We start from the raw sequence: 48,311 nt of genomic DNA, 5'->3' as shown, positions 1-48,311 counted from the left end.
TCTCAGTGGCGGACACGGCGGCGGCGCGCACCCGCGGGTCCGCGTCCTTGACGGTGTCGATCCACTCGATGAGCAGACCGGCGATGACGAGGAAGACTGCGACGAAGAGCATGGCGTTGACCGGGTGATCGCCGAGCAGGTGCTTGTAAATGGGACCGAAGGTGAGGGTCTGGATGAACTGGGGGATGACGATCATCATATTGATAACGCCCATGTAGACGCCTCGGCGCTCCTTGCGGATCATCTCAATGGCCATGATGTAGGGTACGCCCGTAATAGAAGCCCAGGCCACACCAATGCCGATCATGGGCAGGTAGAGGACCGCGGTGTGGCCGGGGCTGCCGATGCGGGTGAGCAGGACCAGGCAGACGGCGGCGAGGCACAGCGCCGCGGTGTGGACGTGCTTGGGGCCGATGCGGTTGGACAGTCGCGCCAGGAAGAGGGCGACGACCGTGCAGGAGACGTAGTAGGCGACCATGAGCCCGGTGGCGAAGCCGGAGGCGTTGTTGAAGGCCTCGGTCTTGGCGTACCCCGGGTCGGACAGGTTCACGCCGAAGTAGGTGACGGCGCACATGAGGCCCAGGTACTGCCAGAAGACGTTCATGGCGTACCACTGGAAGAGGTAGACCAGGGCCATCTTCTTCAGGCCGCGGGGCATCTCGACGATGGCGACGCCGATGTCCTTGACGAAGCCGAAGGGGCCCTCCTCCCGCTTCTTGCGCTCGAGCTCGACCAAGCCCTCCGGCGTGGGCGGCAGCTCCTTGGTGGAGAGCACCGAGATGAGCACCGAGCCGATGGAGCACACCGAGCCCACCATGAAGGCGCCGAAGACCCAGTAGGGGATGCCGGCGGCGGTGGCGCCCGCCAGGGTCTTCTCCAGAACGACGAGGGTCCCGGCGGCCAGGGCCGAGCCGGCGCCGATGAACAGGGACTGGGCGAGGAAGCCCTTGGCGAGCTGCTTGGAGGGCAGGCGGTCGCCGATGAAGGCCCGGTAGGGCTCCATGGCCGTGTTGTTCGAGGCGTCCAGCAGCCACAGGCACAGCACCGCCATCCACACGGCGGTGACGAAGGGCATGAGGAACAGGAACACGGAGCAGCCGACGGCCCCGATCAGGAAGAAGGGCTTACGGCGTCCCCACTTCTCGCTCCAGGTCCGGTCCGAGAGCGCCCCGATGAGCGGTTGGACGAGCAGGCCGGTGACGGGTCCGGCCAGATTGAGGATGGGGATCTCGTCAGCGGAAGCCCCGAGGAACTGGTAGATGGGCGACATGGCGTTCTGCTGCATGCCGAAGGAGTACTGGATGCCGAAGAATCCGACGTTCATCAGCAGGATCTGAGCAGTGCTCATCATGGGCTTGTGCGCGATGTCCGCCGCGCTATTCTGGGAAGTCTGTGCCATAGGTCATCCTTGTCCTGGGCCCTGTGGAACTCTGTCGACGCCGCCCGAGACGGACGCCGCACTTCCTGCCCGAGAGAACGCTGTACGGGACGGCGGGGATCTCAGGAAGTCAAGCAGGTCAATGATCCACCCAACATGACTAACGTTTGACAGGTCTTTAGTCCCATTATCGGATCTCGCACAAGCCGGACCGGGTCATGACTCAGGCACGCAGGGCAATCATCCCACGATGCGCGCTGAGGCGCACCTCCAGAGCCAGCGCCTCACCGTCCGGGTCCCCGGTGGGCCCCGGTGACCTGAGGCCCGCCGGGAGACGCACGGTGCCGCCTCCCTCCTCGCCGAGCGCGACGGCGGCCACTCCGCCCTCGAACTCGCGCACCCAGGCGCCCGAGGTCCTCCGGGGCCGTCCCAGCGGGCGCCCCAGGTCGGCGTCGAGGGCGGGGAACCAGGGAGTGCGCGAGTAGTCGTCGTGACCGGTGGCCGTGTAGGCGCCCTCCCCTCCCCCGAAGACCCAGAAGGCCGCCAGCCCGTAGAGGCCGGGGGACGTGCGGGCACCGGACATGGAGCCGCCGCCCCCGCCGTCGGGCGTGCGCACGATGGACAGGCCCGGCCCTCGCAGCTCGTGAATCTGGGCCAGGGCCGTGGCCTCATCGAAGAGGTGATGGTCCCCCCAGCCCAGCCAGCACTCGTCGAAGCCACCACCCCAGGCCGAGTGGCGCTCCCAGCGGCCGGGTTCCCGGCGGGCCTCGGCCACGTTCGGGATGAGGATCTTGCCGACGCCGTTGAGGCCGGCACCGGCCTGGTCCACGAAGATGTTCAGCTCGGCGCGCAGGGCGGCGGTGTCGGCGATTCCGTCCAGGGGGAGGTCCAGGCCGTAGTAGTCGTCGAAGACGTCGTTGTCCGCCATGACGCCGTCGAAGGCGGTCTCAGCGGTGGCCTGGCAGACCTCCTCCACCCAGCGGGCGCGGTAGTCGGGGTCCCACACACGGGCCTGGAAGTGGCCGGGGTAGGTGTTCCACTCGACCAGGTCGCCGTTGTCACGCCTGGCGAGCCAACCGCGGCGGAGGGCCTCGCGGTAGGACAGCCCGGAGGCGCGCATGGAGTCCGGCTCGAAGTCCCGCGTGGAGGACAGGCACCGGTAGGCCAGGACCGTCATGTCCGGTCGCGCCTCCTTGAGGCGGGCGGCCGCCTCGGTCTCCCAGGGCTGGAGGATCGCGGCCCGGTAGTGGGCGATCGCGAAGTCCAGCTCCCCGGGCTCGAGCGGGTTGCCGTAACGGATCCAGGCTCCGACGCCGCCGGTGCTGCTCCTCATGCTCCTCCTCGGTCGGCGCGGGTGCCGGCCTGCTCGCCGGCACCGCCCTGACGGTAGATCTTGTTGTAGGAGGCGTTGACCTTGACCAGGTCGTAGGCCGCCTCCACGCGGCCGCGGGCGTTGAGGCTCAGGCGCTCGTAGAGATCGACGTCGGAGATGACCTCCTGGACCTTGTCCGCCATGACGGTGGGGTCGCCGGGCTCGATGATGATGCCGCAGGGGTCCCAGGTCTGTCCGTCGTCGGTGACGATCATGTCCTCGACGACGGAGCGCACGGCGCCGACGTCGGTGCTCACCGTGGGGATGCCGGCGCCCATGGTCTCCAGGGAGACGACCGGCAGGCCCTCGTTGTAGCTGGGCAGGACGAACAGGTCGAACTCGGGCAGGAGCTCACGGACCTTGACGGTGCCGCGGATGGTGATGACGCTCTCCAGGCCCTGCTCGACGATGCGGGTGAGGCACTGCTCGAAGTAGGAGGGCATATGCTCGGTCGGCCCGCACACGTCCAGGTGGATGTTCAGGCCCCGGTCCACCATGAGGCGCACCGAGTCGATCATGTCCAGCAGCCCCTTGATGGGTACGACGCGGGCGATGTACACCAGCTTCCACAGGTGCTTGTCCGCGCCCTCCTTCTTAATCTCCTCGATGGCGGCCAGGCGCGCGGCGTAGGAGGCGTCGAACTCCTTGGTGACAATGCCGTTGGGGATGACAATGGCGCGCCCGGCGTCGCCGCCGAGCTCATTGGCCTCGGTGATGGCCCGCGGGTAGAGGTAGGTGGAGGCGTAGGCGTAGGGGTAGCACAGGCGCCCCATCTCCAGCCACCAGGCCATCCACATGCGCTCGCGCCCGGTGACGTCGAAGGTGCGGTAGTCGGTGAGCTTGACGTTGAGGTCCAGCCTGCGTTCCAGGAGGGTGTTGACGGTGTCGCGCACGTAGAGGTTGTGCTCGGTCAGCAGCACCTTGGTGCCGTGCTCACGGGCGGCGTTGACGCCCAGCAGCATGGCGTAGCCGGTGGTGTGGGCGTGGTAGACCTGGGCGCGCGGGACCGGCTCGGCCAGGACCGCGTAGGCCAGGGAGAAGAAGTCGCGCAGGCACCAGAAGATGTCGGTCATCGACATCCCCAGGTCCGGCATCATGTCGTGGTAGGCCTCCATGAACTCGCGCGTGCCCAGGATCGCCCAGACCGGGTATCGACGTGAGGCACTCAGGCCCTCGCTGATGATGTCCCACAGCGGCTCGGTCCGGCCGTCCTGGGCCAGGGCGAGCAGGGCGCCCAGGATGCGCCGGGACAGCTCGCGGCGCTGGCGGCGGTTCATGCGCAGGTCGCGCGGGCGGGCGCGCAGGAAGTCCTCCTGGTGCTCCTCCATGGACAGGTAGAGGACCTTCACCCAGGCGACATTGTCCGGCATGCCGTAGAGGTCCTTGAGCGGCGAGTGGGAGTCCCAGGTGATGTGGATGATCCCGAAGGTGAGGTCCGGGTTGCCGGTGATGATGTCGTGGACCACCGCGGAGACCCCGCCCTTGAGATAGGGGTAGGTGGACTCCATGACGATGGCGACATCGACGTCGACGTACACGCCATCCTCGGGGACGCCGTCGGGCAGGGCCTGGGGATCCGGCTCCGGCTCGGGCTCCTCGGACGGCAGCGCGATCTCGGCCGCCCCGGCCGGGGCGTCCTCCGCCTCCTCCTCGTCCTCGCCGGTCTGCTGGGACAGGGGAATGGCGGCGGCGTGGGAGGCGGCCGAGGCCACGGACTCCCAGGCGATGGCGGGGGGAGCCGACGGGGTCGAGAAAACCTCTTGCGCTTCGTTGTCGGAGGCGCCGGGACCGTCGGAGCCGGTGACCGGGGCGGTATACCCCGGCAGGATCGGTGCCGTCTCCTGGAAGGGGCCGGCAGCGGTGGGCGAGGGCTCGGCAGCCCCATCGTCCCTCTCCGCGAAGGGCTCATCGGGAGCCGACGGCGCGGCCGGGGTATCCGGGGAGGCGGTGGGTTTGGGGAAGGCCGCGGGAGCCGGGGATGCCACAGGCCTTGGGGAGGCAGCGGGCCTTGCAGGGGCGACAGGCTCGGGGGAGGCCGCTGAAGCCGCGGGGGCGGAACGCACGGTCCCGAAGATCGGGGAGTCCAGGACCTGGGCATCGCCTGGGGAGGCGGGAGGCTCCGGGGTCCTGGGCCGCGGCTGGACCAGGCCGTAGCCGGCTGGGGCCGGGGTCTGCACGACGCCGTAGATCGGCACCGCCGGCACCTCAGGAGTGGAGGCCGATCCGCTCGAGGAGGGCGTGGCGTGGGCGGCCGCCGCCCTGGAGGGCGCGGGGGCCGCGGCATCGGCCTGTTCCGGAGTGCCGGCCGACGCCGTCGCGGCTGAGGGCTCGACCCGTTGCCGGCCGTGATCGGCTCGCCACCCTCTGGAGGCCTCGGGCGCAGCCGGGGCACTGTGCGCGCTGCGGGCAGTGACGGCGCTGGGTGCCGAGGGACCGCTCGGGGCACTGGCCCCACCCGTGGTGACGACGACGCCGTAACCATCGGGGCCGACCTTGATCCTGGGGCCGGTCTCCTGGCCCCGGTCGCCGATGCCGGGTGCGTCGTCGGGACTGGGCATCGGGGCGTAGCCGCCGGCAGGAGCCGAGTAGCGCAGCGGGAGGCTCTCCAGGCGGGCGCGGAAGGAGGATGACGAGCTCACCAGGACATGGCCTTTCCCCAGAAGAAGGAGTACTCGGGCGCGGCCCACCGCTTGCGGTAGAGCAGCAGCCCCAGCGCGCACAGCACCAGGTCGACGCCGGCCAGCGGCAGATAGGCGACGGCGTCGGCCAGCTTCAGCAGCAGGGCCGCGGCGATCGCCACGTGGATGCCGGACAGGAGCAGGGCGGTGGTCGAGTCGCCGACATGGTCGATCTCGTAGCTCAGGAGCGTCAGCACCGTGAACAGGGTCGAGGAGAGGCACACCTCGAGGACCAGCGGGACCTGCTCGGGGGACATGAGCGCCATGGAGCACACGACGACGATGACACCGGCGACCCCGACGACGCAGGCGCGAATGAGGCTGGCGTCCAGCAGCCGTCGCAATGTGCGCCCACGGTCGCGCAGGCTGGCCATGCCCTCACGCTTGAGAACCGTCTGGAACAGTGCGATCTCGGTGTTGACCCGGGGTGCGGTGACCGCGAAGTAGTAGCAGTAGGCGACGACGGCGGGCTGGAGGCACAGGTAGACCAGCGCCACGTCGAAGTCGCGACCGGCGCCCAGGAAGAGGAAGAACTTGTCCGACCACAGCACTCCCCCCAGGATCGCACCGCGGAGCATGTCCTGCACGAGGATGCCGGTGGCGACCCCGCGGGGCCGCAGAATCCTGCCCAGGGAGCGCCCCATGGACAGGAACTGACTGAGGGCTCCCACCAGCGGAGGCAGGTACCACCAGGTGGGCTCGGCGACGAGTGCGACGGCGTAGCAGAGCCAACCCACCGACCACAGGCGGCGTCGCCCGGCGACGTCGGCGACGATGAGCGACTGGACGAAGACGACGTGCAGGAGGAGCAGGGCGGTGTGGACGCCCAGGACGTGCAGGTTCCAGCCGGTCACGGCGGCCACGATGAGGATCTCCAGTGCCGTGGGGACCAGCGCCCACAGGAACAGTGCCGGCCAGATGGAGCAGTAGCGCTCCAGGACCGCCCGCGGACCGCGACCGATGGAGTCGCCCAGGAGGCGGTAGACGGGGGTGCCGATGATCTGGCTGAGCCAGGGAACCGCCACCGACACGCTCAGCACGATGACCGGCAGACCCGTACCGCTCACCGTGCTGGCGGCCATCTTCTGGGAGACAACGGGGAAGCTCAGACCCAGCAGGATCGCCGGGGACATTCCCAGGAGCATCGCCGCGCCCCAGTGCCAGCGGGCCCCCGGGGCGATACCGCCGCGCTTGAGCGCCCGGGTGGGTGGCGCCGTGACCAACCCCAGGCCGATGAGGACAGTAACGACCAGAACACCGATGGTGACCTCCACCGGCCAGCCGATCCAGGGCAGCACCGCTGTCACCACGCCGACGACCCCCAGGGTCGCAGCAGCGTTAGCGGTCCGCAGGCGCGGGAAACGATGCTGGTGGAAATGTCGCGGTTCGTATCTGAGTTGGGTCATGGGAGTAGCGGCACCAAGAATCCGTGAGCACGCACGGGCGATCCGAGCCGGACATTCGGGCACCGCGGTCGAGGAGCGCCACGGCGGTCTGAATGAGGGCGGACAGGTACGGACAGTGAGGACGAGTAGGGGCTAAGACGGTTGAGACGGCCCCGCGCTGCGCGGGGTGACGACACCGACCGACCATGTCCGAGGGACGACTTTCGACGGATCGTCACTCAACTGTATCCGGCAGAGGACAGACATGAGACAGCCAAGCCAAACTCCCAGAACATTCTCTTGCTTCACCCAGATTTCATTCAATTTTCATTCCCTTGCTTCTCCACGGCGGCAGCCTCAGGCCCCGTGCATATTCACAATTCCGAACCACACCCCGCAAACTCTTGCGCCCAAGATAATGGTCGCCACCTGGAAAAATGGAGGCCGAGGCAATGCGGCCCCACTTCCTCTCCCGTGATTCACACCAACGCGTCTTGCAGGCCGAGGCGCCCGCCGTGCAGCGACAACGATGGGCCGCAACCCCAGCGGGGTTGCGGCCCATCGTATGGAACTGATAAGGGGACTTGAGGCCGCCGGGGCGGCACTCGCGCCCCAGCGACCTCAGTAGGACCCGGCCTGAAGGCCCCGGGATCAGCGCCCGGGCTCAGCGGCCGGTGAGGCGCCGCCGTCGCGACTGATCGGCGTCGAGGAGATGCGCAGAGGGCTGGAGACCCCTCCCCCACCGCCGGCCGCAGCATCCTCGGCCTCACGCAGCGCGGCGACCTCGGCCTCGCCCTGCTCCCAGGGCTCGCCACGGAAGATGAACTCACCCAGGATGGACTCGCCCTCGGCGTCGACGATGACCTTCTGCCCCCGCTCGATCTCCCCGAAGAGGATCTTCTCGCTCAGGGCGTCCTCGATGTCGCGCTGGATGGCACGGCGCAGTGGACGGGCGCCGAGCACCGGGTCGAAGCCGCGCTCGGCCAGGAGATCCTTGGCGGCCTCGGTCAGCTCGATGGTCATCTGCTGCTCGGCCAGGCGCTTGTCGAGGCGCACGATCATGAGGTCGACGATCTGGCGCACCTCCTCCTTGGTCAGCTGCGGGAAGACGATGAGGTCGTCGACGCGGTTGAGGAACTCGGGCCGGAACTGCTGCTTGAGCTCACGGTTGACGTGGGACTTCATCTCCTCGTAGTCCATGGCACCGGACTCGGTGGACTGGAAGCCGGTGGCCACCGACTTGCCGATGTCCTTGGAGCCGAGGTTGGTGGTCATGATGATGACGGTGTTCTTGAAGTCGACCACGCGGCCCTGGGCGTCGGAGAGGTGTCCGTCCTCCAGGATCTGCAGCAGGGAGTTGAAGATGTCCGGGTGGGCCTTCTCGACCTCGTCGAACAGGACCACGGAGAAGGGCCGGCGGCGCACCTTCTCGGTGAGCTGTCCGCCCTCGTCGTAGCCGACGTAGCCGGGAGGGGCGCCGAAGAGGCGCGAGACCGTGTGCTTCTCGGCGAACTCGGACATGTCGAGCTGGATGAGGGCGTCCTCGTCGTCGAACAGGAACTCCGCCAGGGCCTTGGCCAGCTCGGTCTTACCGACACCGGTAGGGCCGGCGAAGATGAAGGAGCCGCCGGGGCGCTTGGGGTCCTTCAGGCCGGCACGAGTGCGGCGGATCGACTTCGACAGGGCCTCGATGGCCTTGTTCTGGCCGATGATGCGCTTGTGGAGCTCGGCCTCCATGTTGAGGAGCTTGGCGGACTCGGCCTCGGTCAGCTTGACCACCGGGATGCCGGTGGACATGGCCAGGACCTCGGCGATGAGTGCCTCATCGACCTCGGCGACCTGGTCGAGGTCGCCGGACTTCCAGGCCTTCTCCTTGGCGGCCCGCTCGTCGGCCAGGCGGCGCTCGTCGTCGCGCAGGGAGGCGGCGCGCTCGAAGTCCTGGTCGTCGATGGCGGATTCCTTCTCCCGCTTGACCTGGGCGATCTGCTCGTCGATCTCGCGCAGCTCGGGCGGAGCCGTCATGCGGCGGATGCGCAGGCGGGCGCCGGCCTCGTCAACCAGGTCGATGGCCTTGTCCGGCAGGAAGCGGTCGTTGATGTAGCGGTCCGCGAGCTTGGCGGCGGCCTCGATGGCCTCGTCGGTGATGACGATGCGGTGGAAGGCCTCGTAGCGGTCTCGCAGGCCGGTGAGGATCCCGATGGTCTCCTCGATGCTGGGCTGGTCGACGGTCACCGGCTGGAAGCGGCGCTCCAGGGCGGCGTCCTTCTCGATCTTGCGGTACTCGTCCAGGGTGGTGGCCCCGATGGTCTGGAGCTCGCCACGGGCCAGCATGGGCTTGAGGATGGAGGCGGCGTCGACGGCGCCCTCGGCGGCGCCGGCACCGACGAGGGTGTGGATCTCGTCGATGAACAGGACGATGTCGCCGCGGGTGCGCACCTCCTTGAGGACCTTCTTGAGGCGCTCCTCGAAGTCGCCGCGGTAGCGCGATCCGGCCACGAGCGAGCCCATGTCCAGGGAGTAGAGCTGCTTGTCCCGCAGGGTCTCGGGGACGTCGCCGTGGACGATGGCCTGGCTCAGGCCCTCGACGACAGCGGTCTTGCCCACGCCCGGCTCCCCGATGAGGACGGGGTTGTTCTTGGTACGCCGGGAGAGGACCTGCATGACCCTCTCCATCTCCTTCTTGCGGCCGATGACCGGGTCCAGCTTGCCCTCGCGGGCGGCGGCCGTGAGGTTGCGGCCGAACTGGTCCAGGATGGCGCTGCCCGAGGGCGTGCCCTCCTTGGAGGGGCCGCCGGCATTGACGGTCTCCTTGCCCTCGTAACCGGAGAGCATCTGCATGACGGTCTGGCGCACGCTGGACAGGTCCCCGCCGAGGTTGGTCAGGACCTGGGCGGCCACGCCCTCGCCCTCGCGCAGCAGGCCGAGCAGCAGGTGCTCGGTGCCGATGTAGTTGTGGCCGAGCTGGAGGGCCTCACGCATGGAGAGCTCGAAGACCTTCTTGCCGCGAGGCGTGAAGGGGATGTGACCGGTGGGGGCGGACTGCCCCTCGCCGATGATCTCAATGACCTGGCTGCGCACGGCGTCCAGGGAGATGTCCATGGACTCCAGGGCCTTGGCGGCCACCCCCTCGCCCTCGTGGATGAGGCCGAGGAGGAGGTGCTCGGTGCCGATGTAGTTGTGGTTCAGGGCCCGCGCCTCGTCCTGCGCGAGCACGACGACGCGACGGGCGCGGTCGGTAAAGCGTTCAAACATCAGTAATTCCTCCTCGGCACGCGCTCAGTGCGGGACCGCTCGTCCGGTGGTGGCGAGGGATGTCGCAGCGCCGGGGAGAGATGGCGCTGAGAGCACGTGCTGACAAGGCTAACCAGGCCGACGCCTGGGCCATGCCCCTGTTCGCGGTAGGCGTGAGTAAGCCTTGAGCCGGGTCGACTCAAGATGCGGAGCCGCACGCTTGGGCGCACGCACATACCCTGGTGAACACGGAGACAGTTCCAGCGAGGACAAGGAAGGAAAGTACCCATGGCAACGACCACTCGGACCGTCGTCGGACAGCTCAGTGAGGTGGTCCCGTTCCTTGAGGCCGGAGTACTGGGCCGGTCCCGCTCGGCCTCCGCAGAGGCGGCTGTGGACCTGGGGACCTCCGCCGGAGGTATAGCGGTCAGAGGTTACGAACGCTTCAGCATGATGGGGAACAACCGTGTGGGAATGTCCGTCACCGCTATCCAGGACGGGCCCTACGTTCACATCGTCGGGATCACTCTGGGTGGCAGTCAGGCGGTGTTCCTCAAGCTCAACACCATCGGCGAGGAGGAGTTCCTGGCCACCCTCAACTCCACGATCTCCCAGTGGGAGGAGGAACACCCCGACGGATGAGGGAGCACCTCGCCAACCAGCCCGACCCGGCCGACCAGAGCCCCTGCTCTCGCCCCGTCGCAGTCGCAGGGCAGGTCTCGCGTTCACGCCCTCTGCCCCTCGAACGCGTGCCCGCAGGTACGAACTCGCGGGGTCGCGGCCGAGGTGAAGAGCCCGGGACGCAGCGACGCGGCTCAGTCCAGCTCGAGCAGGCCACGGCGCAGCGCCTCGGTGACGGCGGCCGTGCGCGAGTCGACGCCGAGCTTGGCGTAGGCGCGCAGCAGATGCGTCTTGACGGCGACCTCGGTGATGTAGAGCTCGGCATCGATCTGGCTGTTGGACAGTCCGCGTGAAGCCACCTGGAGCACCTGCCTCTCACGTGGGGACAGAGTCACCGGCGTCTCTGTCCAGAGCGTCGCCGCAGTGGGAGCGACCGACGCAGCACCAGTAGTCCAGCCCGCTGGAGTGCTCCACCTGGCCCGTCCATCCGAGTGATGGCCTCGCAAACACCTGACATAGTCACGGATGGGTCATCACAATAGGCTCATGCCTCCCATGCCCGATACCGACGACAACGGCAACGATCAGCCCGGCATCGATCCCAGCAACCAGCCAGGCGCAGCCGCCTTCAGCGACGAGACCTCGAAAGAGCCGGACACGGGGGAAACCGAGGACAGCGCCGACCACGATGCCACTGAGGCCAGCCAGGCCGCGACCGACACCGGCGACAGCGAGGACGAACCCTTCCCACCGCGCGGTGTCCTCACCCTGCGCGCCCTGCGCTGGGGCGGACTCATCGGCGGCGTCGTGTTCGCAGTGACCACTCTGGTGCTGCGCCGGGGGCTCGTTGGTACTGGCGACCTGATCCCGGACAAGGTCTCAGCACTGACAATCTGCATGATCGTCGGAGGGATACTGGCCTGGCCGTCCCTCACCTTAAGGGACAAGAAGCGCCCCGTCCTGGTGACGATCCTGACCACGATCATGGCGGCCCTGGGCGTGATGACCTCAGCATCCCTGATACTGGCGTGGTGGGACACCTACCAGGAGACAGGATTCTCCGTCCTGTTCCTCCTTACCCTGACTGGAGTGGCGCTCTCAGCCACGCTCTTCCTGAGCATCGGACCACTCCTGCACTACCTGCGCAGCACCGCGGTAGGTAGCAGCGATCCCGATGACCCGAGCCGCTGGGCTCCTCTCCAGCGCAAGACGGGAGAGAAGACCGACAATGGACTCCCCCGGTACGAGCGCGTGCGGGTACCTCACCGCACGCGCAGGTACCTCGCGGCCCTGGTCATTGCCCCAGCACTGACACTTGGTTCCGTCATCGCGGGAACATGGGCACTCATTAACCCGGTCCACCATGTCATCGCCAAGGCCACCGCCGACGTCTCACTAGCGCCACCCACGTCGCTGGCGCCGAAGGCCTCCTGGAGTAAGGAGATATCCTCCACCGAGCTGACCACCGCTGCGGGCGCCGGCGGCCCCATTTTCCTCACCGACGACGGCATCATGGCGCTCAACTCCAAGGACGGCAGCGTCCTGTGGAGCTACGAGCGCAAGCGCGCCACATTCGCCCCCAACAGCTACTCCGACAGCCCTAAACTCATCACCAGTCCTGACAGGAAGTACGTGGCCACTCGAATCAAGTTGCCCAGATTCGTTGCATCTCCTCAAGAGGGGGAAGCCGCTATCACCCTGGTCTTCGATTCTCTGACCGGCAGAATCGTTTTCGAGCATCAGAGTACCGCCGGCAATCTTCAGCTGACCGATTCCGCGGTCCTCGACGAGGATACTGCCTTCTCACTGACCGACGGAGCCAAGATGTGGACTCTCCCGGAGAGGTCCGGCGTGTACTACTCCGGTCCTGCCGGACACGCCTCATTCATCCTGGACTACGACGAGGACCACACCGCCGAAGTTACCCCGTCCGGAGTGAAGAAGGCAGCAATAACCATTACGGTCTGCCCTCAGAACGATCCCACCGCCGAGGTCGAAGTTCAACAAATCCTGTCAGAATTTACCTTCGAGGAAGGGGTCGTCAACAATTTCAGTTCCTTCATCGAAGGCTGGGGTGCCCGCTACACCGGCGAGATTGATTCCTCGGGTAGCCCCATAGCTGAAGCGATCAGCCTGGACGCACTGGCCAAGGTCAACAGCGCCGACACCACAACCTTCTCCCTAGGAGCGACCTCGGGGATCAATACGGAGGCATCGCACCTCTCAGACAGCATCGTCACCTACCCCGCTATCACTGCGGACGCAGCTTTCAAGCGTCCCCACGAAAATACACGGGCCGCGGCAGTCTTCGACCCCTCCACTCGCACAGTCACCCCGGCGTCACAGGATCGGAGCCTCGCCAGTGCGCGCACTGGGATCGTTGAAGTATCAGCCGACGACGGCTCCACCTTCGCGACACTCGTCATTCGTCCCGGTGACGACTCACCCGGCACCACCATTCCCATCACACCTGGTTCCACATTCCAGTCACCCCGCGAACTGGCAGACTACTTCAACACACCGGCCCAGCCGCTATTCTCCAGAGGCGTCGACTCCTATAGACGAGTAAAGGCCATACGGACGCCTGGCGCCACCATCGTTACCCTCAACACAACTAGCATAGGTTACGGACACTGCAGTGCCGGACCAAAGGATGACGGCCAGAGATGCCGAGACACCTATCGGATCTTCGGAGTCGCAGGAGGACAGGAATGAGAGTCGCACATCCTCTGAGTCCCCGCACGTCTTCCATGCTCCGGCGACTGTCAGCACTCACCGCAACTGTGACGCTCGCGCTCACCATCGGTTCATGCAACATTGGGGAGGACACTCAAAGACTCGTCGTCTCCTCCCTCAATGAGCAGGAAGCAGATGCTGCCAAGCCGAAGGATTCAAGTGGCAACATGGACAATAGACCATTGTCAACCGCCAGTGGCGTCGTCACCATGAACACATCATACGTAGCCGGAAGGATAGGCTTCACTTCCGGAGGACTGACGACCACCGTGGTGAGTCGAGATCCTTCCACCGATAAGTTCCAGTGGGCGGTTTCCATCAAGCCCGAAGTCGCCGACCAAGAGAGAACCGAATACAGAAATAGCGCCCAAAATCCGCTTCACAAACACACGGGACGGTCATCGACGGGAAGCACTGTCGTCAGTCCTGACGGACACCACCTGTCATTGATCCTCCTTCCCGCCGAGCAGCAGGCAGGAGAGACGGCAGCCGATCAACGCACGCATATCGTTGTCCTTGACACCAAGACTGGCAAGACGGTCAGGGACGACACAGTCTCCGGGATCATCCTGGGGCAGGCCCTCACCAACAGTACCCTCGCCGTCGAGACCGCTCAGAACTACTTCCCGGCCGACTCCGGGAAGGGAACCATCAACATCTTCTCCCTGACAGACACGAGCGCTCGACCCTCCTCCGTCCCCAGCGACAAGTGGCTGGTGGGTGCCACCCGGGAGAACCTCACGCTCGCACCCAACCTCCTCCCAGACAACTGCTTCGATAGATGCTGGCTGACGACCATCTCCCTCACCAGCATCGATGGGTCCACGACCGAGAGTGTCTCCGGAGCTACTGCGGTCTACCCCGGCGGCTGGATCCGCCGGTTCGCAAACCCCAAAGCAGCCAGCGATTTTCAGCAACGCTCGAAGGCGGCATCAGAGGACGAGCGGAAGTCACTCAGTCCCTCCCGGGAGGCAGTTGAACAGCAACTCGTCAATCCCAGCATCAAGAAGACAATCGACATCACCGGAAAAACCGTTCTTGAACGCGGCGTATCCACCGGCCCCGGACTGCTCGTCAAACAGGACGTCCCCAACGGGAAGGGCTCCACGGAGTCCAAGCCCGCCTTCTGGCTCAGCGCCACCGATGACGGCCACCCGCACACCGAGAACCTCGAGCAGTTCAAGGACGAATGAGGCGCGGGCCGGCGGGCCAGTCTCCTGTCACCGGAACCTTGAGGCGCACAGCATCCTGCTGCCACCGCGAGCAACCTCGGCTCTCTCGCCTCGCTCGTCAGGCTGTGCTCACCCGAACTGCCGCTCGACTGCGGCAATGTCCCCGTAGGAGGCCTGCGCCCCCACCGAGGTCGTCGCAAAGGCGGAGACGGCCGAGGCCGCACCAGCCGCCTCCTTGAGCCCAGCGCCCGCAGCGAGCGCCGCCAGCAGCGTGCCCAGGAAGGAGTCGCCGGCTCCGGTGGTGTCCACGACGTCGGCCGGGAAGGGATCGATCGGGGTGATCTCCTTCCCCTCGATCACTATGGATCCGCGGCCCCCCAGGGTCACCACCGCGGAGGGGATCCCCATCGCTGCCAGTCTCCTTGCGCAATCACCCCAGTCCGTGGCGTCGTCGCCTCGCTCGTGCTCCGGCTCGGCCGCAGTGTCGCTCGTACCCGGTTTCAGCATGTCGGCGAGCTCATGCTCGTTGACGACCAGGACGTCAATGGCCTCCAGGAGCCCGGCGGACAGGACGGGGTGGAACGGAGAGTTGTTGAAGACCACGCGGGTGCCGGCGTCGTGGGCGATGCGGGCCGCAGCCTCCACCGCCTCGGGGCTGACCTCCATGCACAGCCCCAGCACTCGGGCCTCGCCGATGACGCCGCGGTGCCGCTGCGCCGTGGAGACATCCACCTTTCCGTTCGCTCCGGGAGACACCACGATGGTGTTGTCCCCCGTGGAGTCCACGGTGATGATGGCGGTGCCGGTGGCCACGTCCTCGCGCTGGACCGCGGCGGTGTCCACGCCGGCGCGCTGGAGGGACTCGATGAGCAGGTCGCCATGACCGTCCCCTCCGACGGCCCCGATCATCCTCACGCGAGCGCCGAGAAGACCGGCCTGAACCGCCTGGTTCGCGGACTTGCCTCCCGGCAGGATCACGAGGTCCTCCCCGCTGATCGTCTCTCCGGGCTTGGGGAAGCGCTCCGTTCGGACCGTCAGATCAGCGTTGAGCGACCCGAAGACGGCGACCTCGCCGGATACGTCACCCAGGACGGCTCGTACACCAGCCCCCATTCCCGATTCCTCTCTGCGATGCAGCACGGATACACGCCCCATCACACCACACCTCACCGAGAGGCAGCACTCCCGCCGGCCCTGACCGCGGGTCGGCGCAGGCTCGTGCGGCGGGTCGCCGTCCGGCAGGCATCCACCAGGACGTCAATGGCCAGCGGCCGGGGCTGCTCGGCGCGAGTGACCACTTCGACGCGCCGCTGCTCGCGGGCCAGCGGCCGCACCTGGACCCCCTCGTGCCGGTAGGCGCTCAGCGCCATCCCGGGCAGCAGGGCCGCCCCCACCCCGGCAGCGACGAGCGCCTGCACGGCCACGTAGTCGTCGGAGGCGTAGGCGGTCTCGGGCGTGAAGCCGTTGGCCCGCCCCACGGCGATGAGCTCCTCGTGGCAGCGCGCGCAGCCGGTCACCCACCGGCACTGGGCGCCGTCGGCGATGCGAGTGATGCCGCCGGGGTGGGTGACGAGATAGAGGACGTCGTCGAACAGGTGCTCGGCGTGAAGCCCCTCACCGGCGTCGTCGTCGATGTAGGAGAAGGACAGCGCCGCATCCACTCGCCCGCGCCGCAGCGCGTCGAGGGCCTCGGGCGGCTCGGCGTCGACGAGCTCGACCTCCAGGCCCGGATACTGCTGGCCGACGACGTCGAGCACCCCCGGCACCAGGGAGGCCACCGCGGAGGGGAAGGCGGCCAGCCGCACCCGCCCCGACTCCGCCTGCGCCATGGAGACGACCTCGCGCTCGGTGCGATCCAGCAGGTCGAGGACCTCCTGGCCCCGGATCGCCAGCGCCCGGCCCTCCTCGGTGAGCCGCACCCCGCGTCCGGCCCGTGTCAGCAGTACTGCGCCGGTTGCGCAAGACAGGGCGGCGAGCTGGTGGGAGACGGTGGACTGGCTGAACCCCAGGGACTCGGCGGCCGCGGAGACGGTTCCAAGGCGGGAGAGCTCCACGAGGGCCCGCAGTTGCTGCACATCGATCACGCCACCAAGTATGTCTTGAATCGATGGGTATTCGTCAAAACATTCATTGGACCGATACTCCGGTCGCCCTCATCATGGAGCCATGACCGCGACCGACACCCTGCCCCAGGCACCCGCCACGACCCGGACCATTTTCGACTTCGACGCCGTCCTGCGTACCTACGAGGCCGTCTCGTGGGCCCTGCCCGAGACTCCCGCCTGGTCCTACCCACTGCTCAACGCCGAGGCCGGGGTGGAGGTCGTGGTCAAGCACGAGAACATCCAGCCCACTGGCGCCTTCAAGGTCCGCGGCGGGGTGGCGCTCATGGCGGCGCTCAGCCCCGAGGAGCGCCGCCGCGGCGTCGTGACCGCGTCCACCGGCAACCACGCCCAGTCCCTGGCCTGGGCTGGCGCCCGCAGCGAGGTCCCCGTGACCGTCGTCGTCCCGGTGGGCGCGCCGGCCCGCAAGGTGGCCGCGGTGCGCGCGCTGGGGGCTCGGGTCGTCGTGGAGGGGGAGACGATGTGCGAGTCGCTGGCCCACGCCGAGGCCCTGTCTCTGGCCGAGGGGATGCGCATGGTTTCCCCCGGGGATGAGCCGGCGATCGTGCTCGGGCACGCCACCGTCTACCTCGAGCTCTTCCGCCGCCACCCGGGCCTGCGGGCCGTCTACGCGCCGGTCGGCTCGGGCTCCGGGGCCGCCGGCGCCTGCCTCGTGCGCGACGTCTTGGCCCCCGAGTGCCGGGTCATCGGTGTCCAGTCCAGCGCCGCCCCGGCCGCGCACCGCGCCTGGACGTCCGGGGAGCCGACCACCGTCCACAGTCGCACCCGCGTAGCGGGCCTGGCCGTCGGGGCGAGCTTCGCCCTCACCCAGTCCGTGCTGGGCCGCAGCCTCAACGACTTCATCCTGGTCGATGACGACGCGATCCAGCGCGCCGTCGGCCTCATGTCCACCCACGCCCACACCCTGGCCGAGGGCGCCGGGGCCGCGAGCCTGGCCGGACTCATGGCCGACCCCGCCCGCCAAGGACCCTGTGCGATCGTCTGCACCGGCGGCAACGCCGACGACCACGAGCTCGCCGGCATCTCCGCCACCGACACCACCGTCGGCACTGACGCCACCCTCAACTGCTGAACCCGTCCACCCCATACCTGACAGCCGGTTGGGGAATACTCCCCGTTGAGCCGGGACTGCCGGCCGAGTGACACTCGAGTGAGGGCCGGGAAGCGCAGTCGGGGGCGCATACCCGGCCCTCCCCCGTGCGCCAACGGCGCCGACCAGACTCACCGGGCCATGCCGCGGCCACAAGTGTCCACAGCGCTGACATCAACTGATTCGGCCGGCCGGCACCATCGGGAGAACCGCGGAATCACGCGGTTCCAAAACCCGGGTCGACGACGTCGGCGGCCTGATGTCAGCGCTGTGGACACTCGCCGCGGGAGCTATCGCCCAGCAGGGACCGCGTGCACAGCAGAGCCGGTAGCCACGGGCCGGCTCCAGCGCAAGTAGGCGATCGTTGCAGCCAGCACCAGGATCCCGCCCATCCAGAAGTGAGGCATCCAAAGAACCAGCCGCCACCATCCATAGTGGGAGAGCGGCTCTCCCGCCAAGATCGTCGGGATCGCCGGCACCGAGCCGACCACCCCGTACGCCACGAGTAGGGCTCCCGAGACCCAGCCGAAGGCCAGGCGCATCCAGCGCGGCACCCTGATGACATCCGGACGCAGGAGGGCGAAGCCGAAGACGACGAACCCCAGCTTCACCAGCCCGGAGACGAGGACGACCACGACGAACCAGGTGGGCCGCTCTTGGGCGAGCCTCAGCCCCTCACCCTGAAGGACCGTGTCGACCAGCCACGGGGAGCCCAGCGCCCAGGACACGCTGACACAGCCGAAGAAGGCCCACCACAGCATCATGGCGATGACCACCGCCCGTGAGCGTCCCGTCATCTCAGCGCCCCCTTCTGCGGCCTCCCCGAACTACTCGGCCTCGACCAGGATCGTCACCGGGCCGTCAGCCTCCATGTCGATCTTCATGTCGGCACCGAAGCGGCCGGTGGCCACCTCCAGGCCACGCCCGCGCAGGTCTTCGGCCACAGCCTCCACCAGGGGCTCGGCCACCTCGCCGGGGGCCGCCTTGTTCCAGGTGGGGCGCCGACCCTTGCGGGTATCGGCGTACAGGGTGAACTGGGAGACGACGAGCACGGGCGCTCCGGCGTCGGTCACCGAGAGCTCGTCCTCCAGGAGCCGCAGGTCCGCGATCTTGCGGGCCACCGTGGCCACCTGCGTGGGGCCGTCGTCATGTGTGGCCCCCACGAGAACCATGAGGCCGGGGCGGGTGATCTCGCCAACCACTTCGCCGTCGACCCGGACCGCCGCCCGGTTGACCCGCTGAATGACCGCACGCATCAGCGACCAGTGCTCCAGTCGCGCGGGCCGCGACCTGCGCCGCCACCGCGTCCCGGCCGGCGCTGCGAGGCCCGCCCTGGGATGCGGATCGAGGAGCGCACTCGCACCGGCGCCAGCGCTTGCAGGGCGGGGCGCACGTCCACCAGGTAGACGGCGCTGGCCACGACGCCCAGCAGGCCGAACATCGAGGCCGCGCCGAGGAGGCCGACAACCGCCGTGCCCACCGCGTTGACCGCGTTCCAGAATCGCTTGGTGTTCTTGCCGGCCGCCGCGTAGTGCTCCGCGGGCCGCATCAGAGAGTCGATCAGCGCCCAGACTCCCATGACGAGGGAGACGGCCTGGGCGGCGATCCAGGTCCACCTGACCGCCTCGGAGAGAAAGAATGACACAGCATAGAGGACGCTCACGCATCCCAGGCTACCGGTCGCGGGTCACCGATCCCAGAGCGACGGCCACGCCCAGCGAGAACAGTTGACACCTCATGCAGCAGCCGGCCCGGGAGCGCCCGGGGCCGGGCCCCCGACCGCACCGGTCAGAGCCGCAGGCCCTTGCGCAGTCCGGCACCGGGCCGCTCGGCGGGGCTGGCCTGGGCGCGCCCCTCGGGGGAGACCAGTACCTCCTGGGCGGCGTCGACCCGGCCGACGGTGACGGACTCTCCGGTGGCCTCGTCGACCTCGGTGATCTCCACGGTCAGCTGCTCATCCACGGGAACGGCACGGCGCAGCAGGGCCAGGGCGATGGGACCGAGCTCGTGGTGGCGCGCCACGGAGGTCACGGCGCCCACGACCCGCTCCCCCATGCGCACGCTCGCACCCGGCCGGGGCAGGTCGCCGACGAGGCCGTCGAGCTGGAGCACGGTGAGGCGTCGCGGAGGACGGCCCAGGTTGAGGGTGCGCGCGATCGTCTCCTGGCCCGGGTAGCAGCCCTTCGTCAGGTGCACGGCCGTACGCAGCCAGTCCAGCTCGTGGGGGATCGCGCGGGCGTCGGCCTCGCGGGCGCGGCGGGGACGTCCGGCCTCAATGCGCAGGGCCTCCCAGGCCAGCGCACCGGCCAGGCGCCGTCCCTTCCCGGCGGTGAGGAAGGTCCCCGCCACGGCGTTCACGCTCTGGGCGGGCACCAGGACGAGACCGCCCCGATACTCCTGGCCGGGATGCGGCCGGTCCTCTCCGACGTCGTAGCTCGTGCCGCCCTCGACGACGCCCGGCCACGGGTCGCGCCACAGGCCGATGAGCGAGCCCTGAGGCTCGGCGCCACCGGTCTCGGCGGCGCCGGCCTGAGCGTCGGAGGAGTCGGGAGCGGCCGGCGAGTCCGGCGCCGTGTCGCGCGCCGCCCGGGCCAGGGCCTCAAGCCCCTCCCCGAGGGCGCCCAACGCCATGACGTCGGGCCGTTCGGTCACCTCGACGCGCAGCATGAAGCGCATGGAGTCCAGGAAGGTCGCCAGTTCCTCGCCGCTGCCGGCCTCGGTGACGAGCCAAAGAGTGCGGCCGTCGTCGAGGGCCGCGAGCGCGTGGGTGATGTGCCCCTGGGCATCGAGGAGCAGCGTCTCCGCTCCGCCGTCGCCGGGCTCCAGGCCGGTGAGCACCTGGCTGGACAGTGTGGTCAGCCAGCTCAGGCGGTCCGGCCCGGTGACGGTGACAACGTCGCGCGCCAGGGCGCAGGCCGCGCGCCCCTCGGCCAGGGCGGCCTGCTCGCGACCGGGGTCACCGAGATGGGCGGGAACGGCCTGGTCGGGGTCGTCCGGGGCGGAGGCGACGGCGCCGGGTCGGGTCAGCAGCGGAGAGGGGCGCATCAGGCGGTCGGCTCGGCGTCGTCGGAGGCGGGCGTGTTGGAGTCGGAGGACTCGCCGGCCGGTTCGAGGGCGGAGCCGGGCTGGGCGGCGGGATCGTCTACGTCGTCGACGCGGCCGAGGCGCCCAGAGGCGTAGGTGCTCACCTCGCTCTGGCCGAAGGCGGCCATGTCCTGGGTCCACATGAGGTCGCCGCCCACGAGCCCGAACATGCGGGTCATCTCCTCCACGGGGACGGCGGTACGGGCCCGCCCCACGGCCTGGGTGCCGACCTGGGCGCGCGGTCCCTGGATCCAGCCCTCCCAGACGCCGACGTGACCGGCGGGGTCGGCCGAGACGAGCTCGAGCCGGGTGATGGGGGTGAGCGGACCGCCGGCGCTCTCAGTGTCGGCCGGGCCGGTGGTCTCGGCGGAGTCTGCGCCGTCGGGCTGCTCCTGGCCGACGGGCCGCCAGTAGGTCGTCTCGGTAGACCAGATCTGGGCGGGGGCCAGGAGGGAGGCGCCCTGGAGGCCGGGCATCTCGAAGTCGAGGTTCTTGGAGCGGGTGGCGTCGACCGTCCAGATGGTGGTGGTCTGGCGCAGGTAGGGGCCACCGTCGTGGTCGAAGGTCATCTCCTGGTAGACGGCCTGCTCGGGCACGGTCTCGCCGTAGGTGAGGATGCCGTAGCCGCGCCAGGTGCCGGCCAGCCAGGCCAGCGGGTAGAGCTCGGGGGGCAGGTCGTCAGGAAGCGTGAATGCCATGCCCGCAGCCTACGACGTCACCCCGGCCCGGGACACGCGCCGCCCGCCCGGGCCGCACGGATCCGCCAGCGCCCCGAGTGTCCGGCGCGGTCCGGAGCCGCAGATCCGGGCAGGATCGGCGCCGCAGTGTCCAAATCGTTGACAAAAGCGGTGAAGAGCGCTGAGCGCGCCAGATGAAACCGCATGATTCCGCGGTTCCTTCGCTTGACCGCAGGGCCTCGGAGTCTCTTTGTCACCAATTTGGACATTCGGACGCCTTGATGCGGGTTGTCGGGCCCTCGCGGGGCTGGGCGGCGGCCGTCAGCCGGCGAGGAAACCGCCCAGGAGGCGGGCGATGGCGTAGACCGGCACACCGACCGACAGGATCGGCACGAGTGCGGAGGCCACAGCCGCCCGTCCGCCGGGCACCCACCGGTGGGTCCACAGGACACGGTTGCCGGCGGCCATGAGAACCCCCGCCACGAAACCGACGGCCACGCAGGCCACGGCGCTTTGCAGGGCCGCCGTCGCACTGATGTGGGACAGGCCGAAGAAGCCGGCCGAGGCCAGCACGTAGCCGGCACCGCCGGCGAACAGCGCCGGAACCGTGACGGTGAGGGCCTCCAGCATCCGGGCGCGCACGTTGAGGACGGTCAGGACGGCACCGACGAACAGCGCCAGGCAGGTGGGCACAACGATGGCCGGATCGGCCAGCCCCGGTTCCAGGGCGCACCAGGCCGACCCGGAGACCGACACGAGGCAGCCGGCCACCGTTGCGGACAGGTCCTCGACCAGGTTGTGCCGGCCGTCGCGCCGCAGCATCTGGCCGACGAAGGCCACCAGGATCGAGAAGGCCATGACCAGGCCCGCCATCCCCATGTCTCCAAGGAGGTAGACGCTGGCGGCGGCCGACAGTCCAGTGATCGTCATGACGATCGTGCCGCCCAGATCGTGCCGGGCGCGCACGAGTGCGGGCCAGCCCTGCGCGGCGGCCGGCACCAGGGCGGCCACAAGGGCCAGCCTCACCCATCCGGGCAGCACCGAGCCGACCGCCAGCAGCAGAGGCACGACGCCTGCAAAGGCGAGCCGGGTCCAGGCCGGATCCACCAGGCCCGGCTCCTTGGGGCGGTTGGAGGCGCGGCGAGTGGCGTAGCCCAGGTCCTCAGCAAGGTCGGCAGTGTCACCCGAGTCCGCTGAGAGGGCAGTTGCCGGAGCACCGGAGGAATCGTTCGGCTCACCGGAGGGACCCGACCCGCTCGAGCGCGAGGCGGACTCCGATCCGGTCCGCCCGGCCGAGGCGCCGGAGTCGCCTACGCCGATGACGCTGGCCCAGTCCGCCGCGCCGCCGGCGGCCATCGGAACGGCTGCGGCATGGGAGTCGTCGCGGGAGACACGGGAGGCTCCGCGGGTGCGCGCGGCCGGCTTGGCTCGTCGGTGGTGGGTAGTCACAGCACGCATCGTCCCACACCCGGGCGGCCGCAGCGCCCTCTCCAGCCCCGCCCCAGCATCCTCCCGGATGGTCAGTATCCGGTCAGTTGCCGCCTCCGGGATTTCGCCTGCGATCAGGTGTGGTTGACTTGTCCCAACAGTCTCGCCGCTGGTCATCTCGACTGAACCAGCGAGTCCAGGTCGAGAGCCATGGAAGGAGCAGCCATGCGGATCATCATGTTCACTCGTGAGAGTGACGCCACTGACGTCCTGCCGGCAACCGCCTTCCTCGACTCCCAGGTGGAGTGCCTCGCCCCGACCCCCTCGTCCTACGCGGAGGTGGACAACGCCGACGTCGTCATGATCGACGCGCGCGGGGACCTGACCCGTGCTCGCGCTCTGTGTCAGCTCTTCACCGGCCCCATGGACTGCCCGCCCATCATCCTCATTGTGGAGGAGGGCGGCGCCGCTGCGGTGCAGATCGACTGGGGCGCCGCCGACTTCGTCATGGCCGGCGCCAAGCCCGCCGAGCTGTCGGCCCGACTGCGGCTGCTGCGCGCCCATGTCCCGGTCGTGGACGAGGCCGACGACGACCGCATCGACGTGGGCGATCTCGTCATCGATGTCACCGCCTACACGGCCCGACTGCGCGGCACGATCCTGGACCTGACCTACAAGGAGTTCGAGCTGTTGAAGTTCCTGGCCGCCAACCGGGGACGGGTCCTGACGCGTGACGCGCTCCTGCACGAGGTGTGGGGCGAGGACTACATCGGCGGCTCGCGCACGGTGGACGTTCACATCCGTCGTCTGCGCGCCAAGCTGGGCACCGAGCACGACAACCTCATCGGCACGGTGCGCAACGTCGGCTACCGACTGGACGCCCCCGAGGACGCCTGAGCGCACCGGCCCCGGAGAAGACCGGGAGGGTCAGGCACCTCTCCCGACCACCGGGTGGATTCACTGGGCGGACACCGGGACGGCCGGGAGCCCGGACCTGTAGACTCGTGGGCGGCGTCGGGCCGTGACGGGCCCCGGGCTCCAACTCAAGCCGCCGCGAGCGGCATTCGCGCCGACTGGCGCTCTCCGGCCCGACGTCCTCATCCCTCCTCGCCCCTCAGCCGAAGCGGCCGGAGATGTAGTCCTCGGTGGCCTGCTGGCTGGGGGCGGAGAAGATCTTGTCGGTGGAGTCGTACTCGACGAGGTGCCCCGGCTTGCCAGTGGCCTCCAGGTTGAAGAAGCCGGTCATGTCGCTCACGCGCGAGGCCTGCTGCATGTTGTGGGTGACGATGACGATCGTGTAGTCCGCCTTGAGCTCGGAGATGAGGTCCTCGATGGCGAGCGTGGAGATGGGGTCCAGGGCGGAGCAGGGCTCGTCCATGAGCAGGACGGCCGGCTTGACCGCGATGGCGCGGGCGATGCACAGGCGCTGCTGCTGACCGCCGGACAGGCCCAGGCCGGGACGGTCCAGGCGGTCCTTGACCTCGTCCCACAGGTTGGCCCCACGCAGGGAGGCCTCCACCAGGTCGTCGGCGTCGGACTTCTTGATGCGGCGGTTGTTGAGGCGCACGCCGGCCAGGACGTTCTCGGCGATGGACATGGTGGGGAACGGGTTGGGCCGCTGGAAGACCATGCCGATGGCGCGGCGCACCTGGACGGCGTCGACGCCGGGGCCGTAGAGGTTGACGCCGTCGACGATGACCTGGCCCTCGACGCGGGCGCCGGGGATGGTCTCGTGCATGCGGTTGAGGGTGCGCAGGAAGGTGGACTTCCCGCAGCCGGAGGGGCCGATGAGGGCGGTGACGGACTTGGGCTCGATGACGACGTTGACGTCCTTCACGGCCAGGAAGTCGCCGTAGTAGATGTTCTCGCCGATGACGTCGATGCGCTTGGACACGTCGGTTCCTTTACCTGAGGAGGACTGCTGAGGGCTCTGGGGCGCTGCGGGCTGCGGCTCCGGCCGGGCTAGCGCCGGCCGCCCTTGGGGCTGAAGTACTTGGAGATGAGGCGGGCCGCGAGGTTGAGCAGCATGACCAGGATGATGAGGGTCAGCGCCCCTGCCCAGGCCCGCTCCATGGCGGCGGCCTCCCCACGGGAGTACTGGTCGTAGACGAGTACCGGAAGGGTGGACATGGAGCCGTCCAGCGGGTTGGTGTTGGTGCGGATCGTCAGGCCCACGGTGATGAGCAGCGGGGCGGTCTCGCCGATGACGCGGGCGATGGCGATCATGACGGAGGTGGTGATGCCGGCCACTGCGGTGCGCAGCACGACCTTGACGATGGTGAGCCACTTGGGCACGCCCAGCGCGTAGGAGGCCTCGCGCAGGTGGGAGGGGACGAGCTTGAGCATCTCCTCCACGCCGCGGATGACCACCGGTGTCATGAGGACGCTCAGGGCCACGGCCCCGATGATGCCGGCCTGGTAGCGGGGGCCGGCCGCGATGAGGAAGATCGAGTAGGCGAACAGCCCGGCCACGATCGAGGGGATGCCGGTCATGACGTCGACGAGGAAGGTGATGGCCCGGGCGATCCAGCCGCCGTTGTACTCCACGAGGAAGACGGCGGTGAACAGCCCCAGGGGCACGGAGATGAGGGTGGCGATCCCGGTGATCTGGAGGGTGCCGACGATGCCGTGGTAGAAGCCGCCGTTGGAGGCGTCGGCACCGCGCATGTTGGTGGTCAGGAAGTCGTAGCCGAAGCGGGCCGAGCCGCCGGACAGGACCATCCACACCAGGGAGACCAGCGGCACCATGACGACGGCGAAGGACAGGTAGATGAGGAGGGTCACCAGGGTGTTGCGCCCCCAGCGCTCGCCCTCACGCACCCAGGACACGGCGGTGGCGCCCACCACCCACACCAGGGCGGTCAGGGCGACGACGGCGGCGATGCTCCACCCGGCCAGCAGGCCGATCCCGCCGACGACGACGAACGCGGCTCCCAGCGCCGCCCAGATGAACCAGTCGGGCAGGCGGTAGGAGGTCAGGGGCACGCCCTCGATGGAGGGCGGGTCGGCCAGCGGGTCGACGGGGGCTGCCGGGGCCTCGGCGGCCGCGAGCGCGGCCTTGAGGGACTTGGGCGCGGGGGCACCGGTCTCTCCGGCTGAACCGGCAGCACCGGTGGCCGGGACGGGGCGGGAGGCCTCGCTGCTGGAGGCGGCGCCGTCGGTGGGCTCGGGTGTGTTCGTGGGCGTCATGTCAGCTGGCTCCTGAGAACTCGGAGCGGCGCGCGATGATCCACCGCGCCAGGGAGTTGACCGCGAAAGTGATGATGAACAGGACCAGGCCGGTGGCGATGAGCACGTTGACGCTCAGGCCGTAGGCCTCGCGGAACTGCGAGGCGATGTTGGCGGCAATGGTCTGGTGCTGGCCGGCCTGGAGGACTCGGAGGTTCAGACCCATGCCGGGCGAGAGGATCATGAGGACGGCCATGGTCTCCCCCAAGGCGCGTCCGAGCCCCAGCATGGAGGCGGAGATGATGCCGGAGCGGCCGAAGGGCAGGACGGCCTGGCGGATCATCTCGTAGCGGGTGGCGCCCAGGGCCAGGGAGGCCTCCTCCTGGAGCGTGGGCGTCTGGAGGAAGATCTCGCGGATGGTGGCGGTGATGATCGGCAGGATCATGACGGCCAGGACCAGGGAGGCGGTGGTGATGTTCTTGGCCGGGGCCGTGTAGTCGGCGAACAGCGGGATGAAGCCGAGGTGGTCGCTCAGCCAGGTGTTGATGGGGTCGAGCAGGGGCACCAGCCACAGGAAGCCCCACAGGCCGAAGACCACGGAGGGGATCGCGGCCAGCAGGTCCACCATGTAGCCCAGGGCCTGGGCCAGGCGGCGCGGGGCGAAGTGGGAGATGAACAGGGCCACGCCGATGCTCAGCGGCACCGCGACGCCCAGGGCGATGGTCGAGGACAGCAGCGTTCCGAAGACGAGCGGCGCCACGTAGCCCCACAGTCCGCGATCGCGCATGAAGGAGACCGACTCGAGGGTCTCGCGCGAGGCCGTCAGGGCGGGCAGCGCCTCCCGGATGAGGAAGGCGGCCACGAGGGCGAGCACCACCATGATGAGGGTGCCGGCGCCGAAGGACAGGCCGGTGAAGATCCGGTTGCCGGTCTGCCCGGGGGCCTTGCCGGGCTGGATGATGGCGTCATCGGCGCTGCTGGAGGCGGTCGCGGCGCCCGCTGGGGGCGGCGACGACGGCGGTGCGGTGGTGCTGGCCACGGCTGACCCTCCTCGGGGTGTCTGGGGCGGCGGCTGGGCGGGTGAGTGCTGGCTGGACATGTGCGGTTCGGTGCGGCGGCGTCGTGGTGGCCGGCCGGGAGGCCTCAGGCGGCGATCTTGTCGATGGCGGCGTTGATCTTCTCGCGCATCTGGCGGGTGATGGGGGCGCAGCCGGTGGCCTTGGTGGAGGCGTCCTGCCCCTTGGTGGAGGCGGCGAAGCGCAGGTAGGCCTTGACGACGGCGGCGATCTGGGCGTCGTCGTAGCGCAGGCGGGCGGCGAGGTAGGAGACCAGGACGATGGGGTAGGCGCCCTCGGTGTCGTGGCTGGGCTGGTAGAGCAGGCGGGTCTCGTCGGCCTCGGCGCCCAGGGTGGCGGCGTCGAGGGCAGCGGCCGCGGCTTTGGCGGAGACGGGCACGTAGGCCCCGTTGCTGCCGACGGCGACGGTGCCCAGGGTGGCGGGGACCTTGGAGGCGTCGGCGTAGCCGATGGTGCCGGTGGCCGCGGAGACGGTCTGGATCATGCCGGCGGTGCCGTCGCCGGACTGGCCGCCGCGCAGCGGCCAGGTCTCCTCGGGCTCGTGGGGCCAGGCCGTTGGGGCGACGGTGGCCAGGTAGGTGGTCAGGGCCTTGGTGGTGCCGGAGTCGTCGGAGCGGCCCACGACGATGATCCGCTGGTCGGGCAGGGCGACGCCGGGGTTGAGGGCGGCCAGGGCCGGGTCGTTCCAGCGGGTGATGGCCCCGGAGAGGACCTTGGCGAGGACTTCTCCGGTCATGTTGACGTGGGACTCTCCGGTGAAGCCGGGAAGGTTGTAGGCCACGGCGATCGGGGAGATGTAGAGGGGCAGCTCGACGGCGCCGCCGATCTTGCTGATCTCGTCGACGGTCATGGGGGTGTCGGTGCCGGCGAAGTCGATGGCGCCCTCGACGAGCTTGGTGCGCCCGGCCCCGGAGCCACCGCCGGCGTAGTCGACGGTGGCGCGCAGGTTGGCGCCCATGAAGGTGTTCATCCAGGCGTCCTGCGCGTCGGACTGAGAGGTGGCGCCCGCGCCGCGGATCTGCCCCACCAGGTCGCTGGAGGCGTTGGGGTCGGCGGCGCCGGCGTCGCGCCCGCAGGCGGTCAGCGCGGTCAGGGTGGCCACGCTCAGGGCGCCCAGGGCGCCGCGACGGGTCAGGAGCACGGGCTCTCCTCGCTGAGTCAGAGGGTGTCGGAGGGTTCAGTCGGATACCGGGTGAATGTCAGGCAACGGTCACGATAGGCACCCCGGATGAAGGTTCCGGGTGACCGGGGTAAACGGTTGGTAAACACCCTCTGTGAGGACCATCACCGGGCAGCTCGGTACACCGGCCGAAGGTCCGGCCGGCGCTCCGGTCAGCGTCCTTCGGACAGGACGGGGCGCTGCTTCTCGATGGCGACGGCGCGGATCTTGCCGCGGGGGCGGCGGGCCATGTGGACCACGAGGATCTCCCCGGTCTTGAGCCAGGGGTCCCGGTCGGGCACGGAGCGCAGGAGCTTGCCGGGGGCGTACTGGGAGACGACGTCCATGATGGTGGGCAGGACGGGCCGGTGAGTGCACAGCGCCGTCGGCTCCTCGCGCACGCTCAGGACCTTCTTGACCACGGAGCGCACGCCCTTGGGGTTCTTCGCGTGGGCCATCTCGGTGAAGGCCCCGGCCATCTCCAGGGTCAGGCCCGCGGCCGTGGCGTAGGGGGCGACCGTGTCCACGCAGCGCTTCCAGGGGCTGGTGAGGACGCGCCCCACCCCGTAGGCGGCCAGGATCGGGACGAGGGCGCGGGCCCGGGTCTCGCCCTGGTCGTGGGTCAGGGGCCGAGTGGCCTCGTCGGTCTCCTTGTCCCGCTCCTTGGGGCGGTTCCACACGGAGCGCTTGACGGCGCGGCCGTGGCGCACCAGGACCAGGGTCCAGGTGTCGAGCTTGCCGTCCTCCCACAGGTCGACGAGCTCGCCGAGCAGGTCGCGGTCGTAGGGGTAGGTCAGGCGCTTGCGGGCCTGCCCCACGCGCAGCCACTCGACGGCGTCGATCTCCTTGGCGGAGGCGGGTTCGACGGCGCAGCGGGCGGCGACAGCGGCCGAGGAGTCGGGGGCGACGCGGGCGGCCCAGTAGTGGACCTTCTTGCGGGAGCCGTCGGCGATCTTGTAGTGCACACGGCTGAGGGGCTGGCCCAGGATCACCTGGACGCCGGTCTCCTCGGCGACCTCGCGCACGGCGCAGGTGCGCACGGACTCGCAGGGCTCGACCTTGCCCTTGGGGATGGACCAGTCGTCGTAACGGGGACGGTGGACCAGGAGCACCTCGAGGTGCTTGCCGTTCTCACGCCACACGAGGGCGCCGGCGGCCTTCACGGTCTCGCGCGAGCCGTTCTTCCTGCTGGACGAGCTCATGGCACGGCCGTCTCAGTGCCGGCCCTTGACGCGCGAGCGCGCCCGGGCCATGAGGCTGGTTTGGATGTCCTCGAGACGGTTGCCCTCGGCGTCGACGAGGTGACGCTGCCAGGAGCCGTCGGGCTGGAGGTGCCAGGAGGAGACGTCGTCGGAGGCGCAGTGGGTGACCAGCCACTCGAGGTCCTCGACCATGGCGGGGTCGGTGATGCGCACCAGGGCCTCGACGCGGCGGTCGAGGTTGCGGTGCATGAGGTCGGCCGAGCCGATGAACAGCTTGGTCTGGCCGCCGCCGGCGAAGGCGTAGATGCGCGAGTGCTCCAGGAAGCGCCCCAGGATCGAGCGCACGCGGATGTTCTCGCTGAGGCCCTCGACGCCGGCACGCAGGCCGCAGATCCCGCGCACGACGATGTCGACCGGCACCCCGGCGCGCGAGGCGCGGTAGAGGGCGTCGATGACGGTCTCGTCGACGATGGAGTTGACCTTGATGCGGATCCAGGCGGGCAGGCCGGCCCGGTGGTTGGCGATCTCCTGCTCGATGTGCTCCACAAGCCCGTCGCGCAGGCCGCGGGGGGCCACGAGCAGGCGGCGGAAGCGGGCGCGCGGGGCGTAGCCGGAGAGCTGGTTGAACAGGGTGGTCAGGTCCTGGGCGACGTCGCGGTCGCAGGTCAGGAGCCCCAGGTCCTCGTAGCCGCGGGCGGTCTTGGGGTGGTAGTTGCCGGTGCCGACGTGGCAGTAACGGCGCAGGCCGTCGGACTCCTGGCGCACGACGAGCAGCAGCTTGCAGTGCGTCTTGAGGCCGACCATGCCGTAGACGACGTGGACGCCGGCGCGCTCGAGCTTGCGGGCCCAGGAGATGTTGGCCTCCTCGTCGAAGCGGGCCTTGATCTCCACGATGGCGACGACCTGCTTGCCGGCCTCGGCGGCCTCGATGAGGGCGTCCACGATCGGGGAGTCGCCGGAGGTGCGGTAGAGGGTCTGCTTGATGGCCAGGACCTTGGGGTCGGCGGCGGCCTGGGCCACGAACTCCTGGACGGAGGTGGAGAAGGAGTCGTAGGGGTGGTGCAGGAGGACGTCGTGCTCGCGCATGGCGGCGAAGACGTCCGGCGCGGAGGAGGACTCGTAGGCGGCCAGGCCCGCGGCCGTCACCGGCACGAAGCGCGGGTACTTCAGGTCGGGGATGTCCAGGTCGTGGAGCTGGTTGAGGCAGGTCAGGTCCAGGGGCGCGGGGAGCTCGAAGACGTCGTCGCCCTTGAGTCCCAGGGCGCGCACCAGGTAGCGGCGGGTGAAGGAGGAGATGGTGTCCTCCACCTCCAGGCGCACGCAGTCGCCGAAGCGGCGCCGTTCGAGCTCCTTCTCCATGGCCTTGAGGAGGTTCTCGGCGTCGTCCTCCTCGACCTCGAGGTCCTCGTTGCGGGTGACCCGGAAGAGGTGGTGCTCCAGGATGTCCATGCCCGGAAAGAGGTGGTCGAGGTGCTGACCGATGACGATCTCGATGGGGATGACGGCGCAGCCGGCCGCCTTGTCCGCGGCGTCCAGCTCGCGGCCGGGGACCTGGATGAGGCGCGGCAGGGAGTCGGGCACCTTGATGCGGGCGAAGTGCTCCTTGCCGCTGCGCGGGTTGCGCAGGATGACGGCGAGGTTGAGGGACAGGCCCGAGATGTAGGGGAAGGGGTGGGAGGGGTCGACCGCCAGCGGGGTGAGGACCGGGTAGATCTGGTGACGGAAGTAGCGGGTCAGACGCTCCTGCTGGTCGGAGTTGAGCTCGTCCCAGCCCAGGATCTTCACGTTGCGCTCGGCCAGGGCGGGGCGGATGTCCTCCTGGAAGAGGGCGGCCTGGCGGGCGGTGAGCTCCTTGGTGCGGCTGGTGACCTGGGCCAGGACCTGGTGGGCGTCCAGGCCGGAGGCGCGCACCGGGGTGATGCCGGCCTTGATGCGGCGCATGAGCCCGGCGACACGCACCATGTAGAACTCATCCAGGTTGGAGGAGAAGATCGACAGGAACCAGGCGCGCTCCAGCAGGGGCAGGGTGTGGTCCTCGGCCTGCTCCAGGACGCGCTCGTTGAAGTCCAGCCAGGTCAGCTCCCGGTCGATGAAACGGTTCTTGAAGGACTTCAGGGGCGGCAGGAGGCTCTCCGGATCCACCTGGGCGGTATCGGCGGAGGCGGCCGAGGCCGCGGCGTCGGCGGCACTGGCCGAGCTCAGCGAGGAGGCGGCGCTGGCGGGGCTGACGGCATGGCCCGAGCTGGTGGCGCTGCCGGGAGCGGAGAGGCCCCGGTCCCCCGGCGTCGTGGTCGACGGAGTCGCCAGGGCCTCGGCGGCGGAAGGGGCCGACTGCGAGCTGGCGGAGGTGATGGAGGAGGGTGCGATGGCGGGGGTCGCGGTGCCGATGGGGCCGGGGGCGGGGGCCATCTCACCGTCGACGATGTCGTCGAAGTCCTCGTCCTCGTACTGGGGGCCGGAGTCATCGGCGAAGTCGCGAGGGTCGGCGACCTCGATGACGTGCTCCTCCTCGATCGCCCCCTCGGCGCCCTCGGGGCCGTCAGGGTCGCCGGCGTCATCGGAGCCATGCGAGTCGGCCGGGGCGGCTGATTCCCCCGGGGCCTCGGCGCGTTCGGAGGCCCCGTCGCCGGTGGAGGACCCGCCGGGAGCCACTGGGGCGGCCTCGGGGCCGGCGACCTCGGCGGAGACGGCCGGCCCGTCGGTGCTCGCGGCCTCGGGCGAGACCGCCGACTCGGCGGCCTCAGTGGCTTCAGCGGCTTCGACAGTCTCGGCAGCCTCGGTCACCTCGGCGTCGTCGGTCACCTGCTCGGGCTCCTGGGGGCTGGGGTGACGCATCCACCCGCCCAGGAAGCGGGAGAGCGGCGTGGGGGCGGAGTGGGGCGCGTCGTTGGTCATGGCCACATGGTCCCACGTCCGGGCGGCCTTGTGGGGCGGTGATCCGCTCCGGTTCGGCGAATACGTGAGGCGCCGCCGCTTCCGCCCGATCTTCGGGACTCACGGCTGATAGGCGCCCCGCCGCCTGGGATGCGACCCCGCTGGGCGCTCCCCCACGTCTCGTCCAACGAAGCACGCATGATCTCGCCAATCGTGTCCAAATCGGTGACAAAGGAGCTTGCGCACTCTTCACGCCTTCAAGAGAACCGCGGAATCATGCGGTTCTGATCTACCTTCACACACTTACTTCGGGCCTTTGTCACCGATTTGGACATTTCGCGCCCGGATAGTCCCCGCGCAAGGCCCTCTCAGTCGAGGAGTCCGGCGGCGGCGCGGCGGGCGGCGTCGGTGAGCTCGTCGGCGGTGGTCAGGAGGGCGGAGTCGCGGCGGGTGACGCGGTCGGCGAGCTCGTCGGCGTCGTCCTCGATCCACACGGGGTTGGAGCCGGCCGCCAGGGCGCGCAGGAATCCGGCGGTGGCGCTCAGCAGTGGGGCGATCTCGGTGACGGAGCCCTCGACACTTCCGGCCAGAACGGCGTCGAGGCGCTCGCGCAGGTTGTTTGGGGAGGGCACGGGGCGCGCCTCGCCGAGGGCGGACTCGAGGCGGGCGTTCGCGGTGTCGTCGGCACCGGTGAGATCGATGACGGTGGCGTAGCGGCGGGCGACGAGCTCAGGGTCGCGGCGGATCCACTCGCGCACGAGGAACAGGCGCCACAGGGTGCCGGGCAGGGTGGTGGCCGGGGAGTCGGCCCACAGCTCGGCGATGTCGTCGATGCCGTTGGTGGCGACCGCGGCGACGATGCCGGAGCGGGTGATGGGGTCATCCTCGGTCTCGGTGCCGGGGAAGCCACCGATGAGGGCCTGGGCGGCGCGGTGGGCGAGCTCGGAGGCGACGGCGGTGTCGGTGCTGCCCTCAATCTGTTCGGCGGCCTCGGGGTCGAGCCGGGCGGGGCGGTGGAACTGGCGGGCCATGGGGACTCCTCACGCGGTGCGGGCGCGCCGGCGACGACGCGCGACCCCATTGTCTCGCGTTGTCTCGCGCGCGGGGAGCCCGTCCTTCACCGGTTCACTTCCGGCCGACGGCGAGGCGGGTTCAGGGAGCCCGGAGGCTTGCCGGCGGGGGGACGCGACGAGTCTTGAGCGGTGTTGGATGAGCGAGACCATCGGGAACGCGGAGGCCGACGGTGCGGCCGGTTCGACACGGCGGTCGGTTGTCCGGTTATGCTGGCCCCCTGCCGACGGCGTCTGGACTCTGCTTCCGGCCGTTGGTACGCCCCCTTAGCTCAGTTGGTCAGAGCTGCGGACTTTTAATCCGAAGGTCGTGGGTTCGAGCCCCACAGGGGGTACCGCACCGGCCTCGGCCCCGGAAGGGACCGAGGTCTTCTTCATGCCCGGGACGTAGGCCGCCGGCGCCCACGTACCATCTTCGGAACGAACTGGCGCAAACGAGTCCAGGCTGAGCCCAAAGAGATTAGCCATAAGAGACAGCTCTTCAGCACTCCATGAGACCTGGCCTCGCAGCTTGCGAGTGATCACAGACGATGTGACTCCGAAGTAGGTCCCAAGCTCCTTGCGCGTCATCCGATGCTCGAAGAGCAGCTGATTGACGGTCATACCCAACGCCTCGTTGTAGGCCGCGTTCGTTGCTCGCGCTGCTGTCCTCATGGCCTTGACTCTACCTCAAGTCGTGCATTGCATGCAACTCATGTCTTGATAGTCGGTTAACCTCATCGTATGCTTCATCTCATGAACGTTCATGAGATGAAGGAACCAGACGTTGGTGAAGCGTTGACTCCTTCCCAGGCCGCGGCTCTACTGCCCAACACAAGCGTGGACTCGATCCGTCGATGGATCCGCAGCGGTGCTCTCCCCGCACAGAAGCTCCCAAACGGCCGGTACTTCGTGCGGCGTGGTGACGTCGAGGCGCTTCTGAGTCCGGCGCTTCCCTCAACGCCTTCGGTGTCATCGGTGCCTGATGTTGAGGGTGTGGAGCTTCCTGGTCAGGGTGCGCTGCTGTGAGGGAGCGAGGTGGTCGTGGTGGTGTTTTCTCCTGAGTTCGGCTGGCGTGTGCTGGGTCTGGTGCCGTGGTGGTGCTGGTTGCTCGCGGTCTCGGCCCTCCTGGTGGTGGCTGGGGTGGCGGAGCTGCTGCACGCCCGGGCTGCGCGCCGCGAGGCTGCGAAGTCGTCTGGGGCGGTTGAGGCTCGGCCTGAGGGACGGACTGTCCAGGTGGAGTCGAGGTCATGAGCTCGTCGGTGGCGGCCGGCTTGTGGGTGGCGTTTAGTGTCGGCCTGCTCGTGGGCCTGTGGGCTGAGGAGGCGGAGGGGGCGGAGCAGCGCTCACTGAGAGACCTCTCGGTGTCCGAGTGGGTGCCGGCGGCGTTGGGGCTGCTGCGTGCAGAGCTGGTTGTCCTACTGGGGCTGATGGTTCTGCTGGTGTTGCAGCCGGTGTCGTGGGTTCCGTTCGCCGCGCTGGTGGTGATGGCTGGGCTGGTCGGGCGTGTGCGGTTCATGCGGCTCGTCCGACGTCGTTGCTGGTGGTGGTTGGTGGCCGGCGTGGGGATGGTGCTGTCGTGGCCGGCGGTTGTCGCGGTGTTCCTGCCTGCAACCGCACCGTTCGGCGTGCGGGTTGGGGCTGCGTACCTGGTGATGATCGTCGCCTGCTGGGTCCTCGGTGTGGCGCGGTTTGCGGCTGGCGTGATGGCCGGCGCACGGGTCCGACCGAGTCGGCCCGGTGAGTACGTCGCGGTTCCCGAAGAGGCCTGAGGGGCCCTCACTATTTGTTCTTCATTTCTTCTTGTTTTCTTGAATCACATTGGTGTCGTTTAAGAGTGGGAGGTTTCCGTGTTTGAGGAGCTGCGAGCGGCGGCGCCACGGCGCTGCGCCTGGGTGCTGGGAGGTGAGTTCTCGTGAGTTTTCGGGCTGTTCACTGGGCTCTTCATGAGGTCAAGGGCGTGTCGATGGGGCACAAGCTCCTGCTGGTGACGCTGGGTGAGTATGCGGATGACGTGGATTGTGCCTGGCCGTCGCAGGAGACGCTGGCGGGAGTTCTTGAGTGCTCCGTGTCAACGATCAGGAGAAGTCTCAAGGCGTTGGTCTCTTGGGGTCTGATCGACCGTGAGGAACGGTGGGTGATGGACGATGATGGCAACACTCATCGGGCGACAAACGTCTACCGGTTGCATGTGGGCGCTCAGCCCGTGCAGGGGAGTGACGATGTCCCAGAGGGTCCTTCGGGTGACTCCGAGCCTGGCGACGTTTGCGCAGGTCAGGGCATACCGGTCAATCTGACCGGTATGGGTGCAGGTGGATCGCAGTCACCTGTGGATAACTTGTCTGATGATCGACTTTCCGTTGCAAACACTGATACCGGTCAATCTGACCGGTATGGGGCCTATACCGGTCAAAACCGGGGGGCATACCGGTCATCCATGGTGACCGGTATATCTACTCCAAACCACCAAGAGAACCACCAGACCCAACCAGGCCAGTCTGAGATGACCTCACCGGGCGGCCGCGCTGCTTCGCGGTCGGGTCCGGTCGGGTCCGGTGGGGGTGATGCTCGATCGGGGGCGAGTGCTGGCCGGGCTCGGCGGGACGCCTCGCCGGCTGCGGGCGCGCCTGGCTCGGTGGCGGCGGGGCTGCCGGCTGAGGTGGCTGAGCTGCTGGGCGACTGCCTGCCGGATTCGATGCAGGACGGCTTGGATCGTCAGGGTGCGTTGCGGATCGCGGGGCTGCTGCGTGAGCGTCTTGATGCTGGTTGGAGGCCGCATCAGATTCGGCGGGTGATGGATCAGGCGTTGCCGGCGAGGGTGTCGCGTTTGTCGGGGCTGGTGGCGTCCCGGCTTGAGGCGAACGTGGATCCGGTGCTGGCGCCGGACAAGGTGAAGGCGGCGGCTGAGAGCCGGCGCCAGGAGGCGGCTCGACGCCGTTCGGAGGAGATCGCGGGCATAGACAGGCCGGCGGCTGATCCGGCGTTTGAGAGGGCTTTGGCGCTGGTGCGTGAGCAGATGCCGGGGGCTTCGTTGCTGGAGTGCTCGAGGGCGGCTGCTGAGCTGGTTGAGCGTCGTGGTGATGGGACTGTGGGGGTGGAGTCGTGAGTGATTCTCAGCGGCGGAGGTCGTGGTTGTTGTGGGCTCGTGACCTGGAGGGGATGGCTCCTGCGGACACGGCTGTGGTGATGGAGCTGGCGCACCTGGCTGACTGGCGGGGTGAGTCGGTGGTGAGCGTGGCTCATCTTGTGGATCGGACGCATCTGGGGGTGCGGACGGTGAAGCGGGTCCTGGCTCGTCTGGAGGCTCGTGGTGTGCTGCTGCGTCGGCGTCGTCGGGTTGATGGTCACCAGGGGGCGAGCCTGATTCGTCTGCTGCCTCAGGCGGCGAGCGCTGCCGCTGAGGATGACGTGGAGGAGATTCGGGTGTACCGGTTCCCGTTGCCGGAGGTGGACCTTGAGGGGCGCTGGGTGGAGACCAGCGACAATGAGGGGCTGCGTGAGGCGATCCTCGGCGCGATTGATGAGTCCTGGCGCGGTGAGGAGATGGGCGTGGTGTACCGGAGCCTGGATCGGGCGGTGACTCAGCAGATGGCCGGGATCATTCATGAGGGGATTGAGTTCGCGCGTCTGCGACCGGATGAGTCGAAGGCGGATACGACGTCGTGGGCGTGGCAGGTGATTCGGGAGTGCACCGAGAGGATTGTGACGGCGGACTGCCCGTGGGCGATGTGGACGGTGATCACCAAGAGGGCTACCCGGTCGGGTCGCGATGACGTCCTGCCTGAGGGGGTGAGGGTGGATGAGGTTGATCCGTCGTTGATGCCTGAGGGGGTGAGTCTTCCTGGCGAGCTGGCGGTGGACGCGGTGGCGGTGGATGACTTCGAGCGGGTGCTGCGTGATCCGGTGGATGCCCTGGTGGCTGCGGGGATGGATGAGACGACGGCGTGGGCTGGCACGAGAAGGGTTGCTGAGCTTGCGGTGCTGAAGGGATCGTCTCGGCGTCATACGGCGGCGGCTGAGGACGCTCGTCTGGAGGACCTGGGGGTGTCGGCTCCGTGTGCTCGGGCGTGGATGACGCTTCTGGTGGGTAGCCGGCGGGGGACGCGGGGGTCTGTGCTGGAGATGGCGCCGGAGGAGGTGGAGGGTATGGCGGCTAAGGTCGTGAAGGCGTACCAGGACATTTAACCAGTGACCTCAGACACATTTTAGGGCAGGGTGCCAAACTGGCACCCTGCCCTACTGCTTGTGTGGTCAACGTTATTTGGGGTTGGTGAGTGTGTCGTAGAGGGTGGTGATGATGGCGTGGGGGTCGGCGTGCTGGGTGTCGGTGTACCAGGGGCTGTCGGCGGTGGCTTGGAGGCTGTGCCAGAAGGTGAGGTCGGTTGTGGGTTCGGGTGGTCCTGGCATGTCTCGGAGCTGCTCGGCCATGGATAGGTAGAGGTTTCGGGCCTGGGTGTAGGTGTTGATGTTGGGGCCGAAGACGGGGCAGTACCAGATGTCGTCGCCCGTGGTGGGGTTCTGGCCGTGCTGGGTGACGACCCAGAGGCTGCGGACGTTGACCTTGGTGTCGTGGGGTACGGGTTCGGCGGGGTGGGTGGCTGGGTGGTCGCCGACGATGCGGGGGCTGGGGCGTTTGGCGATCTCGGTGCGCGCGTCGGCCAGGACGGTGTTCTGGTCGTCGTCTGGGGTGACGAGGGTCCAGGCTGACTCGACGATGGCTGTGTAGCTGTACCAGTAGGTCGCGTCCTGCTCGGGGATGACGACGGCCTGGTCGGCGAGGCGGGCCCAGTGGTCTGTGGCGTCGTCGGGGATGGGTTGGAGGAGGCGCTTGTAGAGGTTGACGGCGGCGCCGTAGCGGGCCTCGTGGAGGGGGCAGTAGTAGGGCCGGTCGTCTGGGTTGTTTCCGCGGGTGACTGCCCAGCGGTGGTGGACCTCAGCTCTGACGACCATGGCTTGTTTCCCCCTGTTTTCGGCGTGTTTTTTGCGTGTGGTGAGCACCACGGTACCGGAGGGTGGTGGTGTCTTCCCTTGTTGTAGGCGGGTGTCGTGCGCCCACGTTCTACGTGATGGGCATGGGAAGCAATCCGTGGGTGCAGGAGCCTGCACCTCCTGAGCCGGTCAGTGACGGCGTGGAGGTGCTGGGCGTGGACTATCGCAGGTGGGCCAGTGGGGCTGAGGTGTCGGCGTCGCGGCGTCTGGGGCGTGTGCAGGTTCGGGGGTCGGCGTTGTGGGTCGTTGGGGCTCATGGTGGGGCTGGGACCTCGACGTGGGCGGGCCTGCTGGACGCTGGGGACGCGGGGTGCTCGTGGCCGGTGCCGGCAGTACCTGGTGAGCAGGTGCGGGTGCTGGTGGCGGCGCGGACTCACGCCGCCGGGTTGGAGGCTGCGCGTGCGGTCGCCGTGGAGTGGCTGGAGGGCACGGTTCCGGGGGTGGAGCTCCTGGGACTGGTCCTGGGGGCGGACGCTCCAGGCCGGCGGCGCCCTAAGCCTCTTGCGCGGCTGGTGCGTGACGTGAGCGGGGCATTTCCCGTGGTGCTGCGAGTGCCGTGGCAGGCGGCGTGGAGGCTGAGCCAGCCGAGCGAGGCGCACAGGGGTATGCGCGTGCGCCGAATCATCAAGACCATCGACAAGATCAACAACGATGAGAGGAAGAACTCATGAATGATGTCGTTCTCGGTGCTGTGGCGAACGTGCACACGACCCTGTTACAGGCGGGCCTGGCGCCCATGGACTCAGGACCGGTGGCGCCTCCGGGTGTGGCGGCGAAGACCAACACGGTCATCGGGTGGACCAAGTGGGGCTGCTTTGCCGTCTGCATCTTCGGGCTCATTTTCGTGGCCGCGAAGCTTGCGATCAACAACAGGCGCGGTGAGAGCGAGGATCACGCCAAGTCGCTTGGCGCTGTCATGGCCGCCGCGGTCGTGTGCGGCGCTGCTGGTTCTCTGATTGCGGCGTTGCAGTCATGAGCGGGGGGAACATGACGGCTGGAAGCCCGGACGGTGCCAGCCAGAAGAGCAACGAAGGTAGTGGTAGTCCATTCTCGTCGCCGTGGTTCATCGCCGCGGCAGTGTTCCTGGTCGTCGTGCTTGCGCTTGGCGCCTGGGTGGTGGGTGGCCGCGCCGGTGGCAGCTCACCGGCCCCATCGGCTACGCACCCGCCGGCCTCGGCGAGTGCTGCGGGGACTGGTGCGGCGTCTGCCGGCTCGGATCCTGCGGCGTCGGCGTGCGGTCTGGCCGCGGGAGACCAGCAGGTCCCTGTTCAGGCGCCTGTCGGCCGTACCCATACGATTGCGCCGGGGCTAGACATTCCTGTCGTTGATGGCGTGGGACCAGATATGCGGTCGGGTATCAGCAGGTGCTTCGCCCACTCCCCTACGGGCGCGGTCCTGGCGTCGGCGAACTGGATGAAGTGGTTCTCGAGCGAGCAGCGTCTGCCTGAGGTCATCACAGCGTTGATGGCTGAGGGGCCGGACAGGGATCGTCTGGCTCGTCAGGTTGATGACGGATGGGACGGGTCGACCTCCAGCCCTTTGAAGATCAATGGGTTCAAGGTCGACGTGCGTGGCCCTGACGAGGTTGTCGTGACCCTGGCGGTCAGGACGGGGCGTTCCTCGGATGAGGGCCTGGTTTCCTGGCCGGTTCTCCTGCGTTGGGAGAAGGGGGACTGGAAGGTCGTGGCGCCTGCGTCCAACTCCTGGGGTCAGGAGCCGGTGGACTCTGTCGCCCAGGGCGGTTTCACGGAATGGGACGTCTGACATGAGTGACTGCCACTTCTGGGAGCTGACGTGCAAGGCCGGCGAGGCGGTCGCTAAGGCCGGGGACGATATTGTCTCGAAATGGGCTGAGCACGTTACGACTGGAGTCAATAAGACCCTCGTGTCCTTGGGGACGATCTGGGTCAATGTCAAGGCTGATGTCGGTGGCGATGAGTCGGTGGCGTCGTTCATTCAGGATCACCAGCGGTGGCTGACGATCGTCATAGCCATCGTGTCCTTGGTGTTTGCGGCTATGCAGATGGCCTGGCGGCAACGGATGGAGCCGTTGCACGAAGCGCAGGGGGGCCTGCTGCGCCTGATCGTGGTGTCGGCGGCCTTCCCGACGATCACGCAGCTCCTGCTGGAGATCGGGGACCTGTACTCGCCATGGATCATTGAGCAGGCCGGATCCAAGGATGATGGAAAATTCCTGACGAAGATCCTGGACATGAGCCTGTTTCAGACTGGCCAGCTGGGCATGATCATGCTCATCGTCGGGGGCCTGATCGCGCTGCTGTCGAACATCGTGCAGGTTTTCTTGATGTTCGTCCGCTCGGGGCTGCTAACTCTTCTGACTGGTTTCTCGCCGCTGGCCGCGGCTGCGTCGACGACGTCGTGGGGGAAGCAGTGGTTCAACAAGTACGTTGCCTGGACAATGGCCTTTGTCGCGTTCAAGCCCACCGCCTCGACGGTCTACGCGGCCTCGCTGAAGCTGCTGTCTGGGGACAGCTACAGCTTTACCGACGACATCGGGAAGTTCCTGATGGGGATCATCTTCCTGATCCTGGCGATTGTGGCCTTGCCTGCACTGGTGATGTTCCTGGTGCCGGTAACGGCGAACATCGGTAATGGTGGTAGCGGCGCCATCGGCCTGGTCGGCGGGATGCTGGCCACGGGTGCGGTGAACGTCGCGAACCGTTCGATTCGCCGGGGTGGTTCCGGTGGTGGCGGTGGAGGTGGGTCGTCCTCCAGGCCTCCGAGTCAGCCTCAGTCGACGCAGGCTCCTACTGGCGCGGCGCCCACCGGCGGCGCCAGTAGCGGAGCTGCCAGCAGTGGTGCTGCTGCTGGTGGCGGCGCGGGTGCCGGTGCCGCTGGTGGTGGTGCGGCGGGTGCCGCTGGCGGTGCTGGTGCTGCTGCTGGCGGACCTGTGGCTGCTGGGATTGTCGCGGGAGCGAAGGTCGTGGGTGCCGGCGTGGGTGCGGCCAGGAGCGTGGCCGATCAGTCCACTGGAAACTCGGGGGCGGCCCCGGTGGCGGCGCCCAGCGCCGCAGGTCCCTCCGGCGCTCAGGGTGGCCGGAGCTACTCAGGCGCAGGACGTCCTAGTGGTGGTTCACCGAGTAGCGGTGGGGGTAGTCAGTCAACGGGAGCGAGAGAGGTGCATAGGAGATGAGTGCTGCTGTTCAGGCGCAGGCGAAGACGGAGGTACGTACCTACGGTGGGTGGCGTGAGCCTCGGTCTGCGGGTATCGGCGCGTTGACCATGCGGGAGACGATGGCGGCACTGGGTGGGCTCATTGTCGTGATCGCGACGATGATGTTCACCAATGTGCTGTGGGCCGGTGGGGTGCTGGTGGTCGAGGCCGGCGTGCTGTATCTGGTGACGACGAAGGACAAGCACGCGATGTCACTGCTGGACAAGGGCGCTGAGAGGCTGCGGTTCCGTCGCGCGGCCCGCAGCGGCTCCACCCGGTACGTCTCGGGGCCGTTGGCGCCGCGGTACACCACTGGTGGTTTCCGGCTGCCGGGGGTGCTGTGGCGCTCGACGCTCAGTGAGCACACGGACTCTGTGGGGCGCCCGTTCGCTCTGGTCCACCATGGGGACAAGTCTCTGGCGGTGGTGATGGCCCTGTCCCCACCGGGAACGGGACTGGTGGATCTGGACCAGGCCAATGACCTGGTGGCCCTGTTCGGTCACTGGTTGGGCAACCTGTCGGGTGAGGCCGGTGTTGTGGCTGCGTCGGTGAGTGTCGAGACGTGCCCTGACTCCGGGGAGCGTCTGCGGCGGGCGATGGCACGCCAGTCGGCTCCCGGGGCGCCGGAGGTGGCCCGGCGGGTGATCAGTGAGGTGGTGGACTCCTCCGCACAGGGTGCGGTCGATATCAAGGTGTGGGCGTCAATGACGTTCAGCCCGTCGGCCATGGGGGCTGGTAAGCAGGGCCTGGCTGAGCAGGAGATCGCGACGCGGCTTCCGGGTCTGACGCAGACGCTTCAGCATGCGGGTACCGGGCCGGTGCACCTGATGACGGCCAGGGAGCTGTGCCAGATGGTGCGTATCGCTCATGACCCGGCTAGTGCCGCTCTGTTTGATACTGCGGCCTCTCGAGGTGAGACGGTGGCTCTTGAATGGGGCCAGTGCGGGCCTGCTGGTCACGACGCGCAGCGTGACCGGTATGAGCATGACTCGGGTGTGTCTCGGGTGTGGACGATGTCCTCGCCGCCGTCGGGGACGGTGCAGTTCCGGGTGCTGGAGCCCATCTTGGGCCTGCACCCGAACGTGGAGCGCAAGCGGGTGACGTTGCTGTACCGTCCGATTGACGCCGCTGTGGCTCCGTCGATCATCGACGATGATGTCAACCAGGCCACCGCGCGTCTGACCGGCGTCAACCCGAGCGCGCGTGCTGTGCGTGAGGCCCAGGTGGCTCGTCAGATGGCTGATGAGGAGGCCGCTGGAGGCGGTCTGCTTGACTTCGGTGCGGTGATTACCTGCACGACGACGTCGGGTGACGTGGAGGACGCGGCCGCGCCGGTGGAGTCTCTGGCCTCTTCCAGCCGGCTGCTGATCCGTGAGGCGTGGGGCGCTCAGGACTCCGGTTTCGCTGTGGGGCTGCCTCTGGGGCTCCGGCCCGGGGACCAGGCCATGGGGAAGAGGGGACGCTGATGGATGCGTTGAAGGCGTTGGCTAACGCGGGTAGGGCGGCGGTCACGGTCGCCACTCAGATGGTGGGGCTGTTGACCGGGGGCAGCGCCTCTCCGGCCGCCGGCGCCCTGGGGCCGGCGGGACCGGGGTGTGGCCGGGCCGCGATGATGCCGAGGGTGCGGATGTTTCGCACGACGTCGGTGCAGGGGTGCGGATTATATCCGTTCGTGGTCGGCGGGGCCACTCCTTTGGAGGGGGTGATCCTGGGTGAGAACCTCAACGGTCCGGGCACCTTGTGCGCGGACCACATGGCGTGGTTCGAGCGGCGGATCATCTCGGCGCCGTCGGCCATGGTGATGGGTCTCAACGGCTTGGGGAAGTCGACGCTGATCCGGCGGATCATGCTGGGGCTGGCCAACCGCGGCATCCACTCCATGGTGGTCGGAGATATCAAGCCGGACTATGGCGATGTCGTGCGTGCGCTTGGAGGCCAGGTGGTGCGGATCGGTCACGGGCTGGCGGGGATCAACCCTCTGGATGCCGGCAACGTGGCCGAGGCGGCTCGGCTGCTGACCGATCATCCGCAGGAGCGGGCAGCGCTGCTTCAGGCGGCGCACGAGCGCAAGAAGACCCTGATCATCTCCCTGATCCATATCGTGCGCCGTCAGGCCCCCACGGACAGGGAGGAGGTGATCCTGGACGCCGCAGTGCGGATCCTGGAGGAGCGTGGTGGGTCGCCGGTGCTGGCCGACCTGCTCGAGGTCGTGCGCCAGGCGCCTGCGGAGCTTCGTGCCGCCGCCCTGGACCGGGGGTCGATGGAGCGCTACCGGGATGTCACGGAGAACCTGGAGGCATCGCTGATGGCGCTGCTGTCGGGCCGGTTGGGTGGGATCTTCGCCGCGGCCACGACCACGCCGATGATGATGGACAGAAGCGTTGTCTTCGATGTGTCGGCCACGCAGGCAGAGTCCAGTGACGTGCAGGCCGCGACCCTGCTGGCCACCTGGAGCTACGGGTTCGCCACGGTGGAAATTTCTCAAACCTTGGCTGACGCGGGGGTGGCGCCACGGCGTCACTACAACGTCATCATGGATGAGATGTGGAGGATCCTGCGCGCCTCTTCAGGCCTGGTGGACCGCATCGACGCACTGACGCGCACCAACCGGTCGCTGGGCGTGGGACAGGTGATGTGCACGCACTCCATCACCGACATGGACACGCTGCCCAACGAGGAGGACCGGGTCAAGGCGCGGGGCTTCGTGGAGCGGAGCAAGATGCTCTTCACCGGCGGCGTCCCGCCGCGGGAGATGCAGATGATCGCCACGGTGTTCAACCTGAGCCTGGAGGAGCAGGCCCTGCTACGTTCCTGGAACGCTCCGGGGAGCCTTGACCCGACGTCTGGGGAGCAGGTTCCGCCGGCCGGGATGGGGAACTTCATGCTCAAGACGTCGGACGCTCCAGGATTCCCGTTTCACCTGCACCTGGCTGACTCCGAGGTGGATATCAACAACACCAACAAGCGGTGGGCGATGGCCGCCGAGGACGGTGAGACCGGTGCGGCTGCGTGATGAGATCAGGACGTGGGAGCCGTCCACGATCCTGCTGTGGGTGGGGCTGATCGCCTTCGGTGTCTTCTCGGTGTGCCTGGATGGGGGCGTGCACCTGTGGGCGTGGTGGACCGGCCAACCTTCACCGTCGTGGAACCCCTTCACCCTGGTGATAGCGCTGCTGAAGGGCTCCTTGAAGGCGAGTACCGGCATGTGGGTGTGCATCGGGCTCGTGGCGGCGCTCCTGCCTGCGGTGGTGCTGGGGGTCCATCTGGCTCGTCGGCGCGTGCGTGGCCGGCGACGTCGTGGGGATGAGGCGGCGGCCCTGGTGGGCCACAGGTCTGACACGGAGCCGCTCAGCCGTGGGCAGGTGGAGGCCACAGCCCGGCGCCTGGGGGTGGCGACCGACAGCTTCGGGCTACCGATAGGCAGGGCAGTTAGTGACAACCGGCCCCTGTACTCCGATTTCGAGGCGGTGGGTGTGGGTATCGCTGGCCCTAGGACGGGGAAGACGACCTGCTGGGTGGTGCCACGGATTCTGGCGGCACCGGGCCTGGTGGTGGCGACGTCAAACAAGCCCGACATCGTTCAGCTGACGCGAGAACAGCGCCAGGAGCGCGGGAAGGTGTGGGTGTTCGACCCGCAGGAGATCGTTGGTGAGCCCCAGTCCTTCTGGTGGAACCCGTTGAGCTACGTCACCAGCTCCGTGCGTGCTACTGCGATGGCGCAGGCGCTGATGGACGCCAGCCGGCCCGCCGGCGGCCAGTCCAATCCGTTCTTCGACACCGGTGCTCGTGACCTGGTGGCGCGTCTTCTGCTGGCCGCCGCCAGGTCAGGGCAGTCTCTGGATGAGGTCAAGCGGTGGGTCAACGACCCCAGCGACGACGAGCCGGTGCTGCTTCTGCGTCAGGCCGGGGAGTACGAGAAGGCCGATGAGCTCCAGGCAACGCTCAACATGGTGGAGGTGACCCGTTCGGGCATCTTCGCCGGGGCGCAGCAGATCATGGGGTTCACGGCTGACGACCGGACCATGTCGTGGGTGAGGCCGAACAACTGGATCCCGGAGCTGCGTATCGACGATCTTGTGCGCAGCTCTGACACTCTCTACCTGCTCAGCCAGGAGGGGCCGGTGAGCGCTGCCCCTGTGGTGACGGCCTTGACGATGGTCTTCACCGAGACCGCGATGGAGCATGCCAAGCGTCACAGCGGCGGCCGGCTGAGCGTGCCGGCGCTGGTGGAGCTGGACGAGGCGGCGAACGTCTGCCGGTGGAGTCAACTGCCGGCCCAGTACTCGCACTTCGGGTCACGGGGGCTCCTGGTGGAGGCGATGCTCCAGAGCTGGTCCCAGGGGGTCGCGGCGTGGGGCCGTGAGGGTATGCAGACGCTGTGGTCTGCGGCGAACGTGAAGGTCTACGGCGGAGGCGTCGCTGAGCCGGAGTTCCTCTCGATGCTCTCGGACCTGATCGGCTCGCACTGGGTCGATCAGGTCCAGACGACCAGCTCGCAGGGTGGCTCGTCGTCGACGAGGTCGCTTCAGGCCCAGGAGCGCAAGATCGCGCCGGTCGACCAGCTCGGTTCCCTGCCCCGTGGCAGGGCGTGGGTGCTGGCCTCCGGGGCGACCGCGCTACTGACCAGGCTCGTCCCTTTCTGGGAGGAGACCATTCCCACGACGAGTAGCTCGATGAGCAAGGAAGGTGCACGATGAGTGACGACGTCCTGGCTGAGGCCAGTCAGGAGATCATCAAGGGCTGGCGTGCCGGTATGCAGGTTGCCGAGTTCATGGCCAGGCGCCGTCAGCGCGACCTGGCCCGGGCCGAGAGGCAGAGCGTCGAGGACGAGCGGCGGGTGCGTCAGTTCATGGAGGGTGAGCGGCGCCTGGCCGCGCCCGTCTACCGGTCGGCCCTCGATGAGGGGTGGTGGGAGACCGCCACGGCCGAGCAGGCGGCCCATGTCTACTCAGTGGCCGGAAGGTTCTCTTTCCTCGACCCTGAGGCTGCCCGAGCAGTGGTCGAGTGCGAGCGGCAGGCCCAGCTGCGGTGGAGCATCGACCTTGCCCAGCCCAGCCAGCCGCTGACGAGCCAGGACGTGGACCCCGAGGTCCTGGCGGCGGCTGCGCCGGCGATCGCCGGCGAGGAGCGGGAGGACTGGGGACGGCGTCTTGATGAGTCCGCCCAGGAGCACGACCGTCAGGACCGGGGCAGTGATGCCGCGTCCCAGGAGCCTCCGGCACGCTCAGCCTCCCGGGTCGACGCTATGGAGGCCGAGCAGGCCACGGCTGTGGCCTGGGTCAAGGAGCACTACAGTACCCATGACGCGCCCTGGGTGGCGGGCCTTGATGAGGACTCCTCCAGCAGGCAGTGGGCCCACAGGCTGTACTCCTCCCTGGCGGCCGAGGGCTACGACCTGGACGCGCCGCCGGCCCTGTCGTCCCTGGACGGTCGGGTCAGGCCCGACATTGAGTCGCAGGCGGCCGAGGGCTACCAGACAGCGCTGGCGGACGCCACGGGCGCTGACCGCAGCCAGGTCGATATCGGCTCAGTGATCGGTGCTGACAGTGCGGCGGCGCTCAAACGGTCCTGGCAGGTTGAGCACGACGGGGCCTATCCCGATCCGCAGCAGTGGCTTGCGCACTTCGTCTACCAGGGAAGCCGGGTGGCGCAGACGGTGCCCGGGGCGGTGCAGCTCGCCAGCTCACCTGCCCGCAGCGGCACGTACACCGAGCTGGCCAGGCGCGCGGCCGCTGGGGAGGCCGAGCAGGCCGGTTTGACGCCGGAGGTCTACCTTGACAGTCTCCAGCTGCACCAGCGGCGCGCCCTGGTCACCAGCTTCGGAGTAGATGGTGGGGAGAACGCGGCGTCCAGGGGACGTGTGGCCGCGTACCGCATCGCCTACGCCGGCGCTGCCGCTGAGGCGCGTGGACGGGCCTCAGCGGCTCACGCGCGCACCACCCTGGAGGCAGGTGAGGCGCGTGAGGCTCTGTACGCCTCCGGAGGGGCACCTACCGCGACGACGAGCAGGGAGCAGGCTGATGTCTCCTGGGCTCGTGCCAGTGAGACGGTCTGGGACTCGCAGGCCGCTCGAGAGGAGTGGGCGCAACAGCAGCTCGAGGCCGGCGCCCCACCGGAGGCGGTACGCGCGGCGGTCACGGGCCAACAGGGCCTGCACGAGCCGGCTTCCCGCGCCACGCGAGCACCGTCCAAGCCTCGCCAACGAGGCCGCTCGCAGGGCGTACGCCAAAGTGGTGCACGCAGACGTCAGCGTCACCGGTAGGCGACCGATCACAGCCAGAAGGTGGGGCCCACCACGATCATCGTGGTGGGCCCCACCGCATGCCTTGGCGCGACCGAGCGAAACGTAGTCAGGTGCGCTCGTCGAACAGGCCGGCGGGGGCCGGCTCGCAGGGTAGGGCGGCGTTCTTGTGGGGGCGCAGGTGTTTGTGTCCGCGGTCGGACTTGCAGCCCCGGAAGGGGCCGGCCTCGGCGTCCAGGACAACGCTCATGATGGGGTCGGCGTACTCGACGAGCCAGGCGGCCATGGCTGTGGGGCCGTCGTGGACGCGCATGTGCTCCCAGGCCGTCCACAGCGCTGTGAGCCGGAAGACTGCCTCATCGTGGCACCACCACCTCGGGCACCACGTCAGGGTCTGGGAACC

The 48,311-nt window shown here is 68.5% G+C and carries 41 protein-coding genes, 1 tRNA gene and 2 pseudogenes; 19 read left to right on the top strand and 25 right to left on the bottom strand.

All coding sequences use genetic code 11. The annotated features are described in order from the left end of the window. The 5 genes from BKH28_RS08845 to BKH28_RS08820 form a co-directional block, all read right to left on the bottom strand. On the bottom strand, nucleotides 1-1,399 hold a 1,399-nt coding region (locus tag BKH28_RS08845), incomplete at its 3' end, for an MFS transporter (protein ID WP_075418457.1). 202 nt (nucleotides 1,400-1,601) lie between these two features. Further along, nucleotides 1,602-2,711, bottom strand: coding sequence for a putative glycoside hydrolase (locus BKH28_RS08835; protein WP_003785357.1), 1,110 nt, complete (start codon nucleotides 2,709-2,711; stop codon nucleotides 1,602-1,604). Then, nucleotides 2,708-5,389 (bottom strand): GT4 family glycosyltransferase PelF, encoded by a 2,682-nt coding sequence (pelF, locus tag BKH28_RS08830; protein WP_075418453.1) that lies wholly within the window; start codon nucleotides 5,387-5,389, stop codon nucleotides 2,708-2,710. Before pelF ends, BKH28_RS08835 begins: the two co-directional genes overlap by 4 nt. Next, nucleotides 5,386-6,834 (bottom strand): hypothetical protein, encoded by a 1,449-nt coding sequence (locus tag BKH28_RS08825; RefSeq protein WP_075418452.1) that lies wholly within the window; start codon nucleotides 6,832-6,834, stop codon nucleotides 5,386-5,388. The genes pelF and BKH28_RS08825 overlap by 4 nt, the downstream gene beginning before the upstream one ends. Nucleotides 6,835-7,464: 630 nt before the next feature. Beyond that, nucleotides 7,465-10,065 carry an ATP-dependent Clp protease ATP-binding subunit gene (locus tag BKH28_RS08820; protein WP_075418451.1) on the bottom strand — a complete coding sequence of 867 codons (2,601 nt, stop codon included), beginning with the start codon at nucleotides 10,063-10,065 and terminating at the stop codon, nucleotides 7,465-7,467. A gap of 267 nt (nucleotides 10,066-10,332) precedes the next feature. On the opposite strand from BKH28_RS08820, the gene BKH28_RS08815 reads away from it, so the two are divergent. Further along, on the top strand, nucleotides 10,333-10,686 hold the full coding sequence (locus tag BKH28_RS08815) for a DUF6054 family protein (RefSeq protein WP_075418450.1): 354 nt from the start codon (nucleotides 10,333-10,335) through the stop codon (nucleotides 10,684-10,686). A 173-nt stretch (nucleotides 10,687-10,859) separates the two neighbouring features. Here the strand turns inward: BKH28_RS08815 and BKH28_RS08810 are convergent, their stop codons facing one another. Continuing rightward, on the bottom strand, nucleotides 10,860-11,060 hold the full coding sequence (locus BKH28_RS08810) for a LuxR C-terminal-related transcriptional regulator (protein ID WP_075418449.1): 201 nt from the start codon (nucleotides 11,058-11,060) through the stop codon (nucleotides 10,860-10,862). A gap of 151 nt (nucleotides 11,061-11,211) precedes the next feature. Here BKH28_RS08810 and BKH28_RS08805 point away from each other — a divergent pair, with 151 nt between their 5' ends. Further along, a complete protein-coding gene (locus tag BKH28_RS08805) occupies nucleotides 11,212-13,380 on the top strand; it encodes an MFS transporter (RefSeq protein WP_256695581.1) in 2,169 nt (722 codons plus the stop codon). Further along, complete coding sequence (locus BKH28_RS08800) at nucleotides 13,377-14,594, top strand: hypothetical protein (protein ID WP_075418447.1); 1,218 nt, start codon at nucleotides 13,377-13,379, stop codon at nucleotides 14,592-14,594. Before BKH28_RS08805 ends, BKH28_RS08800 begins: the two co-directional genes overlap by 4 nt. Nucleotides 14,595-14,702: 108 nt before the next feature. Here BKH28_RS08800 and BKH28_RS08795 read toward each other — a convergent pair whose 3' ends face one another. Both BKH28_RS08795 and BKH28_RS08790 read right to left on the bottom strand, forming a co-directional pair. Further along, nucleotides 14,703-15,686, bottom strand: a complete 984-nt coding sequence (locus tag BKH28_RS08795; protein ID WP_075418446.1) for a ribokinase — start codon at nucleotides 15,684-15,686, stop codon at nucleotides 14,703-14,705. 53 nt (nucleotides 15,687-15,739) lie between these two features. Further along, entirely contained in the window at nucleotides 15,740-16,657 is a 918-nt protein-coding gene (locus tag BKH28_RS08790) for a LysR family transcriptional regulator (protein WP_075418445.1), read from the bottom strand. Nucleotides 16,658-16,739: 82 nt separating this feature from the next. Between BKH28_RS08790 and BKH28_RS08785 the strand changes: the two genes are divergently transcribed. Beyond that, entirely contained in the window at nucleotides 16,740-17,768 is a 1,029-nt protein-coding gene (locus tag BKH28_RS08785; protein WP_075418444.1) for a threonine ammonia-lyase, read from the top strand. A 308-nt stretch (nucleotides 17,769-18,076) separates the two neighbouring features. Here the strand turns inward: BKH28_RS08785 and BKH28_RS08780 are convergent, their stop codons facing one another. From BKH28_RS08780 to BKH28_RS08755, 6 genes are all read right to left on the bottom strand, one after another. Beyond that, nucleotides 18,077-18,583, bottom strand: a complete 507-nt coding sequence (locus BKH28_RS08780; protein WP_075418443.1) for a DUF3995 domain-containing protein — start codon at nucleotides 18,581-18,583, stop codon at nucleotides 18,077-18,079. Between the two features lie 30 nt (nucleotides 18,584-18,613). Then, complete coding sequence (gene dtd / locus BKH28_RS08775) at nucleotides 18,614-19,042, bottom strand: D-aminoacyl-tRNA deacylase (RefSeq protein ID WP_075418442.1); 429 nt, start codon at nucleotides 19,040-19,042, stop codon at nucleotides 18,614-18,616. After that, on the bottom strand, nucleotides 19,042-19,449 hold the full coding sequence (locus BKH28_RS08770) for a DUF2516 family protein (RefSeq protein WP_075418441.1): 408 nt from the start codon (nucleotides 19,447-19,449) through the stop codon (nucleotides 19,042-19,044). Before BKH28_RS08770 ends, dtd begins: the two co-directional genes overlap by 1 nt. Nucleotides 19,450-19,574: 125 nt before the next feature. Beyond that, nucleotides 19,575-20,831 carry a YgfZ/GcvT domain-containing protein gene (locus BKH28_RS08765; RefSeq protein ID WP_075418440.1) on the bottom strand — a complete coding sequence of 419 codons (1,257 nt, stop codon included), beginning with the start codon at nucleotides 20,829-20,831 and terminating at the stop codon, nucleotides 19,575-19,577. Then, complete coding sequence (locus BKH28_RS08760; RefSeq protein ID WP_075418439.1) at nucleotides 20,831-21,568, bottom strand: FABP family protein; 738 nt, start codon at nucleotides 21,566-21,568, stop codon at nucleotides 20,831-20,833. The genes BKH28_RS08765 and BKH28_RS08760 overlap by 1 nt, the downstream gene beginning before the upstream one ends. A gap of 300 nt (nucleotides 21,569-21,868) precedes the next feature. Next, nucleotides 21,869-23,005, bottom strand: a complete 1,137-nt coding sequence (locus tag BKH28_RS08755) for a hypothetical protein (RefSeq protein ID WP_075418438.1) — start codon at nucleotides 23,003-23,005, stop codon at nucleotides 21,869-21,871. Nucleotides 23,006-23,200: 195 nt separating this feature from the next. Between BKH28_RS08755 and BKH28_RS08750 the strand changes: the two genes are divergently transcribed. Then, the gene (locus tag BKH28_RS08750) at nucleotides 23,201-23,872 is read left to right on the top strand and encodes a winged helix-turn-helix domain-containing protein (protein ID WP_075418437.1); all 672 of its coding nucleotides are present in this window, start codon (nucleotides 23,201-23,203) and stop codon (nucleotides 23,870-23,872) included. Between the two features lie 217 nt (nucleotides 23,873-24,089). Here BKH28_RS08750 and pstB read toward each other — a convergent pair whose 3' ends face one another. The 7 genes from pstB to BKH28_RS08715 all read right to left on the bottom strand — a co-directional run bounded on the left by pstB (nucleotide 24,090) and on the right by BKH28_RS08715 (nucleotide 33,485). Continuing rightward, complete coding sequence (pstB, locus tag BKH28_RS08745; RefSeq protein WP_075418436.1) at nucleotides 24,090-24,869, bottom strand: phosphate ABC transporter ATP-binding protein PstB; 780 nt, start codon at nucleotides 24,867-24,869, stop codon at nucleotides 24,090-24,092. A gap of 68 nt (nucleotides 24,870-24,937) precedes the next feature. Next, entirely contained in the window at nucleotides 24,938-26,164 is a 1,227-nt protein-coding gene (gene pstA / locus BKH28_RS08740) for a phosphate ABC transporter permease PstA (protein WP_178388855.1), read from the bottom strand. 1 nt (nucleotide 26,165) lies between these two features. Further along, complete coding sequence (gene pstC, locus BKH28_RS08735; RefSeq protein WP_075418435.1) at nucleotides 26,166-27,182, bottom strand: phosphate ABC transporter permease subunit PstC; 1,017 nt, start codon at nucleotides 27,180-27,182, stop codon at nucleotides 26,166-26,168. A 104-nt stretch (nucleotides 27,183-27,286) separates the two neighbouring features. Then, a complete protein-coding gene (gene pstS, locus BKH28_RS08730) occupies nucleotides 27,287-28,360 on the bottom strand; it encodes a phosphate ABC transporter substrate-binding protein PstS (RefSeq protein WP_075418434.1) in 1,074 nt (357 codons plus the stop codon). Between the two features lie 191 nt (nucleotides 28,361-28,551). Beyond that, nucleotides 28,552-29,580 (bottom strand): NUDIX hydrolase, encoded by a 1,029-nt coding sequence (locus BKH28_RS08725; protein ID WP_075418433.1) that lies wholly within the window; start codon nucleotides 29,578-29,580, stop codon nucleotides 28,552-28,554. A 12-nt stretch (nucleotides 29,581-29,592) separates the two neighbouring features. Continuing rightward, entirely contained in the window at nucleotides 29,593-32,475 is a 2,883-nt protein-coding gene (locus BKH28_RS08720) for an RNA degradosome polyphosphate kinase (protein WP_075418432.1), read from the bottom strand. 347 nt (nucleotides 32,476-32,822) lie between these two features. After that, nucleotides 32,823-33,485 (bottom strand): hypothetical protein, encoded by a 663-nt coding sequence (locus BKH28_RS08715; protein WP_075418431.1) that lies wholly within the window; start codon nucleotides 33,483-33,485, stop codon nucleotides 32,823-32,825. 300 nt (nucleotides 33,486-33,785) lie between these two features. Here BKH28_RS08715 and BKH28_RS08710 point away from each other — a divergent pair. Then, nucleotides 33,786-33,859 (top strand) — tRNA-Lys (locus BKH28_RS08710). A gap of 73 nt (nucleotides 33,860-33,932) precedes the next feature. Here the strand turns inward: BKH28_RS08710 and BKH28_RS14020 are convergent. Further along, a pseudogene (locus tag BKH28_RS14020) lies at nucleotides 33,933-34,127 on the bottom strand (helix-turn-helix domain-containing protein); the annotation flags it as partial. A gap of 132 nt (nucleotides 34,128-34,259) precedes the next feature. Here BKH28_RS14020 and BKH28_RS08700 point away from each other — a divergent pair. From BKH28_RS08700 to BKH28_RS08680, 5 genes and pseudogenes are all read left to right on the top strand, one after another. Next, entirely contained in the window at nucleotides 34,260-34,532 is a 273-nt protein-coding gene (locus BKH28_RS08700) for a MerR family transcriptional regulator (protein ID WP_178388854.1), read from the top strand. 221 nt (nucleotides 34,533-34,753) lie between these two features. After that, nucleotides 34,754-35,275, top strand: coding sequence for a hypothetical protein (locus BKH28_RS08690; protein ID WP_075418428.1), 522 nt, complete (start codon nucleotides 34,754-34,756; stop codon nucleotides 35,273-35,275). Between the two features lie 194 nt (nucleotides 35,276-35,469). Continuing rightward, nucleotides 35,470-35,610 (top strand): annotated as a pseudogene (locus BKH28_RS14015) (helix-turn-helix domain-containing protein); the annotation flags it as partial. Between the two features lie 552 nt (nucleotides 35,611-36,162). Next, nucleotides 36,163-36,609 carry a hypothetical protein gene (locus BKH28_RS13835; RefSeq protein WP_256695571.1) on the top strand — a complete coding sequence of 149 codons (447 nt, stop codon included), beginning with the start codon at nucleotides 36,163-36,165 and terminating at the stop codon, nucleotides 36,607-36,609. 302 nt (nucleotides 36,610-36,911) lie between these two features. Next, complete coding sequence (locus BKH28_RS08680; protein WP_143224112.1) at nucleotides 36,912-37,688, top strand: hypothetical protein; 777 nt, start codon at nucleotides 36,912-36,914, stop codon at nucleotides 37,686-37,688. Between the two features lie 72 nt (nucleotides 37,689-37,760). On the opposite strand, the gene BKH28_RS08675 is transcribed toward BKH28_RS08680, so the two are convergent. Then, nucleotides 37,761-38,453: a hypothetical protein gene (locus BKH28_RS08675; protein ID WP_075418425.1), complete on the bottom strand. Its 693-nt coding sequence runs from the start codon at nucleotides 38,451-38,453 to the stop codon at nucleotides 37,761-37,763. 122 nt (nucleotides 38,454-38,575) lie between these two features. On the opposite strand from BKH28_RS08675, the gene BKH28_RS08670 reads away from it, so the two are divergent. The 5 genes from BKH28_RS08670 (at nucleotide 38,576) to BKH28_RS08650 (ending at nucleotide 43,133) form a co-directional block, all read left to right on the top strand. Further along, nucleotides 38,576-39,163 (top strand): DUF6668 family protein, encoded by a 588-nt coding sequence (locus tag BKH28_RS08670; protein WP_143224111.1) that lies wholly within the window; start codon nucleotides 38,576-38,578, stop codon nucleotides 39,161-39,163. After that, the gene (locus BKH28_RS08665) at nucleotides 39,160-39,468 is read left to right on the top strand and encodes a hypothetical protein (RefSeq protein ID WP_075418424.1); all 309 of its coding nucleotides are present in this window, start codon (nucleotides 39,160-39,162) and stop codon (nucleotides 39,466-39,468) included. The genes BKH28_RS08670 and BKH28_RS08665 overlap by 4 nt, the downstream gene beginning before the upstream one ends. A 437-nt stretch (nucleotides 39,469-39,905) precedes the next feature. Further along, nucleotides 39,906-40,256, top strand: coding sequence for a hypothetical protein (locus BKH28_RS08660; RefSeq protein WP_143224110.1), 351 nt, complete (start codon nucleotides 39,906-39,908; stop codon nucleotides 40,254-40,256). Between the two features lies 1 nt (nucleotide 40,257). Next, nucleotides 40,258-41,646 (top strand): hypothetical protein, encoded by a 1,389-nt coding sequence (locus tag BKH28_RS08655; protein WP_075418422.1) that lies wholly within the window; start codon nucleotides 40,258-40,260, stop codon nucleotides 41,644-41,646. Then, nucleotides 41,643-43,133, top strand: coding sequence for an SCO6880 family protein (locus BKH28_RS08650; protein WP_075418421.1), 1,491 nt, complete (start codon nucleotides 41,643-41,645; stop codon nucleotides 43,131-43,133). Before BKH28_RS08655 ends, BKH28_RS08650 begins: the two co-directional genes overlap by 4 nt. A gap of 55 nt (nucleotides 43,134-43,188) precedes the next feature. Here the strand turns inward: BKH28_RS08650 and BKH28_RS13830 are convergent, their stop codons facing one another. Beyond that, nucleotides 43,189-43,530 carry a hypothetical protein gene (locus tag BKH28_RS13830; RefSeq protein ID WP_256695568.1) on the bottom strand — a complete coding sequence of 114 codons (342 nt, stop codon included), beginning with the start codon at nucleotides 43,528-43,530 and terminating at the stop codon, nucleotides 43,189-43,191. On the opposite strand from BKH28_RS13830, the gene BKH28_RS08645 reads away from it, so the two are divergent. From BKH28_RS08645 to BKH28_RS08635, 3 genes are read left to right on the top strand one after another with little or no spacing between them, the layout of a single operon-like run. Then, on the top strand, nucleotides 43,514-44,680 hold the full coding sequence (locus tag BKH28_RS08645; RefSeq protein ID WP_256695566.1) for an ATP/GTP-binding protein: 1,167 nt from the start codon (nucleotides 43,514-43,516) through the stop codon (nucleotides 44,678-44,680). The genes BKH28_RS13830 and BKH28_RS08645 overlap by 17 nt on opposite strands. Then, nucleotides 44,667-46,364 (top strand): type IV secretory system conjugative DNA transfer family protein, encoded by a 1,698-nt coding sequence (locus BKH28_RS08640; RefSeq protein ID WP_256695564.1) that lies wholly within the window; start codon nucleotides 44,667-44,669, stop codon nucleotides 46,362-46,364. Before BKH28_RS08645 ends, BKH28_RS08640 begins: the two co-directional genes overlap by 14 nt. Beyond that, nucleotides 46,361-47,929, top strand: coding sequence for a hypothetical protein (locus tag BKH28_RS08635; protein WP_075418420.1), 1,569 nt, complete (start codon nucleotides 46,361-46,363; stop codon nucleotides 47,927-47,929). The genes BKH28_RS08640 and BKH28_RS08635 overlap by 4 nt, the downstream gene beginning before the upstream one ends. Nucleotides 47,930-48,017: 88 nt before the next feature. Here the strand turns inward: BKH28_RS08635 and BKH28_RS08630 are convergent. Next, nucleotides 48,018-48,311 (bottom strand): DUF4913 domain-containing protein (locus tag BKH28_RS08630; RefSeq protein ID WP_143224109.1); only part of this gene is annotated, 294 nt, incomplete at its 5' end.

The organism is Actinomyces oris (genome assembly GCF_001937665.1).
GTDB lineage: Bacteria > Actinomycetota > Actinomycetes > Actinomycetales > Actinomycetaceae > Actinomyces > Actinomyces stomatis.
Note: the sequence above shows the minus strand (reverse complement) of the source record. Positions and strands in the feature narration are given on the sequence as shown.

Bases quoted from the DNA above. Each gene is read 5' to 3' on its own strand.
- BKH28_RS08835 (WP_003785357.1), bottom strand. From the start codon at position 2,711: ATGAGGAGCAGCACCGGCGGCGTCGGAGCCTGGATCCGTTACGGCAAC.
- BKH28_RS08825 (WP_075418452.1), bottom strand. From the start codon at position 6,834: ATGACCCAACTCAGATACGAACCGCGACATTTCCACCAGCATCGTTTC.
- BKH28_RS08820 (WP_075418451.1), bottom strand. From the start codon at position 10,065: ATGTTTGAACGCTTTACCGACCGCGCCCGTCGCGTCGTCGTGCTCGCG.
- BKH28_RS08815 (WP_075418450.1), top strand. From the start codon at position 10,333: ATGGCAACGACCACTCGGACCGTCGTCGGACAGCTCAGTGAGGTGGTC.
- BKH28_RS08805 (WP_256695581.1), top strand. From the start codon at position 11,212: ATGCCTCCCATGCCCGATACCGACGACAACGGCAACGATCAGCCCGGC.
- BKH28_RS08800 (WP_075418447.1), top strand. From the start codon at position 13,377: ATGAGAGTCGCACATCCTCTGAGTCCCCGCACGTCTTCCATGCTCCGG.
- BKH28_RS08795 (WP_075418446.1), bottom strand. From the start codon at position 15,686: ATGGGGGCTGGTGTACGAGCCGTCCTGGGTGACGTATCCGGCGAGGTC.
- BKH28_RS08785 (WP_075418444.1), top strand. From the start codon at position 16,740: ATGACCGCGACCGACACCCTGCCCCAGGCACCCGCCACGACCCGGACC.
- BKH28_RS08780 (WP_075418443.1), bottom strand. From the start codon at position 18,583: ATGACGGGACGCTCACGGGCGGTGGTCATCGCCATGATGCTGTGGTGG.
- dtd (WP_075418442.1), bottom strand. From the start codon at position 19,042: ATGCGTGCGGTCATTCAGCGGGTCAACCGGGCGGCGGTCCGGGTCGAC.
- BKH28_RS08765 (WP_075418440.1), bottom strand. From the start codon at position 20,831: ATGCGCCCCTCTCCGCTGCTGACCCGACCCGGCGCCGTCGCCTCCGCC.
- BKH28_RS08760 (WP_075418439.1), bottom strand. From the start codon at position 21,568: ATGGCATTCACGCTTCCTGACGACCTGCCCCCCGAGCTCTACCCGCTG.
- BKH28_RS08755 (WP_075418438.1), bottom strand. From the start codon at position 23,005: ATGCGTGCTGTGACTACCCACCACCGACGAGCCAAGCCGGCCGCGCGC.
- BKH28_RS08750 (WP_075418437.1), top strand. From the start codon at position 23,201: ATGCGGATCATCATGTTCACTCGTGAGAGTGACGCCACTGACGTCCTG.
- pstA (WP_178388855.1), bottom strand. From the start codon at position 26,164: ATGACGCCCACGAACACACCCGAGCCCACCGACGGCGCCGCCTCCAGC.
- BKH28_RS08725 (WP_075418433.1), bottom strand. From the start codon at position 29,580: ATGAGCTCGTCCAGCAGGAAGAACGGCTCGCGCGAGACCGTGAAGGCC.
- BKH28_RS08720 (WP_075418432.1), bottom strand. From the start codon at position 32,475: ATGACCAACGACGCGCCCCACTCCGCCCCCACGCCGCTCTCCCGCTTC.
- BKH28_RS08715 (WP_075418431.1), bottom strand. From the start codon at position 33,485: ATGGCCCGCCAGTTCCACCGCCCCGCCCGGCTCGACCCCGAGGCCGCC.
- BKH28_RS08700 (WP_178388854.1), top strand. From the start codon at position 34,260: ATGAACGTTCATGAGATGAAGGAACCAGACGTTGGTGAAGCGTTGACT.
- BKH28_RS08690 (WP_075418428.1), top strand. From the start codon at position 34,754: ATGAGCTCGTCGGTGGCGGCCGGCTTGTGGGTGGCGTTTAGTGTCGGC.
- BKH28_RS08675 (WP_075418425.1), bottom strand. From the start codon at position 38,453: ATGGTCGTCAGAGCTGAGGTCCACCACCGCTGGGCAGTCACCCGCGGA.
- BKH28_RS08670 (WP_143224111.1), top strand. From the start codon at position 38,576: ATGGGAAGCAATCCGTGGGTGCAGGAGCCTGCACCTCCTGAGCCGGTC.
- BKH28_RS08665 (WP_075418424.1), top strand. From the start codon at position 39,160: ATGAATGATGTCGTTCTCGGTGCTGTGGCGAACGTGCACACGACCCTG.
- BKH28_RS08660 (WP_143224110.1), top strand. From the start codon at position 39,906: ATGAAGTGGTTCTCGAGCGAGCAGCGTCTGCCTGAGGTCATCACAGCG.
- BKH28_RS08655 (WP_075418422.1), top strand. From the start codon at position 40,258: ATGAGTGACTGCCACTTCTGGGAGCTGACGTGCAAGGCCGGCGAGGCG.
- BKH28_RS08650 (WP_075418421.1), top strand. From the start codon at position 41,643: ATGAGTGCTGCTGTTCAGGCGCAGGCGAAGACGGAGGTACGTACCTAC.
- BKH28_RS08645 (WP_256695566.1), top strand. From the start codon at position 43,514: ATGCTGGGGCTGGCCAACCGCGGCATCCACTCCATGGTGGTCGGAGAT.
- BKH28_RS08635 (WP_075418420.1), top strand. From the start codon at position 46,361: ATGAGTGACGACGTCCTGGCTGAGGCCAGTCAGGAGATCATCAAGGGC.